Below are 57,001 nucleotides of genomic sequence, written 5' to 3' on the forward strand. Positions count from 1 at the left end.
CACGGCGTGCTGGGTGTCGCGGAGCATCTGGAGGCGGTGCCGGGCGGTGATGTCATGGCCGACGTTCACCGCGCCGAGGCGATGTCCGGTGGGGGAGTCGAGCGGGTGGCCGTTGACCAGGTAGCGGCGCGCGGGCCGCCCGGGACGGCGGACCACCACCTCCTGGCCGGTGAACCGCTCCCGCAGGGCCCGGACCAGGGGCAGCTCCTCCTCCTTCAGCAGGTGCCTGCCGTCGGCGTCGAACAGCTGGTAGGCCCGTGCCCAGTGACTGCTGTGCACCGGCGTCTCCGGTCCGTGGAGAGCCTCGCGCATCGGCCGGTTGAACCGGATGATCCGGCCTTCGGTGTCGCACGCCGAGACCGGGACGTCGAGGCTGTCCAGCAGGGCCGACAGGAACATGCGCTCCTCCTGCAGCTCCTGCCGGGCCCGCTCCGCGGACCGCGAGGAGATCTCCGCCTCGGCCATCACGGCCAGGCTGCCCAGGGTCTCCAGTTCCTCCCGGTCCCATGCGCGGGGGCGGCCGTCGATCACGCACAGGGCGCCCAGGGGCTGGCCGCAGGGGGCGTGCAGCGGGGTGCCGGCGTAGGCGGCCAGCTCGCCGCGGGCCACGGCGCCGATGTCGCGCCACCGCTCGTCGCACCGGGCGTCGCCCACCGCCAGCGGGGCGTCGTCGACGAGCAGGTGCCGGCACATGGACTGCGACAGGGGAACGTCCCGGGAGGGCGGGAGCCCTCCGGTCCCGGTGTAGCTGAGGATGACCTGCCGGTCCTCGGCGATCAGCGTCACCAGGGCCGCCTGCACGCGCAGCAGCCTGACCGCCATCCGGGTCACCTGGTCCAGCAGCGGCACCCGGCGGACCTCCAGCAGGCCGGTCGAGCGCAGCGCCTCGAGCCGCTCCGGATCACGGACGCGGTCTTCCGTCGTCATGTGCCCATCTCCCCGTGGATCTCTCGTCAGTGAGAAATCGGTAGATGTAAGCCGTTTATGCCCTTTGTTGCGCGAGAATCTCATTCTCCCGCCCGCCGTCCGCGGGTGAGGCCGGCCGGCGGGAACGTTTGGACCCGCTCCTCGCGGAAAGGGAGTCGGGGCCTCCCCGTCCGGAGGCGGGCCGGGCCGGTGTCCGATCGGGAACCGGTTGGCGAACCGCCCCGTGTCGCACCGCGCGACCCGTTACGCTCCGGTCATTCCCCCGACAATCGAATCCCCCTGGAGAGATTCCGTGGCCATCGACCTTGTTACCCGGCGCGAATGGGGTGCTCGCCAGCCGCGCGGTTCGTACACGCAGATCAGCTCCACCAGGGGCGTGAAGGTCCACTACACGGGCGGCCGGGTCGATCCCGGGATCGTCAACGACCACACCCGGTGCGTGGCCCTGGTGAAATCCATCCAGAACAGCCATATGGATGGAAACGGCTGGATGGACATAGGCTACTCGTTAGTAGTTTGTCCGCATCGGAAGGTGTTCGAGGGGCGGGGGGCCAGACGCCTGCCCGCGGCGAACGGCTCCGGGCTCAACAGCGGCCACTACGCCGTGCTCGGCCTGGTCGGCTCGTCCGGCCTGGTCCAGCCCACCGACAACATCCTGCACGGCATCCTCGACGCCGTCGAGTACCTCCGGGAGCGCGGCGGCGCGGGCCGGGAGATCAAGGGTCACCGCGACGGATACGCGACCTCCTGTCCCGGCGAGCCGCTCTACACCTGGGTGCGGCGCGGCGCCCCCCGGCCCGGCGGCGCCCCCGACCCGCCCGAGCCGCACCCGTCGTTCCCCGGCCGGACGCTCAAGTACCCGCCGGTCATGGCCGGCGAGGACGTCCGCGCCTGGCAGCAGCAGATGCGCAAGCGCGGCTGGGGCATCGAGGTCGACGGCCTGTACGGCGAGCAGTCGCGGGACGTGTGCCGGGCCTTCCAGGAGGAGAAGGGGCTGACCGCGACCGGCGCGGTCGACCGCCTCACCTGGAACGCGACCTGGCAGGAACCGATCACCTGACCTCCGGGCGGTGGCACGCCACCCAGTGGTCCTCGCCGATCCGGCGCATGACCGGCTCGACGGCCGCGCACTCCGGACCGGCCTCGGGGCAGCGGGTGCGGAAGCGGCACCCGCTGGGCGGCGTCACCGGCGACGGCGGTTCACCGCTGATCAGCCGGTCCGCCGGGGGCAGGCCGAGTCCGCCGCGGGGGACGGAGGCCAGCAGCGCCCGGGTGTAGGGGTGGGCGGGACGCTCCACCAGGGCGTCGCCGGAGGCCAGCTCGCAGGTCTTGCCGAGGTACATCACCAGGATGCGGTCGCTGACGTTCCTGACGACAGCCAGGTCGTGGGCGATGAACACCAGCGTCAGCCGGTAGCGCTCCTTGAGCCGCTCCAGCAGGGTCAGGATCTGCGCCTGCACCGAGACGTCCAGCGCGGAGACCGGTTCGTCGCAGATCACCACCTCGGGGTCGAGCACGAGCGCCCGCGCGATGGAGACGCGCTGGCACTGCCCGCCGGAGAACTCGTGCGGCCGGCGGGCGGCGGCGGTGGCCGGGTCGAGCCCGACCGCCGCGAGCATCTCGTCGACCCGGTCGGCGCCCGTGCCCCAGATCCGGGGGCCCTCGGCGACGATGTCGCGGACCCTGCGGCGGGGGTTCAGCGCGGAGACCGGATCCTGGAAGATCATCTGGAGTCGTCTGCGGGTCGCGCGCAGCGCCTCACCGCGCAGGGCGGTGAGCTCCACCCCGTCCAGCCGTACCGAGCCGCGGCGCGGCGGGGGCAGCTGCATGAGCGCCCGCGCGGTCGTGGACTTGCCGCAGCCGGACTCGCCCACGATGCCGAGGGTCTCGCCGCGGGCCACGTCGAAGCTCACCCCGGAGACGGCGTGCACGCTCCGCCCGCGCCCGGCGGGGAACTCCACGAACAGGTCCTCCACCCGGAGCACCACCTCGCCGGCGGGACGGAGGTGGGCGGTTCCGCTACCTGCCACGACTGTCGGCTCCTTCATCGAGATCACTGAGATCATTGGGACCACTGAGATCACCGGGGCGGCCGGCCGCCGCGGGGCGACCGGGCCCGCAGGGGCCGTCGAGGCCGCGGCCGTCGCTGTCGGTGCCGGTGCCGCTGCCGGTATCGGCGGGGGCCCGCGCCCCGGTGTCCCGGGGGTACCAGCAGGCGTAGAGGTGGCCGGGCGTCTCGGCCGGCAGCAGCGGTGGCTCCTCCACCGCGCACCGCTCCCGGGCGTAGGGGCAGCGGGGATGGAACGAGCAGCCCGCCGGCGGGTCGGCCAAGTCGGGCGGGCGCCCGGCGATCAGGCGGAGCGGATGGTGGGCCGGGTCGGTCAGCTTCGGCACCGCCGCCAGCAGCGCCTCGGTGTACGGCATGCGGGTCCGCTCGAACAGCGCGGCGGTGGGCCCCCGCTCGACGACCTTGCCGGCGTACATCACGACGACCTCGTCGGCCCACTCGGCCACCACCGCCAGGTCGTGGCTGACCAGCACCACGGCCATGCGGCGCTCCTCGCGCTGCCGCCGGATCAGCCGGAGCACCTGGTCCTGGACGGTGACGTCGAGCGCGGTGGTCGGCTCGTCGGCGAAGAGCACGTCCGGGCCGCACGAGAGCGCCATGGCGATCGTCACCCGCTGCCGCATCCCGCCGGAGAGCTGGTGCGGGTAGCGGCGCATCACGCGCGCGGGCTCGGGGACGCCGACCGAGGCGAGCAGTTCCGTGCCCCGCGCCCGGGCGGCCTTCGCGCCCAGGCCCAAGTGAACCCGGAGCGGCTCGGCGAGCTGCACGCCGATCCTGCGGACCGGGTTGAGCGCCGTCATCGGGTCCTGGAAGACGGCGCCGAACCGGGTCCCCAGGACGCGGCGCATCCGCTCGGGGCTCAGCCCGGTCAGGTCCCGCCCGTCCAGGTAGACCCTTCCGCCGCGCAGCGCCCCGGGGCCCGGGACCAGCCCGAGGACGGAGCGGATGAGCATGGACTTGCCCGAGCCGGACTCGCCCACGATCGCCAGGGTCCGGCCGCGCCGCACGGTGAAGGAGACGCCGTCGACGGCGCGGACGGTGCCGCGCGGGGTCGGCAGGTGGGTGCGCAGACCGGCGACCTGGAGGAGCGCGCCCTCCTCGATCCGGTGCACCTGCCCGGGCGCGGGGAGGGGGACGGCCGGGCGGCGCCGTACGGGCTCCAGGCCGCTCTGCCGGACGTCGGTGAGCGCCCGCAGCCGGTCGCCGACCAGGTTGGCGGAGAGCACGGTCAGGAACATGACGAGCGAGGGGAGGAGCACCGCGTGCGGCGCGGTCTCCATGACGGGGCGGCCCTCGTTGATCAGGCCGCCCCAGGTGGGGGTGGGCGCCTGGACGGACAGGCCGAGGAAGGCCAGCCCGCCCTCGGCGACGATGGTGACGGCCATGCCGACGAAGGCGTAGGAGGCGGCGGGCAGCGCCACGTTGGGCGCGATCTCGCGCCACAGGACGCTCCGGTCGCGGGCTCCCAGTGCACGGGCCGCGGTGACGAACTCCCGTTCGGCGAAGACCAGGGTCGTGCCCCGGACGAGCCGGATCCAGGCGGGGACGCTCAGCACGCCCAGCACGGCGAGCACGTTGACCAGGCTCGCCCCCGCGAACGCCACCACGGCCAGCGCGAACACCATCGCGGGGAAGGCGAGCGCGACGTCGTTGGCGCCCATGATGACGGCGTCGGTCCTGCGCCTGCGGTACCCGGCCAGGACGCCGAGGGGGGCGCCGGCCGCCAGACCGAGCAGGACCGCGCCGACGCCCACGCCGAGGGAGACACGGGCGCCGTGGGCGACCCGGCTGAGCAGGTCGCGGCCGAGCGCGTCGGTGCCGAACGGGTGCTCCGCGCTCGGGCCGGACCGGGGCGGCCCGGCGAGGGTCTCGTCGTAGCGGGGCAGCGGGAGCAGGTCCGCCGCCGCCGCGACGGCGACGACCAGCGCGAGCCAGCCCGCCGCGAGCCAGAAGGCCGGGCCCAGGCGCCGCAGGAGGCCGCGGTGTTCCGGGCGGTCCGGGCGGTCCGGACGGTCCCGGCGGCCCGGCGGCCTAGGCACGCCGGATCCTGGGGTCGACGGCGGCGTAGGCGAGGTCCACCGCGAAGTTGACGAGCACGTAGCCGACCGAGATCAGCACCACGCCTCCCTGCACTGCCAGATAGTCACGGGCGAAGATGGAGTCCACGACGAACCGGCCGACACCGGGCAGGCCGAAGAGCGTTTCGACGATCACCGCGCCGCCGATCATCGCGCCCAGGTTGAGCCCGACGGCGGTGACCAGGGAGACGGCCGAGGGGCGCAGCGCGTGCCGCCACAGGATGCGGCGCGGGGACAGGCCGCGGGCGCGGGCCAGCGTGATGTGGTCCTCCTGGAGGGTGGCGATCAGGTCGGTGCGCAGCAGCCGGGAGTAGACGGCCGTCTCCGGCAGGGCGATGGTGACCGCGGGCAGCAGCACCGAGGTCAGGTTCCAGCCGAGGTCCAGCGAGATCGGCGTCCAGCCGGTCGCCGGGAGCAGTTTCAGCTTGATCGCGAACACGAGGATCAGCAGTACGCCGAGCACGAACACCGGGGTGGAGAGCAGCCCGAAGCAGATCGCCGTCAGCGCGTGGTCCAGCGGCCCGCCCGGCCGCCGGGCGGCGGCGACCGCCGCCGGCACGGCGACGCCGAGCGCGACCAGCTGCGCGGCGGCCAGCAGTTCCAGGGTGACCGGGAGCCGGTCGGCCAGTGACTCCAGGACGGGGACGCCGGTGATGTAGGAGGTGCCGAAGTCGCCGGTGAGCAGGCCGCCGAGCCAGGAGCCGTACCGGACGAGCAGCGGGTCGTCGAGGCCGAGCTCCCGGCGGAGCCGCTCGTGCGCCTCCGGGGTCGCCGCCCCGCCCAGGATCTGCCCGACCGGGTCGCCGGGGAGCAGGCTGAGCAGGGCGTACGACAGGAAGGTGACGACGAGCAGCACCACCAGGAGGCGGACCGCCCGGAACACCGCGGTCATGACCGGCTGAGCCAGACGGAGCCGAACGGGTGGTAGGGCGTCGGCTGGCCGGTCAGCGGCAGTCCGGGCGAGCCGTCGGGCAGGGTGTGCTCGCCGATGCCGCGGACCCTGCTCCTGGCGATGACCGCCCCGGTGCTGAGGTGGTCGACGAAGATGTACGGCACCAGCTCGCGCAGCCGTCTCTGCACGGTGGCGTAGGCCCGCCTGCGCACGTCCGGCTGCGGGTTGGCCCGGCCGGTGTCGAAGGCGGTGCTGAGCTCGGCGTCCTGGATCCGGGAGACGTTGATGGAGATGTCGCCGACCGGGCGGGCGTAGTTCTGGTGCAGGTAGATGTACTCCCCGTCGGGGTCCTGCGCGCTGAAGCCCACCGTGAGCATGGCGTTGAAGGCGCCGGTGACGGCGCTGGTGACCATGTCGGCCTGGTCGGCCTGCTTGATCGAGACGTCCGCGCCGGCCCTGCGCCACATGTCCTGGGCGAGCTCGACGCCCTGCAGGCTGTTGGGGTCGGGTGTGGTGTGCAGGGTGAAGGAGACGGGTCCCTTCTCCGCCTCGACCTCCTTGATCAGCGCGGCCGCCCTGGCCGGGTCGTAGGAGGGGTAGTCGCCGCCGGGGGCGTACCACTCGGACTCCTTCGACCAGGGGCCGTCGGCCGGCTCGGTCAGGCCCGCGCGCAGGGTGGTGGAGAAGGCCCGGCGGTCGAGGGCGTGCCCGAGGGCCCGGCGGACCCGCAGGTCGTCGAGGGGGGCGACCGCGGTGTTCAGCACGAAGGAGTACTCGGGGACGGCCATGCCGGCGGCCCGGTGGACCGTGTAGGCGTCCTTCATCGCGCCGAACCTGGTGATGTCGTCGTCACGGGTGGTGCCCATGGCGTCGACCCCGCCCGCCTCCAGGGTCTGGGCCCGGGTCTGGCTGTCGGGCAGGATCCGGAACTCGATCTCGTCGAGGTAGGGCAGGCCCTTGCGCCAGTAGCCCGGGTTCCTGGTCACCACCATGCGGCTGCCCGGCTGGTACTCCTTGAACAGGAACGGGCCCGTCCCCACCGGCTTCCTGGAGGCGCCCTCCGGGTCGGCGAGCGACGCCCTGGGGACCATCATGCCGATCTGCGAGGCGAGGTAGTTGGGGAAGGCGACCCAGGGCCCCCGGAGCTCGACCTTCACCGTCATCGGGTCGACCAGGGTGAAGGACTCCACCGGCGCGAAGACCGCGCTGGTGAGGCGGGAGGCCTTCTGCGCCTCCAGGTTGGCCTTGACCACCGCTCCGTCGAGCGGTTCGCCGTTGGAGAAGGCGATCCCCGGGCGCACCTTGATGGTCCACTCGTCGGCGTCCGCGCTGGGGGTCACGGACTCGGCCAGGTAGGGTTTCCACTCGCCCTTCGCGTCCATGCCCACGAGCGGTTCGATGATCGTCGTCGCCATGCTGTAGGTCTGCGAGGCGAAGGAGTCGGCCGTGGGGTCGAACCCGTTCGCGTCGGCGCTGAGTCCGTAGACCAGCCGCCCGCCCGCCACCGGGGACGCTCCCGAGGCTCCCGGCGGTCCCGTCTCCGCGGTGGGGCGCTCCCCGCTGCAGGCGGCCAGCCCCAGCGGGACGAGCGACGCCAGCGAGACCGCCATGATCCTCAGACGTTTCACACGTTCTCCTCCCGGTAGCCCCCGAGAGCAATTTCACCGATAGTACTATCGGTGAAAAATCGCACAAGTCCTTCGTGCCGTCCGTTCGCGCCGCCGGTTCCGGAGAAGCCACAGGTAGGGTGGTCGGCGGATCGGGAAGGGCGTCGCGGAGCGGGAGACGGGGTGGCAGTGGCCGGTGCACCGCTGAGCCGCAGCGAGGCCAAGGACCTCACCCGGCGCCGCCTGATGCGCGCGGGCTTCGCCATCCTCGACGCCGAGGGCGAGGCGGGACTGACCACCGTCAAGGTCGCCCGGGCGGCGGGCATCGCCCAGTCGAGTTTCTACGTGCATTTCAAGGATCGGCAGGACCTGCTGCGGGCGCTCGGCGAGCAGGCGGGCGAGCGGCTGCGGGAGGCGATGCGCGAGGCGCGGATGCGGTCTGGGGAGGCCCCCGACGACAGGGAACGGCTCCGCGCGGCCTTCCGGCTCCCGCTGGAGGCCATCTGCCGTCACCCCGAGCTGTTCCGCATCGGCCTGCGCGCCCGGCACGACCCGGCGTCGCCGCTGCGGGAGTATGCCCTGGCGACCGCGGCCGCCTACCGGGCCCACTTCGTCGCGGACCTGACGGCCATGGGCTTCCCGGTCGCCGACGAGGGCGACCGGCGCCGCCTGGAGATGATCGCCGACGGGGTCGGCGCGCTGACCAACGCGATGGCCCTCGGCCACCTGGAGGGGCGCTACCCCGATCTGGAGGAGGCAGTCGACGTCCTGGTGACCTTCTCCCGGGGCTATCTGCGGCTGCTCAGGCCGCCGCGCCGGCCGTTCAATGGGATCTAGGGGCGGTGCCCCGGCGGGCGAACGCATACTATCCCCTGCATGACCGTCCCACCTGAGGAGCTCCGGCCGGCCCTGCGGCCGGCGGCGGACTTCCCGCCGCCCGCCCGCGACGAGTGGCGGGAGCTGGCGCTCGGGGTCCTGCGCAAGTCGGGGGTGCAGGCCTCCTCCCCGGAGGAGGCGCTGGCCTCGACGACCTACGACGGCGTGACCGTCGCGCCCCTGTACGACGCCGCCGACCTGCCCGGCGACCCCGGCCTTCCGGGAGCCGCCCCCTATCTGCGGGGCGCGCGCCCGGTGCGCGGCGGCTGGGACGTCCGGCAGCGGCACGAGGCCGCCGACCCCGAGGCGGTCCTCGCCGACCTGGAGAACGGCGTCACCTCCCTCTGGCTCGCCCTGGCGCCCGAGGACCTGCCGCGGGTGCTGGAGCGGGTCCACCTGGAGCTGATCTCGGTCGTCCTGGAGGCGGGGGAGCGGACCGGTGAGGCGGCCGAGGCGCTGCTGGCGATCGCGGCGCGGCGGGCGGAGCCGGCGGGTTCCGGAGCCGCCGGGCTCACCGGGAACCTCGGCGCCGATCCGCTGGGCCTGCGCGCCCGCACCGGGAGCGCGGCGCGCACGGGGACGGGCGCGGCGGCGGACGCCCGCTCAGGCACGGCGGGTACGGCGGACCCGGCGGCGACTGCGGCGGACGTCCGCGCGGACGCCGCGATGGGGGAGGCCGTCGGGCTGGCCCGCAGGTGCGCGGCGGAGTTCCCTGGGCTGCGGGCGCTGGTGGTGGACGCGACGCCGTACCACGACGCGGGCGGCGGCGACGCCGAGGAGCTGGGCTGCTCGCTGGCGACCGGGGTGGCCTACCTGCGGGCGCTGACCGGCGGCGGGCTGGGCCTGGAGCAGGCGTTCGGGCAACTGGAGTTCCGCTACGCGGCCACCGCCGACCAGTTCCTCACGATCGCCAAGCTCCGCGCCGCCCGGCGCCTGTGGGCGCGGGTGGCCGAGGCGTGCGGGGCGGGCCCCGAGCCCGATCCGGCGGACCCGGGGCGCACCCTGGCCGCGCAGCTGCAGCACGCGGTCACCTCCTCGGCGATGATGACCGCCCGCGACCCGTGGGTGAACATGCTCCGCACCACCCTGGCCTGCTTCGCCGCCGGGGTCGGCGGCGCCGACGCGGTGACCGTGCAGCCGTTCGACGCGCGGCTGGGCCTGCCCGACGCCTTCTCCCGCCGCATCGCGCGCAACACCCACGCGCTGCTGGTCGAGGAGGCGCACGTGGCCCGGGTGACCGACCCGGCCGGCGGCTCCTTCTACGCCGAGCGGCTCACCGCCGACCTGGCCGAGCGGGCCTGGGCGTGGTTCCAGGAGATCGAGCGCGCCGGCGGCATGGCCCGGGCGCTGGAGTCGGGCCTGGTCGCCGACCGGCTGGCCGCGACCCGGGAGCGGCGCGCGGCGGACATCGCCCGCCGCCGGTTCCCGATCACCGGCGTCAGCGAGTTCCCGAACCTGGACGAGCGGCTCCCGGAGCGCACACCCCGGCCCGCCGCGCCCGGGACGGCCGGTCCCGCCGGCGCGGGAGGGCTGCCGGTCGTGCACCACGCCCGGGAGTTCGAGGCGCTGCGCGACCTGGCCGACGCCCAGGAGACCCGCCCGGCCGTCTTCCTGGCCACGATCGGCCCGGTCGCCGCGCACACCGCGCGCGCCTCGTTCGCCGCCAACCTGTTCCAGGCGGGCGGCCTGGCCACCGTCTCCTGCGGCCCGCTGACCGACCCGGGCGAGATCGCCGCCGCGTTCACCGCGAGCGGCGCCCGGGTCGCCTGCCTGTGCTCCGGCGACAAGCTGTACGGCGAGCACGCCGAGGCGGTCGCCGCCGCGCTGGCCGGGGCCGGGGCGAAGCGGGTCTGGCTGGCGGGCAGAGGGGACCACCCGAACGTGGACGGCAACGTGTACGCCGGGTGCGACGCCCTCGCCGTGCTCCGCGAGACCTTCGGCGACCTGGGGGTGGGCCGGACCGCTCCGGACGGCCCGGCGGACTCCGGCGGCCCGGGGACGGACCCGGCCGCCGGCGGCGGTCCCGTGACGGCTCCCGACGAGCGGGGAGAGACCCGATGACGATTCCCGACTTCTCGCAGATCGACCTGGCGGGCGGGGCCGCGGCGCAGGACGGGCCGGACCCGGCCGCCTGGGCGCGGGCCGTACACCGGGCGACCGGGCAGGAGCCCGCCGACCTGGTGTGGGAGACCCCGGAGGGCATCGCGGTCAAGCCGCTCTACACCGCCGCCGACACCGCGGGCCTGGACTTCCCGCACACCTATCCGGGGATCGCGCCGTACCTGCGCGGGCCGTACCCGACGATGTACGTCAACCAGCCGTGGACCGTCCGGCAGTACGCCGGGTTCTCCACCGCCGAGGAGTCCAACGCGTTCTACCGGCGCAACCTGGCCGCCGGGCAGAAGGGCCTATCGGTCGCCTTCGACCTGGCCACCCACCGGGGTTACGACTCCGACCACCCGCGGGTGGCGGGCGACGTCGGCATGGCGGGCGTGGCGATCGACTCGATCTACGACATGCGGCAGCTGTTCGACGGGATCCCGCTGGACCGGATGAGCGTGTCGATGACCATGAACGGCGCGGTGCTGCCGATCCTGGCGCTGTACATCGTGGCCGCCGAGGAGCAGGGGGTGGAGCCCGGGCAGCTGGCCGGGACCATCCAGAACGACATCCTCAAGGAGTTCATGGTCCGCAACACCTACATCTACCCGCCGGCGCCGTCGATGCGGATCATCTCCGACATCTTCGCCTACACCAGCGAGCGGATGCCGAAGTTCAACTCGATCTCGATCTCCGGCTACCACATCCAGGAGGCCGGGGCCACCTGCGACCTGGAGCTGGCCTACACCCTCGCCGACGGCGTGGAGTACCTGCGCGCCGGGGTGGCGGCCGGGCTGGACGTCGACCGGTTCGCGCCGCGGCTGTCGTTCTTCTGGTGCATCGGGATGAACTTCTTCATGGAGGTCGCCAAGCTGCGGGCCGCCCGGCTGCTCTGGGCGCGGCTGGTGGCGGGCTTCGGCGCGAAGAACCCCAAGTCGCTGTCCCTGCGCACCCACTCGCAGACCTCGGGCTGGTCGCTGACCGCCCAGGACGTGTTCAACAACGTGGTGCGCACCTGCGTGGAGGCGATGGCCGCCACCCAGGGCCACACCCAGTCGCTGCACACCAACGCGCTGGACGAGGCGCTGGCCCTGCCGAGCGACTTCTCCGCGCGGATCGCCCGCAACACCCAGCTGCTGCTGCAGCAGGAGTCGGGCACCTGCCGGGTGATCGACCCGTGGGGCGGCTCCTACTACGTCGAGCGGCTCACCCACGAGCTGGCCGAGCGGGCGTGGGGGCACATCCAGGAGGTCGAGGCGGCCGGGGGCATGGCCAGGGCGATCGACGCCGGGCTGCCCAAGCTCCGCATCGAGGAGGCCGCGGCCCGCACCCAGGCGCGCATCGACTCCGGGCGGCAGCCGGTCATCGGCGTCAACAAGTACCGCCCGGACGCCGACGAGCCCATCGAGGTGCTCAAGGTCGACAACACCGCCGTGCGGGCCAGCCAGCTGGACAAGCTCCGGCGGCTGCGCGCCGAGCGCGACCCGCGGGCGGTGGAGGACGCGCTGGCGGCGCTGACGGCGGGCGCGGCGGGGGACGCCAACCTGCTGGAGCTGGCGGTGGCGGCGGCGCGGGCCAAGGCGACGGTCGGGGAGATCTCCGACGCGCTGGAGAAGGTCTTCGGCCGCCACGCCGGGCAGATCCGCACGATCTCCGGGGTGTACCGCGAGGAGGTGGGCTCGGGCGTGGAGGCCGTACGCGCCGCGTGCGCGCGGTTCGAGAAGGCCGAGGGGCGGCGGCCGCGCATCCTGGTCGCCAAGATGGGCCAGGACGGCCACGACCGCGGCCAGAAGGTGATCGCCACCGCCTTCGCCGACCTCGGCTTCGACGTGGACGTCGGCCCGCTGTTCCAGACCCCCGAGGAGGTGGCCCGCCAGGCGGTCGAGGCCGACGTGCACGTGGTCGGCGTCTCCTCGCTGGCGGCCGGGCACCTGACGCTGGTGCCCGCACTGCGGGCGGCCCTGGCCGGCCTGGACGCCGAGGACGTCATGATCGTCGTGGGGGGCGTCATCCCGCCCGGCGACTTCGACGAGCTGCGCGCCGCCGGCGCCTCGGCGATCTTCCCGCCGGGCACCGTCGTCGCCGACGCGGCGCTGACCCTGCTGGAGGACCTGTCGGCCCGGCTCGGCCATGCGTCTTGACGACTACCTCCACGGGGTGCGGTCCGGTTCGCGCCGCTGGATCGGCCGGGCCGTCACCCTCGTGGAGTCCACCCGGGCCGACCACCGGGAGCTGGCGCAGCGGCTGCTGGTCGAGCTGACCCCTCTGGCCGGCAAGGCCCGCAGGGTCGGCGTCTCGGGGGTGCCCGGCGTGGGCAAGTCGACCTTCATCGACGCGCTCGGCACCCACCTGACCGGGCTGGGCCACCGGGTGGCGGTGCTCGCCGTCGACCCGTCGTCCACCCGGACCGGCGGGAGCGTGCTCGGCGACAAGACGCGGATGGCCCGGCTGGCCGCGGACGAGAACGCCTTCATCCGCCCCTCGCCCACCTCCGGGACCCTGGGCGGGGTGGCCAAGGCGACCCGTGAGGCCATGATCGTCGTCGAGGCGGCCGGATACGACGTCGTGCTCGTGGAGACCGTGGGCGTCGGGCAGTCGGAGACCGCCGTCGCCGACATGGTGGACACCTTCCTGCTGCTGGCGCTCGCCAGGACCGGGGACCAGCTCCAGGGCATCAAGAAGGGCGTGCTGGAGCTGGCCGACGTGATCGCGGTCAACAAGGCCGACGGCCCGCACGAGCAGGACGCCCGCAGGGCCGCCAGGGAACTGGCCGGGGCGCTGCGGCTGCTCCGCACCGAGCGCACGGTCCCCGTGCTGACCTGCAGCGGGCTCACCGGAACCGGCCTGGCGGAGCTCTGGCGGCAGCTGGCCGCCCACCGGGACGCCCTGGAGGCGTCGGGCGAGCTCGCCGACCGGCGGCGGCGCCAGCAGGTCGGCTGGACCTGGGCGCTGGTCACCGACCGCCTCCTGCGGAGGCTGCACGACCACCCGGGTGTGGCGGCGGTCGCGGGAGAGGTCGAGCGTGCGGTCCTGGACGGCTCCCTCACCCCGGCGCTGGCCGCCGACCGCATCCTGGACGTCTTCGCGGAGGGCGGCCCCCGGCCCTGACCGTGCGGATGCCCTCACCGTGCGTGACGTGCGGAGACCGGGTCGGGCCGTCAATTAAGGCGTTTCCGTTAACCCGCGGTTAAAGTCACGCTTCTGTCGGTTTGGGGAGATTTCGGGGTGGAGGTGAACTTGATCGATGGTAGTCGATCATGTGATACTTCGTCCCGAGAATTACAAATGTCGCGATGCGATCTGCCTTGAATGTGCAGCGCCTGAAAGAAGGTGAACGGCGAGACGGGCGTGGGCCGGGTCCGATCCGTGTCCGTGCAGCGAACGCCGGGCGCCGGCCGCCGTTTCCGCATCTGCCGTCGCCGTACCGCTGGGCACCGCGGACCGCATCGCGCAGGTGGGAGACAGGCAGTGCCGATCGACGTGGACGCCGGGCCTTCCCGGCGGGTGAGATCCGTTCCGATGCGCCGGGCGCTGCCGAGGCTGGTGCACGACCCGGTGAGCGCTCTCGCCGAGTTCGCGCGGGAGGCCGGGGGAGAGGTCGTCCGGCTGGACCTGGGGCCGTTCCGGCCGTACCTGGTCACCCATCCCGACCACGTCCAGCAGGTGCTCCGTACGGAGTGGACGAACTACCAGCGTCAGGGCGTGTTCTGGAAACCCCTGGGGCGCATGCTGGGCGGCAGCATCCTCGGTGAGGGCGAGCCGTGGAAGTCCAGCAGGAAGGCGCTGCAGCCCCTCTTCACCTCCCGGTACGTCGCCGGGATCGCCGGTGAGATGGCCGCGACGATCAACGAGCGGGTCGGGGAACTGGCCGGGTACGCCCGTGGCGGCAGGCCGATCGACGCCGCCCGGGAGATGAAGGACATCGTGAACCAGGCGGTCGTCCGGGTGCTCTTCGGGGACAAGATCAGCCGTGCGGACGGGGAGCGCCTGGCGCCGGCCTACGACACCGCGGCGGGCTCGATCGGGTTCCGGCTGCTCATGCCGTTCGTTCCCTACTCGGTGCGGGTACCCGGCGACCGTGCCTTCATGAAGGCCGTCAGGACGGTCGACGAGGTGGTGTTCCCGCTGGTCCGTGAGGCGCGGGCCGACCCCGGTGACGGGACGGACGTCATCTCCGCCCTGTGCCGGAACCGCGGGAAGGAGGTCGACGACCGGCAGATCCGCGACGACCTGGTCAGTGTGTACGGCGCGGCGTCGGAGACCACGGCGATGACCCTCACCTGGCTGTGGCCGCTGCTGGACGCCCACCCGGAGGTGGCGGTGAAGCTGCGCCGGGAGATCGAGGACGTGGTCGGTTCGGGACCCGTCACTCCGGCGCACGTCCCCGAACTGGGCTACACGCGGATGGTCCTGCAGGAACTCATGCGGCTGTATCCGGCGGGCTGGATCTTCCCGAGGATGGCCATGGAGGACGGGACGGTCGGCGGAGTGCGGATCAAAGCGGGTTCGCAGCTTCTGATCACCCCCTACGCCACCCACCGGCTGGACGACTTCTGGGAACGGCCGCTGGAGTTCGACCCCGACCGGTTCCTGCCCGGGAAGCAGGAGCGCCGACACAGGTACGCCTACTTCCCCTTCGGCGGTGGCCCGCACCAGTGCCTGGGGCAGCACCTGTTCTACATCGAGGCGCCTCTCCTGGTGGCCGCCATCCTGAGCCGGTTCCGCACCGCGGTGCGGAGCCCGGGGCCGTTCACCCCGGCCAGGAGCGCGTCCCTCCGCCCCGAGCAGAGGATCGAACTGGACCTGACCGAAGTCGTCCCCGTCCGAGGGACGTCGTGACGGCGGCCCGCCCCGGCCCCGCGGACCGGGTGGCGGCCATGGAGAGCGGGACGGTCTGCGCCGTCGCGGGACGGTCCCAGCGGGAGATGAGCGAATGGGCGCAGGCCTATCCGGGCCTGTTCTCCGCCAAGCCGTTCGACGCCGCCCTGTACAGCACGCTCTCACTCGCCATGGCCTTCAGCGGGCCGTGGCTCACCGCCGGGCAGCTGCGCATGGCGAACAAGGCCTCCCTGTGGGCGTTCGGCCTGGACTGGCTCGTCGACTACGTCGCCGCCTCGTCGCAGGAGGTCGAGGAGATCGCCCGGCGGTGCCTGGAGGTGGCCGGCGGGGCCCCGCCGGCCGACGGCGACGACCTGGCCCGCATGCTCGCCGACATCCGGGACGAGCTCGCCTCCTCCCCCGCCTTCCCCGAGCTCGGGCCGGTCTGGCGGGACGAGCTGGAGCGGATGCTGGACGGAATGCTCGCCGAGTGGCGCTGGAAGGCGGACAAGACCGTCCCGACGTTCGAGGAGTACCTCGGCAACGCCGACAACCTCGGCTTCTCCTTCGTGTTCGCCGCCCACTGGATCCACGTCTCGGACCGGGACGCGGTCGCGGACGTCGACCGGGTGCGGGAGGCGAGCCGCGCCGTGCAGCGGGTCATCCGCCTCCTCAACGACCTGGGCACCTACGAACGGGACGTCGCCTGGGGCGACCTCAACGCCCTCCTGCTCGACGTCACCCGCGCCACGGTGGAGCGGCGGGTCACCGAGCTCGCGGCCCGGAGCCGGGAACTGATCGAGCCGCTGCGGGAGGCCCAGCCGGGACTGGCGGGCTACCTGGAGCGGCAGATGGACTTCTGCGCCGGGTTCTACCGGGTGGGCGACTACTGGGGGACCCTTTGACCGTCGACGTGAACGCGGGTACGGCCCTGCTCCCGGGAACGTGCGCGACCGGCGGCGCGGCCGATCCGGCCGCCGGGGCGCGCGAGCTGGTCGCCGGTCTGCTGGCCCGGCCGTGGGGGCAGGTGTCCCCGTCGGTCTACGAGACCGGACGCGTGGTGAGCCTCGCCCCCTGGCTGGCCGGCCACGCCGAGCGGGTCGCCTTCCTGGTCACCGCCCAGCGGGCGGACGGCGGCTGGGGCCGCCCCGAGGGCGGGTACGCGCTCGTCCCGACGCTGAGCGCGACCGAGGCGCTCCTGGCGGAGCTGCGGCGCCCGTCCCCCTGCGCGGACCCGGTCGTGCTGGCCGGGGCCGTCCGCCGGGGACTGGAGGCGGCCCGGCGCTGGTCGGGCCCGGACGGACCGCCGCTGCCCGACATGCCGGCGATCGAGCTGATCGTTCCCTCCCTGGTCTCCCTGATCGACGGGCACCTGGCCGGTGGGCGTCCGGAAGGCGGATGCCCTGGCGCGCGTTCGCAGAACGGGGTCCCGGACCAGGTGGACCCGGCCGGTGAGGGGCTGGGTCTCCCGGCGGGCATGGACGGTTCCAGGCTCTCCGCGGTCCGGGCCTGGCTGGAGGCGGGCGGGCAGGTCCCGCGCAAGCTGGTCCACGCGCTGGAGGTCGCGGGTCCCGCGACGGCCGCCGCGGAGATCGTCCCCACCCCGGTCGGTCCGGGTGTGGCGTCCGTCGGGGCCTCGCCCGCGGCCGGCGCGGCGTGGCTGGGCGCGGTGCGGGCCGCTGACGACCCGGGACGGCTCCGCGCCGCGGCCGGGGTGCGGCGCTACCTGGAGGCGGTCGTGGACGGATCCGGCGGGCCGGTGCCGTGCGCGATCCCCGTCACCGTGTTCGAGCGGGGCTGGACGCTGAGCTGGCTGCGCCGGGCCGGTGTGCCGGTGGACGTCCCGGCGGGGCTGGCGGCGAGCCTGCGGGAGGGACTGGGCCCGGAGGGCGTCGCCGCCGGGCCGGGCCTCCCGCAGGACGCGGACACCACCTCCGTCGCGCTGTACGCGCTGACCCTGCTCGGCGAGCCGCGCGAGCCGGACGGGCTCTGGCCGTACGAACTGGAGACCCACTTCTGCACCTGGCAGGGGGAGGAGGGCTTCTCCCCGACCACGAACGCGCACGTGCTCGACGCCTTCGGCGCCTACCTGCGCGCGACCGCCACCGGAGGCGCCGCATCCGCCGCGTCCGCCGAGACCCCTTTCCCCGCGCCGGCGTCCCCGGCTCCGGTGGGCCGTCCGGCGGCACGTTACGCGGCCGCGGTGCGGAAGGTGTCGGCGCGGCTGCGCGGCTGCCAGAGCGAGGAGGGGAGCTGGCTGGACCGCTGGCACGCCTCGCCGTACTACGCCACGGTCTGCTGCGCGCTCGCGTTGCACGAGTTCGGCGGCGCGGAGTCGGTGCGGGCGGTGGACCGGGCCGTGCGCTGGGTGCTGGCCGGCCAGCACCCGGACGGGTCCTGGGGGCGGTGGGAGGGCACGGCCGAGGAGACCGCCTACGCACTGCAGACCCTCCTGCTGACCCTCCCGGAGTGCGGGGACGCGCCTGCGGAGACGGCGGAGGCGGTGGCGCGCGGCCACCGCTTCCTGTCGGACACCGCAGACGGGGAGGAGGGCCCGCGGCTCTGGCACGACAAGGACCTGTACTTTCCGGCGGCGATCGTCCGGGCGGCCGTCCTGGGCGCGCTGCAGCTCGCCGACGGGTTCCTGGCTTCGGGGCGAACCACTGCAAGACGACCATGACAGCTGTTATGGTTTATATTTACTGGCGACAGTTAGGACCCTAAAGGGGACAGACGGTTACATGTGGCCGAGGCCGCCTTGAGTGTAATTACCGACGTTGCTAGGGTTCGGCGGGTGCGATGGGCTGTGCCCCGCCACTTCGGTCTTACGGCCTCTGTGGATTCACGCGTCTATCGCCGTGAAATTTAATGCGATTTCTTTTCATTTCCCCAGGGTGGTGTCATGCGCTTGCGCAATGCGCGTCTGCGGACCAAGGTCACGGCGCTGCTGCTGTCGCTCGCGGCCCTCTGGGCGTTCACCGCGTGGGTCACCGTCCGTGACGGACTGAACATGCTGGGCGTGGCGACGCTGAACTCCGGCGTGGCCGAGCCGAGCGAGCGGCTCCTGGTCGAGTTGCAGGCCGAGCGGCGGCTCACGGTGACCCTGCTGGGAGCCTCCGGCGAGGACGCCCGGCAGCGCGAGGCGCTGATGGCCCAGCGCAAGCGGACCGACGCGGCCGGGGCGAACCTGCGTGAGCGCTCGTCCTCCGCCGACGTGGGGCTGGCGGCGAGCGAAGAGCTCGTCCGGCGTATCGAAGGGGTCCTCCGGCGGCTGGACGGTCTGGGCGCCGCCCGTCAGGCGATCGACGACGGCCGCCTGGACCGGCTCCGGAGTGCGGAGGCGCTCACCGGCGTCATCGACGCACTCCGGCGTGTCTATGACGCCATGGCGGTTCTGGACGACGAGGAGATCGCCAAGATCACCCGTACGCTCATCGACCTGACCGACGCCGCGGAGATCCTGGCCCAGGAGGACGCCCTGGCCGCGGGTGCCCTGACGGCGGGGCGGTTCACCGACGGCGAGCGTGTCCTGTTCACGCAGATCGTCGGCACCCAGCGCTTCCTCACCGCCCAGGCGGTGGCCGAGCTGCCCGCCGTCGCTCAGGAGGAGTACCGCCGGCTGACCCGCAGCGGGGACTTCACCCGGTTGCGGGCCATGGAGGACCTGCTGGTCCAGGGGCGGGCGGCGGGCCGGGTCGACGCCGGGCAGTGGACCGCCTCCGCGCAGCGCGTGCAGACGGAACTGTGGCAGCTTGTGCTGAGGGCCGGCGACAGGTTGGTCGAGCAGTCCACTCCGGTCGCCGCCGGTGTCGTCGTGCGGCTGGCGCTCGCCGGCGGTCTGGGGCTCATCGCCGTCATCGCCTCGGTGGTCCTGTCCATCACCACGGCCCGCGCCCTGATCCAGCAGCTCGAGAAGCTGCGGGTCGCCGCCTGGGAGCTGGCCGACAAGCGGCTGCCCGGCGTGGTGGACCGGATCGGCCACGGAGAGGAGGTGGACATCGCGGCCGAGGCCCCGCCGCTGCAGTTCGGCGACGACCAGATCGGGCAGGTCGGCCAGGCGTTCAACGCCGTCCAGCGGACCGCGATCAAGGTCGCGGTCGAGCAGGCCCAGCTCCGCCGCGACATCGCCGACATCCTGCGCAACCTCGCCCGCCGGACCCAGGGCCTCGTGCACCGCCAGCTGACCGTCCTGGACACCATGGAACGGCGCGAGCAGGACCCGCAGGAACTGCGCGACCTGTTCCGGCTGGACCACCTGGCGACCCGCATGCGCCGCTACGCGGAGAACCTCCTCGTCCTGGCCGGGGCCGCCCCCGGCCGCGCCTGGCGGGACCCGGTGCCCATGCTCGACGTGGTACGCGGAGCGCTGGCGGAGATCGAGGACTACACCCGGGTCGACGTGCTCCCCATGGGGGAGGCGTCGCTGGACGGGCGGGCCGTCGGCGACGTCATCCACCTCGTGGCCGAGCTGGTCGAGAACGCGGCCTCCTTCTCCCCGCCCTACACGACGGTGAAGGTCGTCGGGCACAGCGTGGCCCACGGCTACGCCATCGAGATCGAGGACCGGGGCCTGGGCATGAGCGAGGAGGACATCGCCTCCGCCAACGAGCGGATCGCCAACCCGCCCGAGCTCAAGCTGGCGGGCAACGCCCGGCTGGGCCTGTACGTCGTCAGCAGGCTCGCCGAACGGCACGGCGTCCGGGTGACGTTCAAGGCCTCGCCGTACGGCGGCACCACCGTCGTGGTGCTGATCCCGCAGGGACTCGTCGTCCAGGGCGCGGGGTCCGAGGACTCCGGCGGCGTGAGCGTCCCGGCGGCCCGTGCCGGGGCCGTCCCGGCGACCCGGGCGGAGGCCTTCCCCCGCGCCGGGACCGCGGGCCCGGCCGGCGCGGCCGTCGCCGTGGCGCCCGCGCGGGAGACCGGCCCGCCGGAGATCGCGACCTCCCCCGGGCCGACGGGAGCACGGGGAGAGCCGAGCGCCTCCCGGGAGGACCCCGGGGCGGACGCGGTCGCAGCCGGACGGGCGGGGACCGAGGGGAAGGCACCGGTCTCCGGGCGGGCGGAGGCCGAAGCGGGCGCGCCGGTCTCCGGGCGGACGAAGGGCGGCGCGGGCGCCGCGGTCTCCGACTCCTCCTCGCCCTCGATCCTGCCGCCGCCCGACACCAGCCACACCCCGGGCGGCCTGCCGCGCCGGGTCCCCCAGACCCACCTCGCCGTGCCGCTGCGCGAGGACGACCCGCTCCCGGAGCCGGAGCGGCCCGCGGAGGACGGTGAGCGTTCCCCCGAGGAGATCCGGGCCGCCTTCTCCTCCTTCCAGGCGGGGACGCGCCGGGGCCGGTCCGACGCCGCGCAGCTGCTCGCCGGGGACGGGGGACCCGCGGACGGAGACCGACCGTCCGGGTGAACCCGGCGACGACCGTGATCCACGCGTGCCCGCGGGCGCCGGAGGCCGGAGCCCGAACGGCGAAGAGAGGACGACAAGTGGTGCAGGGAACAGGATCCGTCACCGACCTGGCCTGGTTGCTGGACGACCTGGTCACACGCGTGGCCGAAGCGGAGAACGGCATCGTCTTCTCCACCGACGGCCTGCTCATGGCCGCCTCGGCGGGGCTGAGCCCGGCCGACGCCGAGCACCTGGCCGCGGTGGGATCGGCGATCCAGAGCCTGGGCAGGGGGGTCAGCGACCGGGTCGGCGGCGGAGCGGTGCGCCAGACCATCATCGAGATGCGCTCGGCCTACCTCGTCGTCTCCGCGGCCGGGCAGGGCGCCTGCCTGGCGGTGCTCTGCACGCACGAGGCCGACGTCGGCCTGGTCGCCTACGAGATGGCCATGCTCGTCACCCGCGTCGGCCAGTACCTCACCTCGCCCGCCCGGACGGCGGGCGCCCCGGCCGAGGGCGACGCCGCCGGATGAGTCCCCACGACGAGCACCCCGACGTCCAGTGGGTCGACGACGAGGCGGGCCCGATCGTCCGGCCGTACGTCCTCACCCGGGGCCGGACCGAACCCGCCCGCGGCCGGTTCGACCTCATCACGCTGGCGGTGACCCTCCGGCCCGTCACGCCGGGGGAGACGGAACTCGGGCCGGAGTGCCTGGCCATCGCGCGGCTCTGCGCCCAGCCGCAGTCGGTGGCGGAGATCGCCGCGCACGTCGACCTGCCGGCGGGCACCGTCCGCGTGCTGCTCAGCGACCTGCTCGACCAGGGTTACATCACCCTGCAGGAACCCCAGACGGAGACGGACATGAACGACGAGAGCCTGTATCAGGCGGTGCTGGATGGACTCCGTGCGCTCTAGCCGCGACGCCGGGAGGGCCGTGCTGCCCAGGGCGATCAAGATCCTGGTCGCGGGCGGGTTCGGCGCGGGCAAGACCACCCTGGTCGGCGCCGTCTCCGAGATCGAGCCGCTGCGCACCGAGGAGACGCTGACCGACCGCGGGGTCGGGATCGACGACCTGTCCGGCGTGGAGGGCAAGGGCACCACGACCGTCGCGATGGACTTCGGCCGCATCACCATCGGCGACGCCTACCGGCTCTACCTGTTCGGCACCCCCGGGCAGGAGCGGTTCTGGTTCCTCTGGGACGAGCTGGCGCTCGGCGCGATGGGCGCGGTCGTGCTGGCCGACACGCGCAGGCTGGCCGACTGCTTCCCGTCGCTGGACTACTTCGAGCGGCGGGACACGCCCTTCATCGTCGCGGTGAACTGCTTCGACGGCGCCCGCCGCTACGACCTGGACGAGGTGCGGCTCGGGCTGACCCTCCCCGAGGACGTCCCGATCGTGCTCGGGGACGCGCGCAGGCGGCAGTCGGGCAAGGAGATCCTGATCACCCTGGTGGAGCATGCGATGAAGGTCCGCCTCGGCCGTGCCCCGACTGCGGGTCCGGGAGGACCGGCGCCCGCCCGGTAGGGCAGCGCGTCCACCCGGGCAGGGACCGATCAGCCCCCGGCGCCTCCGCTCGGTACCCTGGCCCGCGTGAGGTTTCGAACAGGGACGGCCCTGACGCTCATCGCGCTGGTCGCGCTGCCGGTCGCCGGCTGCGCGGCGGGCTCCGCCGTCAGCGACCACGGGAAGGTGACCGCGGGGCGGATCGGCACGACCGTCCAGGTCGAGGTCGCCCCCGGCCAGCGCTTCTCCCTCGCGGTGGACGAGAACGCCTCCGTCGGGGACAGCTGGCGGATGGAGGCGCTGCCCGACGTGGCGGTGGCCTCGTTCATCAGCGACGAGTACGAGCACGAGGGCGAGCCCGGCACCACCGGCGGGGGCGGCACCCGCTACTTCGTCTTCAACGCCAAGCGCCCCGGCACGACCGCCGTCACCCTCTCCAACTGCTGGCGCTGCGCGGTGGACCGGGTCCCGGTCGACGAACAGAGCCGCCGCCTCTCCGGCGAGGCGACCTTCCGGATCACCGTGCGCTGAGGCGTGCCAGTCTGGAAGGCATGAACCGACTGGCTGAGATCGACCTGTCCCGGAGACTGCACAAGAAGGAGGCGTCCGAGCGGCTCGACGCCGCGCTGCACCGCCTGCTGAGATTGCGCCTCATGCTCGGCGGGCAGATCGGCGACAAGCGCCTCGGCCCGCCGCTCTGCGTCGTCTTCGAGGGCTGGGACGCCTCCGGCAAGGGCGGCGCGATCAAGCGGCTGGTCCGCCCGCTCGACCCGCGGCACGTGCGGGTCGCCCAGTTCGCGGCCCCGACCTACGACGAGAAGCGCCACCACTTCCTGTGGCGGTTCTGGCCCGTCCTGCCGGGCTGGGGCGGCATGGCGGTGCTCGACCGGTCCTGGTACGGACGGGTGCTGGTGGAGCGGGTCGAGGGCTTCGCCACCGAGGAGCAGTGGCGGCGGGCCTACGGCGAGATCGTGGAGTTCGAGCGGACCCTCGCCGCCGAGGGCATGATCCTCGTCAAGTTCTGGATGCACGTCTCGGAGGAGGAGCAGCTCCGGCGCTTCCAGGACCGGGCCGACGACCCGCTGCGCGCCTGGAAGCTCACCGCCGAGGACTGGCGCAACCGGGAGAAGCGCCCGCAGTACGAGATCGCGGTCGAGGAGATGCTGGAGCGCACCGACCACCCGGACGGCCCCTGGCACATCGTGCCCGGTGACGACAAGCGCCTGGCCCGGGTCACGGTGGTGGAGACGGTGTGCGCGGCGGTCGAGGCGGAGCTGTCGGCCCGCGGCCACGACCTGAGCGACCCGGCCCCCGGCTCGACCGACCAGGACTGACCGGGCGGAACGCGCGGTTGACGATGATTTTTCCTGCCGCGACCAGGAGGGAGGGACAGTCCGGGGAAGGTGGCGGATGAGGCCGGGTTGCTCGCGGAACGAGCGGGTAGGGCAGCCGGTCCACGCCTACGGCCACCGAACGAGGAGAGGCGAATGACCTTCAATCCGTTGCAGGAGCGGGGAATCCCGCTGGACCGGCAGCTGCGCAACTGGCGTGAGCTGAACGTCGACCCGATCGACCCCGACCACTCCGATCCCTACACCCGGTGCCGCGTCATCGCGATGAACGGCATCGAGGTCGAGGCGGTCATGTTCAGCCACCAGTTCGCCCGGCACTGCCCGGATCCGCTGGTCAAGCAGCAGCTGGCCGAGGTCCGCTACATCGAGGCCCAGCAGCAGAAGGTCGTCAACTGGCTGCTGCCGGGACTGGCCTCGGTGCTGGAGACCACGCTGGCCTACGAGCAGGTCGCGGTGGACCTGACCGCGTGGGTCGCGCGGATGGAACCGGACCCCTACCTCAAGCAGGCCTACCAGTTCGGTGTGCTGGAGGACTTCGACCACCTGTACCGCTACGCCAACCTGTTCGAGATGATCGAGCACCGCAAGGCGGAGAAGATCGTCGACGGCCTGACCGAGGTCATGCCGGGCCGCCCGACCTACCTGCACCACCGCCATCCGATCGACAACGTGCGCGCGCCGTACGACAGGAGCGTCACCGAGCCGATCTCGAAGCTGCACGCCCTGACGATCATGGCGGCCGAGCAGCAGACCATGAACTTCTACATGAACGTCGGCCCGACCTACATGGAGCCGATCGCCCGCCAGCTCTACCAGGAGATCGGGCTCATCGAGGAGGAGCACGTCACCCACTACGAGTCCCTGGTGGACCCGGGGGAGACATGGTGGGAGATGCTGCTCAACCACGAGTACAACGAGTGCTACCTGTACCACTCGTTCATGGAGACCGAGTCCGACCCGAAGGTGAAGGCGGTCTGGGAGCTCCACCTGAACATGGAGCTGGAGCACCTGCGCATCGCCGCCGAGCTGTTCAAGCGGCACGACGGTCGCGACCCCGAGGCGGTCGTGGCCCCCTACCTGCCGGCCCCGGTGACCTTCGAGCCGAACAAGGAGTACGTGCGCGAGCTGCTGGCCACGCAGATCGACTACACCACGATCGGCACCGGCTACGTGCAGGAGATGCACGAGCGGTTCGAGAAGCTGCAGGCGTCCATCCACGGCGGGGAGAAGCCGCCGAGCGAGCTCGTCATCGACGAGAACCGCGCCAAGTCCGGCCGGGAGTACCGCCACCAGACGGAGGGCGAGCACCCGGTCGCCAGCCTCCGCGGCATCAGGTAGGCGCCGGTCGCGGGCGCCCGCCCGGCGCCCCGCACACCGTACGGCCCGCACCCCTTCCGAGCGGGTGCGGGCCGTACGGTGTGCGGGGCGGGCTCAGCCGTCCTTGCCCATCGCGTTGCGGATGGCGTCGCGGACCCGGTCCATCATCGCCACCGGGGTGCCGATCAGCAGGTTCTTGGTCGCCGACTCGACGCCGGGATGGGGGTGGGTGGGGGCCATCGCCTCGGCGGCCTTGAGCCCGGCGGCCATCGCCCGGCGCTCGGTCTGGCTGGTGCGGGCACGCAGCTGGGTGAACTCGTAGCGCTCCTCGCTCCTGGCGTGGGCGAGCACGGAGGCCCGCAGCACGGCCAGGTTCGTCATGAACCGGGAGTCCTCGGGGCCCGCCTTGTCCATCTCCATCAGGAGCTTCTTGGCCTCGTGCTCCTCCGCCAGGCGGTCGTCCACCACCGCGTCCCCGCCCTCCAGCTTGCGGCGGGCGTAGGGGTGCACGATCTCCTCCTCGGCGGTCTCGTGCACGGCCAGCATCCGGACCAGCCGCTGGAACGCCTCGCCCCGTTCGGCGCCGGACGCTTTCTCGACCTCGTCGAACATGTCCCTGATCAGCGCGTGCTGCCGGATCAGCAGGTCGACGACGTCGTTCTCTTCCATCAGTTCGGGCACCGTCCGGTGCTCTGTCATGTCGTTCTCCCTTCGTGTACCGGTGGCCTACCCGTGTCCGCGGGCCGAAACCAGGCCCCCGCCGCGCCCCTGCCCGGGGGCGTTTGCCCCGCGATGGGCGGGGCAACGGCCACGCATGGGAGAAGACGTGGAAGCGGGTGCGGGGGGCGACCGGGCACAGGGGACGGGCACACCGTGGGCGGCGCGCTGCCACGGGGCGTTCAACGTTGCGTCGGGGGTGTGGCCGCTGGTCCACCTGCCGAGTTTCGAGAAGGTCTTCGGCCCGAAGGAGGACGACTGGCTGGTCCGTACGGTGGCCGGGCTGCTGGTCGGGGTGGGCTGGTCCCAGCTGCGGGGCGCAACCACCCCGGAGGGCCGTGAGCACGCCCGGCGGGTGGGGATCGCCACGGCGGCGACCCTCCTGGCGATCGACCTGGTCTACGTGCCCAAGGGGCGCATCCGGGCCACCTACCTGCTCGACGCGGCTGCGGAGGCCGCGTGGATCCTGCTGTGGTCGCGCCGCCGCGCGGGCCGGAGGAGCGCCGCCCGGAGGCCTGCCGGGCGGCGATGAGCGCGGTGCGGGCGGCCGGGTGACGGCCGGGCACGCAAACAGGCGCGAAAGCGAACATCTGCGTAGGAGTAGAACCAGAAGCGGACGCGGAAGCGGCGGAGGACGGTCGGTCCCGTCCTCCGCCGCGTCGCTCCTGGCATGTCAGCTCTTGAAAGCGTCCTTGATCTTCTTGCCGGCGTCCTTCACCTTCTCGCCCGCCTGCTTGAGGTTGCCCTCGGCCTGGTCGGCCCGGCCCTCGGCGCGCAGCTCCTCGTCGCCGGTGGCGTATCCCACGTTCTCCTTGGCCCGGCCCTTGAGCTCCTCGGCCTTGTTGGAGATCTTGTCATCGGTGCCCATGATCGTCCCTCCGTAGGTGCGTTCTCCGACGAGGAGAGCCCCTATCCCCGCAGCGGCGGAGCAAACGCGGTCGCGGCGGCGAGCGGCGGCGCCGGGGCGATGCCGGGTGACCGCTTCACCGCACCTCATTTCGTGAAAGACATTTTCGGCGGGAATTGCCCGGAGCGAATGAAAGAGGTGCGCGTGGGATATGGGGATGGTCGGCGGAATCGAGTGCCTGTTCATGTGCCCGTCATTCGGGAGGGTGGGGACGATGCGGTTGCGGGAGCGGCTCGGCAGGATGGACCGGCGGCTGTTCGCCGCCGTGGCGGGCGCGCGGCTCCCCGGCCTCGAACGCGTGGTTCCGGCCCTGTCTCGCGCGGCGGACAACTCCCTGCTCTGGGCCGGCATCGCCGGGACGCTGGCGGTCAGCGGCAGGCGGCCGCTGCGCCGGGCGGCGACCCGGGGCCTGCTCGCGGTCAGCCTCGCCAGCCCGCTGGTCAACCTGGTGGGCAAGCAGGCCTTCCGCCGGAACCGGCCGTCCCCGGACGGGCTCCCGCTCGCGCGGCTGGTCCGGATGCCGCTGTCCGCGTCGTTCCCCTCCGGCCACTCGGCCTCGGCCGCCGCGTTCGCCGCCGCCGTGGCCATGGAGGCGCCCCGGGCCGTCGCCGTCCCGGTCGGGCTGCTGGCCGCCGGGGTCTGCTTCTCCCGGGTCTACACCGGCGTGCACTATCCGGGAGACGTGCTGGCCGGGGCGGCCGTCGGGGTGGCGGCGGGGGTGCTCACCCTGCGGCTGTGGCCGGAGGCGGCCGAGGCGGGACGGGCTCGCGCCGCCGTCACCGCGCCGCCCGTCCGGCTCGACCCGGAGGGGGAGGGGCTGGTCGCCGTGGTGGACGAGGGGGCCGGCCGGGGCGCGGGGGAGGAGGGCGGGGAGGCCGCGTTCGCCGGGGCGGAGGCCGGGACGAGGACGGCGGACGCGCTGCGCGCCGCGCTCCCGCGCGCCGAGGTCTACGAGCCCGGCCCCGGGGACGACCTCGGGCAGGTGGTGGACGAGGCCGCCTCCCGCGCCAAGGTGCTCGCGGTGGCCGGGGGCGACGGCGTGGTGAGCCGGGTCGCCGGGCAGGCGCTGCGGACCGCCGTCCCGCTGCTGGTCGTGCCCTCGGGCCCGCCCGGTGACTTCGCCCGCGCGCTCGGGCTGCTGACCGTGGACGACGCCGTCGACGCCTACCGCTCCGGCGACCTGGTGACCGTCGACGTCGGGGAGGCCGCCGGACGGCCCTTCGTCGGCTCGGCGAGCATGGGCATCTACCCGGAGGTGCTGGCCCGCAGGCAGCGGCGGCAGGGCCGGATCGGCAAGTGGCCCGCGCTGCTGTGGGCGATGGCCGAGGTGCTCGGACCGGGTGGCGCGCGCCCCGCCGACCTCGTCGTGGACGGCGTGCCGCGCCGGGTCTGGCTGGTCTTCGTGGGCAACTGCCGCCACCAGGTGCGCGGGGCGGCGCCCACGCGGCGCGAGCGGCTGGAGGACGGCCTGCTGGACGTGCGGATCCTGACCGCGGCCCGCCGGCTGCCGCGGGCGCGGGCCTTCCTCAGCGTCCTGACCGGCAGGTTCCGGCTGTCGCGCCACTACCAGCAGTGGCAGGCCGACACGCTCCGGGTGTCCTCCCCCTCGGGTGAGGTACGGCTCGCATGCGACGGCGAGGTGTTCACCGTCTCCGGCGAGGTGGAGTTCGCCAAGCGACCCCGCTCGCTCCTGGTGTTCCGGCCCCTCGGCTGAGCGGCGCGGGGGCGCCCGGGCGGCCCCGCGCCGGTGTCCGTACCGCATCGGGCCGCCGTCCGCGCGGCCTGGGGCCCCGGTGCCGGTACGGCCTCGGCGGCCGTCCGGGCGGAAAAAGAGTTGACGCCTCCGATTTCCGCGACGTAACGTCGATGACGTCCTGTCGCCGTCATCTGGGGAGTCCGGTGGAGTTCTGAGGTTCGGACACCGCGCTGTGAGAGCCGCTCTGCGGCCCGGCGCGCAGCCGACCTCAGTGGAGCCTCCCCGCCTCCGGCGGCGCTTTCCTGTGGGCTCTTCCCTGCCAAGGCGTGCGTGCCCGCGGTGTCTCCCGTGTCCCCGAAGCCACGACACATTCCCGGGAGCCGCCCATGTCATCCTCCATCTCGTCCTCCATCGTCTGCGACCGCCTCTCGTTCGCCTGGCCGGACGGCACCGTCGTGCTGGACGGCCTCGACGCCGCCTTCCCTGCGGGCCGTACCGGCCTGATCGGCGTCAACGGGTCGGGCAAGTCCACCCTGCTCAAACTCGTCGCGGGTGAGCTCGCCCCGCTCTCCGGGTCGGTCACCGTCAGCGGGGAGACCGGCCATCTGCCGCAGAACCTCACCCTGGCGGCCGGCCGTACCGTCTCCGACCTGCTCGGCATCACGGACCGGCGGAACGCGCTGCTGGCCGTCGAGCGCGGAGAGGTCGCCGAGCACGAACTGGCGGAATACTTCGCGGTGATCGGCGACGACTGGGACGTCGAGGAGCGCGCCCGCGCCGAGCTCGGCCGGCTCGGCCTCGGCCACGTCGGCCTCGACCGGACGGTCGCGACCCTGTCCGGCGGCGAGACCGTCATGGCCGGCCTGGCCGCGCTGCTGCTGCGCCGTCCCGAGGTGCTGCTGCTGGACGAGCCGACCAACAACCTCGACCTGGACGCCCGGCACCGCCTGTACGCCGCGGTGGAGGCGTGGACCGGCGTGCTGGTGGTGGTCAGCCACGACCGGGCCCTGCTGGAGCTGGTGGACACCGTGGCCGACCTGTCCGGCGGCGCGGTCCGGATGTACGGCGGGAACCTGGCGGCCTACGAGGAGATGCTCGCCGCCGAGCGGGAGACCGCCGAGCGGATGGTCCGCGCGGCCGGGGCCGACGTGCGGCGGCAGCAGCGCGAGTGGGAGGAGGCGCAGGTGAAACTGGCCCGCCGGGTGCGCTACGGCAACACGATGTACGAACGCAAGCGCGAACCGAAGATCATCATGCAGGCGAGGAAGCGCGAGGCGCAGGTCTCGGCGGGCAAGCACCGCAACCTGCACGCCGGCAAGCTCGCCGAGGCCCGCGACCGGCTCGGCGAGGCCGAGTCCGCGGTCCGCGACGACCCCGAGATCCGGATCGGGCTGCCGGAGACGGCCGTGCCCGCGGGCAAGACCGTGCTGACCGTGACCGGCCTGCGGACCGCGAGCGGGACCGCGGTGGACGAGCTCGTCGTGCGCGGACCGGAACGCGTCGCGCTGACCGGCCCCAACGGGTCGGGCAAGACCACGCTCCTGCGCACGATCGCCGGGGAGCTGGCACCGGTGGAGGGGGCCGTCGCGGTGGGCGTGCCCGGCGTGCGGTACCTGCCGCAGCGGCTCGACCTGCTGGACGACGGGCTCAGCGTGGTGGACAACGTCCGCCGGTTCGCGCCGTCGGCCACGGTCAACGAGGTCCGGGCCGGGCTGGCCCGCTTCCTGCTCCGGGGCGAGCGGGCCGACCGGCCCGCCGCGACGCTCTCCGGGGGAGAGCGGTTCCGCGCCGTGCTCGCGGCGCTGCTCTCCGCCGAACCGCCGCCGCGGCTCCTGCTGCTGGACGAGCCGACCAACAACCTCGACCTGGCGAGCGTCCGGCAGCTCACGCAGGCGCTCGGGGCCTACCGGGGGGCGCTGGTCGTGGCCAGCCACGACCAGGCGTTCCTGGAGTCCGTCGGGATCACCCGCCGGCTGGTCCTGGACCGGGCGGGCGTGCTGTCGGAGCAGCCGGCCTCCCCTGCCCGTGAGGAGGTTTGACGTGGGCTGATCAACCGGGCGATAGTGGGGCAGATGAGTCCCCTGGCTGCCCCCCGCACGCGCTCGCGCGCCGCGCTCGCCGCGGCCGCCACCGCGGTCACCGCCCTGGCCCTGGCCGCCTGCACCTCCACCACCGGCGTCCGGCCCGTCGCAGGGCAGGCCACCGCGAGCGGAGTGGTCGGGTCGCCCGGCGCCCCGGGCGGCACCTCGCCCGGCGGCCCCGTCGCGAGTGCCACGCCCTCCCCGTCCGCCCTGACCGCGGAGGCCTACCGGGCCGAGCTGCAGCAGGCGCGCGGCCCGGTCCGGGACGCGCTCAGGAAGGTGGCCGACACCGGCGGGCTGAAGAACCTCGACAAGCGGATCGGCCAGGCCGCCACGGCGGTGAGCGAGGCGGCCTCCCGGCTGGAGACGCTGGCGGCCCCGCCCGAGCTGGCCGTCCAGCACGCCACCTACCTCGACGCGCTGCGCACGTTCGGCGCGGCCCTCGACGGGGCGCGCCCGGACGTGCTGGCGCAGGAGACGTGCACCGGTCCCGCGGTGCTGACGAAGCTGGACCGCGCCGGGGACCTGGCCGACATGAAAGAGGCCGCCGCGGCGCTGACCGGCTACCCGGCCGACGTCGTCTCGGTGAAGGCCGCCAAGCAGAAGACCCGCCGCCTGTCCAACGGAAAGATCATCCAGTCCGAGAGCCGTACCGGGCGGGGCTCGATGAAGGTGCACAACGGCGGCTCGCGCGACGCCGTCGTCGTGGTGATGCGCGGCAAGAAGAAGGCCTTCAGCCTCTACGTGCGCAAGAAGGCCAAGGCCACGGTGCCGGGCGTGCGCGACGGCAGCTACCGCGTCTTCTACACCACCGGCACCGACTGGGACTCCGGAGCCAAGGCGTTCACCCGCTCGTGCGTGTTCACCGAGTTCGGCAAGAGCGTGAAGTTCCGGACCACCCGCTCTGGCGGGTACATCCGCTGGAACAACTGGACGCTGACCCTGCACGCCGTCAAGGGCGGCACCGTCCGCTCCAAGCCGGTGGACCCGGACAAGTTCCCGAACTGACCGCCGTGCCTCTCCGGTGACCGTTCCGGCCGGGCCCGGCCGGAACGGTGCGCGACCCCGCCGGCGCGACCCGCCCGTACGCGGGGACGTCCGCTTGTGCGACCCGCCCGTACGCGGGGACGTCCGCTTGTGCGACCCGCCCGTATGCGGGGACGCCCGTACGCGAAGACCGCGACCTCGCCGAGGCCGCGGTCTCGTGTCATCCCCCCTGAGCCGATCGGGACCCGATCAGGTGGAGAAGAGCATGCCCACCCAGCTGCGCTGGCGGTGGTGGCCGTAGTGGCCGCCGTAGTGCGGGGCCGGGGCTCCCCAGCCCGGGGCGCCGTGGGCCGGCGGCGGGGGCGGCGGGGCGGGGGCGGCGTGCTGCTGGGACCACTGACTCTCCATGCGGGTCAGCGTCTCGAGCTCGCCGTAGTCCAGGAAGATCCCGCGACAACCGTCGCACTGGTCGATGTGGACACCATTGCGCTCGTACGTGCGCATGTTGCCGCGACACTTCGGACACTGCATGTGGTCGATCTCCTTGCCTTGGCATCGGGTCGTCGTAACAACAACCTACTGCGTGTCAGCACTATGGCAGGCGCTCCGGAACCGGACAATCCTCTGGCAGGAGTCGATCAGCACCTGCTCCACCTCGTCCAACTCCCGCCCCTCCCGCCCGGCCGCCGCCACCGCCGCCGCCGCGAGCTGCACGGTCAGCGCCTGGGCCGGGAGGTCCAGCCGCTCCCACGGGTCGCCGCCGGCCCCCACGGCGCAGCCGCCCGCGGCGCGGTAGGCCGCCAGGAAGCGGTGCCACACCTCCGGCTCCAGCAGCCCGGCCGCGAACCAGGCCGCGGGCCGGGCCAGGTCCCAGGCCGGATCGCCGACCCCCAGGTCGTCGGCGTCGATCAGGATCCACTCGCCCCGGACGCGGACCATCTGCCCCAGGTGCCAGTCACCGTGCGCCAGCGAGCACGGCCCGGCCGGGCGCTCCCCGGCGGCGTGCGGGAGGCCGGGACCGGGCTGCGGCCCGGTCGGCCCGGTCGGCCCGGGCAGTGCGGGCAGTCCGGGCAGCGAGTCGAAGGCGCGGCGCACGACGCGCTCGGCCGCGGAGGCGGCGGGACCGGAGGCCAGACGGGCGACGGTCCTCCCGACCCGGGCGGGCCCGCCCGCGGGCGGCAGCGGCGGCAGCGCCCCGGCCGGTACGGAGTGCAACCCGGCCAGCAGCCGCGCCCCCGCCTCCCAGGGAGCCGCGTCCGGGTCCTCGGGATCCACCGGCGTACCGGCCGGCCAGACGGTGACCAGCCGGTCCCCGGCGGACATGACCTCGCCCGTCACCGGCTCCAGAAGGATCCCGCGCAGCTCGGGACCGGCGACGGCCCGCATCCGCGCCGCCAGCGGCTCGCGTCCGGCCCCGGGGGCGTGCGCCTTGACCACCACGGACCCGGCCCGCACGATCACCACGTCCGGGCGGGTGGGCAGCACCACGGGGGGCGCGTCGCCGTACCGGAGGCCGATCCGGCCCAGCTCGTCGATCAGTTCGCCGCTCGCCCGCAGAGTCTCGTCCACCCCGCAAGTCTCGCCCATCCGGGAGGTCCCGCTCGCCCGGGAGGTCCGTCCCTTCCCGCAGCGCAGCGCGGCGCAGCGCGCCGCCGCGCCGCGCCGGGCGAGTGGGCCGCAGGCGGGCGCGTAAGGTGCTCGGCATGAGGATCGGATTCGCGGTGCCGGTGTCCGGGTCGTGGGCGACGCCCGCCAACATGGTCCGCGTCGCCCGGCGGGCCGAGGAGCTCGGCTACCACGAACTGTGGACCTTCCAGCGGCTGCTCTACCCGCAGGGCCACCCGATGGGCCCGGTCTACCGCAGCGTGCACGACCCGGTGGTCACGCTGGCCTACCTGGCGGGTGCGACCAGCCGCGTCCGGCTGGGCGTGGCGGTGCTGAACATGCCGTTCTTCTCGCCCGCGCTGCTGGCCAAGCAGCTCGCGAGCCTGCAGGCGGTCTCCGGCGGCCGGTTGGACGCCGGGCTGGGGCTGGGCTGGCTACCGGAGGAGTTCGCCGCGTCCGGGACGCCGTTCGAGCGCAGGGGCGCGCGCGGGGAGGAGTTCGTCGGCCTGCTGCGCAGGCTCTGGTCGGAGGAGACCGTGGCGCACGACGGCGGGTTCTACCGGCTGCCGCCGGTGCACCAGGACCCCCGGCCCGGCACGCCGCCGCCGATCCTGCTCGGCGGGAGCGCGGAGGTGGCGCTGCGGCGCGCGGGACGGCTCGCGGACGGCTGGATCAGCTCCAGCCGGGAGGACCTGACCCGCATCGACGAGAAGATCGCCGTCGTCGGAGAGGCGGCCCGCGCCGCCGGACGCGATCCGGGGGCGCTGCGCTTCGTCACCCGGGGCGTCACCCGGATCCGGCCCGCCGGGGCCGCGGACCGCGCGCCGCTGAGCGGGTCGTTCGAGGAGATCCGCAAGGACGTGGCGGACCTGGCGGCCCGGGGCGTCACCGACGTCTTCCACGACCTGAACTTCGACCCGGAGATCGGCTCGCCGGACGCCGACCCGGAGGAGTCGATGCGCCGGGCCGAGGCCGCGCTGGAGGCCCTCGCCCCCTGACGGCGCGGTACGCCGGTCACCGTGGACCTGTCATCCTGGTTGTCTCCAGACAGGACCGAATATAGGACCGAAAAGCGGGGGATATCCGATCATGGCGGACGTGCGCAAGCCGATCGAGTGCTGGCTGTCGGACATGGACGGGGTGCTCGTCCACGAGGGTCACCCGGTGCCGGGGGCCGACGAGTTCATCCGCCGCCTGCGCGAGACGGGCCGCCGGTTCATGGTGCTCACCAACAACTCCATCTACACCCCGCGCGACCTGGCCGTACGGCTGCGCGCGGCGGGCCTGGAGATCCCGGCCGAGTCCATCTGGACCTCGGCGCTGGCCACCGCCCAGTTCCTCGCCGACCAGCGGCCCGGCGGCTCCGCCTACGTGGTCGGCGAGGCCGGGCTCACCACCGCCCTGCACGAGATCGGCTACGTCCTGACCGACCTCGATCCGGACTACGTGGTCCTGGGCGAGACCCGCACCTACAGCTTCACCCAGATAACGCGGGCGATCCGGCTGATCGAGGGCGGGGCCCGCTTCATCGCCACCAACCCCGACCCGGTCGGCCCCTCCACCGAGGGCTCCCTGCCCGCCTGCGGCGCGGTCGCGGCGATGATCACCAAGGCGACCGGCGTCGAGCCGTACTTCGTGGGCAAGCCGAACCCGATGATGATGCGGAGCGCGCTGCGGGCCATCGACGGGCACAGCGAGACCACCGCGATGATCGGCGACCGGATGGACACCGACATCGTCTCCGGCATGGAGGCCGGGCTCCACACCATCCTGGTGCTCACCGGGGTGATGGCCCGGGAGCAGATCGACCGCTACCCGTTCCGCCCGTCCCAGGTGGTGGAGTCGGTCGCCGACCTCATCGACGCGATCGAGTGAGCTCCCGCCGTCCGCGACGGTCGCCGGGCGGGCGGGAGGCGGTTGCCGCGCCGGGGCCGCACGGGCCGGCGGAGCGGGCCGGGCGGGCCGGACGGGCGTGACCGGGGATTCCGGGCGGCCGGGCTGGGAAGACCAGTGAGGTGACGATCGAGCAGGCCGGGACGGGGAGCGGGACCGGGGACGGCGCCGGACCGCCCGGTGGAGCGCTGCCCGGCGGGGCGCTGCTGCAGGCGGTCTTCGCCGGTCTGGGCGAGGGCCTCTACCTCACCGACCGCGACGGGCGCATCAGCGCGGTCAACCCGCGGGCCGCCGAGCTGCTGGGCCGCCCGGCGGAGACGATGCTGGGGGCGGACGCCCACGATCTGCTGCACCGGGCCGCCGACGGCTCGGTGATCCCCCGCTCGGCGTGCAGCCTCTGGCCGGTGCTGGAGCACGGCCTGGCCGTCCGGGGCGGGTGCGCCCGCTTCCTGTGCGGCACCGGGCACCTGCTGCCGGTGTCCTGGTCGGTCTCGCCGGTCCTGCGGGACGGCCGGATCCGCGCCGCGGCGGTGCTCTTCACCGACGCCACCGAGCACCTGGAGGCCGCCGGGCGCCGGGCCGACCAGCTGGCGGCGCTGGAACGGCTCGCCGACCGGCTGGCGGCGGCCACCGAGGCCGGCGCGATGCTGGCCCGGACGCCGGAGGCGGACGAGGCGCTGCGCCGGCTGGGCCGCCTGATCGTGCCGCGGCTGGCCGAATGGGCGGCGGTGGACCTGCGCACCGGCTCCGAGGAGGTCCGCCGGGTCGTGGTCGTCCCGCCCGAGGGCTACTCCGGAGATCCCGCCTGGGAGGGGCCGCTGCCACCGGTCACCGAGTCCTCCGGTGCGCCGCTGGCCCGCGTGCTGCGCGGCGGTGAGGCCCTGCTGCTCGGCCCCGACGACATCGCCGTCTGCGACGACGAGCCGCTGGCGGACGCCCACCGCGAGCTGGTCTCCGCCTTCGGCGCCACGTCGCTGATCATCGCGCCGCTGCGCACCGCCCGGCGGATCCTGGGCGCGCTGACCGTGGCGCGCACCGACCCGGCCCGTCCCTTCGACGCCGCCGAGCTGGCGCTGGTCGAGGACCTCGGCCGGCGCGCCGGGCTGGCGGCGGACGGTGTCCGCCTGTCCGACCGGCAGCGCGAGGTCGCCGAGACCATGCAGCGCCATCTGCTGCCCTCGCTGCCGCAGGCGGGCCGGCTGGGCCTGGCGGCCCGCTACCGGCCGGCGCCGGAGGGCTCGGCGGCCGGAGGCGACTGGTACGACGTGCTGACGCTGGCCGACGGCGCGACCGCGCTGGTCGTCGGCGACGTGGCCGGCCACGACGTGCAGGCCGCCGCGCGGATGGCCCAGATGAGCAACATGCTGCGGTCCATCGCCTGGGACCGGGTGGAGCCTCCCGGCCTCATCATGGACCGCCTGGAGAACTCGGTGCTCGCCGTCGGCGACCCCGCCCTGGCCACCTTGGTCCTGGCCCGGGTCGAAGGCCCTGCGGAAGGCCCCTGGCAGCTGCACTGGGCCAGCGCCGGCCACCCGCCGCCCCTGCTGGTCACCGAGGACGGCCGCGCCCGCTATCTGGAGTCGGCGCAGAACGTGCTGGTCGGGGTGGAGTGGCACGACGTCGGCGACCGCCACGACGCGATCGAACCGCTCCCGGCGCGCAGCACCGTGCTGCTGTACACCAACGGCCTCGTCCACGCGCCGGGGACCGGGCTGGACACCGGCCTGGACCGGTTGCGCCGCCGCGCCGCGGCGCTGGCCCGCCGCTCGGTGGAAGGCTTCTGCGACGAGCTGCTGGAGAGTGCGCCGCCCGACGGCGTCGACGACATCGCCCTGCTCGCCCTGCGGGTGCCCGGTCCCGACGAGGACTCATGACCACCCCGTACGGCGGAGCCGTCCGCGCCGGGCACCGGTCCGGGGCCACGGCCCCGGCCGCTCCGGAGGACGTGGGCGGGACGGGGCCGTGATGACGGAGGCACGGGACCCCGGCGAGGGCGCGGAGCGCCTCCGGGAGTCGGACCGCGAGCGGCTGGGCGGCACCCGCAGCGTGACGGACGATCAGGGACCGGGCGGGCTGCGGGAGGGCGCCCCTCCACCGCCTCCCCCGGTCCTCATGGAGCCGGACTTCTCCGCCCTCGCCACCTCGGCCGCGCTGGCCTGCGAGACCCCGATCGCGCTGGTCAACGTGATCGGGGCCGGCGACCGGCGGCTCACCGGCCGCGCCGGCGCCGGCGCGGCGGCCCTGGACGAGCAGGCGCTGTCCTTCTTCCCCTGCACCATCCAGGGCCGCGAGCTGCTGGAGGTCCCCGACGCCCGCGACGACCCGCGCTTCCGGGACGATCCCGCGGTGACCGGGGAGCCGGGGGTGCGCTTCTACGCGGGTGTGCCGATGATCGGCCGGTCGGGGAACGTCCTGGGCGTGTTCTGCGTGATGGACCGCCGACCCCGCCGCCTCTCCGACGAGCGGCACCGGATCCTGCGCAGCCTGGCGGCCAGCGCCACCTCGCTGCTGAAGACGTACCGCTACGCCCGCCAGTCCGACCAGATCATCCACGGCCTGCAGGAGGTGCAGGACCTCAAGGACCAGTTCCTGCGCACCGTCAACCACGAGCTGCGCACCCCGCTGACCTCGATCCGCGGATACCTGCAGCTGGTGCGGGAGGGCGGGCTGGACGAGGCCACCGAGCACCGCTTCCTGCAGGTGATCGAGCGCAACAGCGAGCACATCCTGGGACTGATCGACGAGCTGCTGCTGATGTCCAGCCTCAACGCCCGCACCGCCGTCTTCACCCCCGAACGAGTCGACCTGGTCGCCGTCGTCCGCCGCGCGGTCGGCGACGCCGCCGCCGAGGCCGAGAGCCGGGGCCACACCCTGCGGCTGGAGGCCCCGCCCTCGATGACGGCCTGGGCCGACGCCCGGCGGCTCCAGCACGCGCTGGACCACCTGCTGGAGAACGCGATCAAGTACACCCCGGACGGCGGCACGATCGAGGTCACCGTGACCGCCGACCCCGCGCGCCGCATCCGGATCCGCGACACCGGGATCGGCATCCCGCCCGGCGAGGTGGAGCGGGTCTTCGAGGACTTCTACCGGACGCGGCAGGCCGAGGACCTGACCGGCGGCACGGGGATGGGCCTGCCCCTCGTCGACAAGATCATCCAGTTGCACGGGGGCAGCGTCCGCATCGACAGCGAGCCGGGGAAGGGCACCTCCGTGCGCGTCACGCTGCCCGTCCCGCCCTCGGACCCCCCTCCGGACTGACCCGGCGGCGCGGCTCCGTCTCCGGCTCGACCGGCGCGTGGCTCCGTCTCCGGGCCGGCCGGCGGTGAGGCCCTCTCTCCGGACCGGCCGCCGGGGACCGGGCCCCGGTCAGCCGGCGATCAGGTCGGGCAGCCGGGCGGCGGCGCCGGTGAGATAGTCGCCCAGTTCCGGGGGGACGAGGTTGAGGGCGCCGATCTCGTCGGGGTCGAGGGGGACCCGCACCACCTCGTAGACGCCGCGGGCGGGATCGGCGAACTCCGGGCCGCAGCGCAGGGCGAGGTCCATGGAGACCAGGCGGCAGCCGTACACGTGCTGGAGCTTGACGCCCTCCTCGCGCGGGCAGCGCAGGGTGGTCAGCGGGGTGACGGCCGAGACGGTGGCGCCGAGCTCCTCCAGGAGCTCGCGGTGGAGGGTGTGCTCCAGGGAGGCGTCCTCGGGCTCGACGTGGCCGCCGGGGGCGGACCAGTACAGCTCCTTGCCGGGCACGGTGCGCCGGAACAGCACGAGCCGGTCGTCGTCGAGGAGCACGGCGCGGACGCTGGGAACGGGCGGCATCTTCCGGATTCTCGCATCCGCCCCCGCGCCCGTCTCCCCCGGGGAGCCGAACGCCGGGCCAAACCCGAGGCAAGGGGCCGGCCGAGACCGGCCGAGACCGGGCCGCGCCCCGGCCGGGCTCAGATGTCGCGGCGGAGCCGTTTGAGGTCGGAGCGGTGCTTCTTGGCGGCGATGCGGCGCTCGACGGCGCCCCTGCTCGGCTTGGTCGGGCGGCGCTTCTTCGGGGGCGGGGCGACGGCCTCGCGCAGGAGCTGCGCCAGGCGCACCTCGGCCGCCTCGCGGTTGCGCAGCTGGGAGCGGAACTCCGAGGCGGCGATGGTGACGACGCCGCCGGTCAGGCGGGAGGCGAGGCGCTCCAGCGCGCGGGTCTTGAGCAGCGGAGGGAGGGACTCGGTGGCGGCCAGGTCGAAGCTGAGCTCGACCCGGCTGTCGGTGGTGTTGACCCCCTGGCCGCCGGGACCCGAGGAACGCGAGAAACGCCAGTGGAGCTCGGACTCGGGAACGGAGACCGAGCCGCTGATCTGAAGCGGGCCGGGCATGGCGGACGACTCCTTCGGGCAGGGGGTGCGTGTCCAGCGTAGCGAGGGGGCACACCCGTCGATCAACCGGTTTATGCCCCGTTTGCCCATTTCCATCGGCCGATGGCTGCTCGTGCCGGTCTTGTGGCGCCCGGTTCCTTCCGCCACAGTGATGGCGGGCGCAAGCCGTACATGTCGGTGGGGGAGGGGCGAGGGCGCGTGGGTGCGATCGTGGGCGTGCACGGGATCGGGAAGTACCGGTACTACCGCGAGGCGGGGAACTCGGTCGCCGGGGCGGAGGCGGCGATGCGCGCCAAGTGGGACCGCTATCTGCACCGGGGGCTCGCGGCCGGGGCGCCGCACGCGGGGGAGCGCTACGTCACCGAGATCGCCTACTACGCCCACCTGCTCGGCGAGCACAAGCAGGACGGCGACCCCCGTGCGGTGCGGAGCATGGCGGCGGGGGAGCAGGAGGTCCTGGTCGCCTGGGCGCGCCAGCTCGACGCGGTCGGCGAGGGGCTGACCGGCGCGCTGCACCTGGTGGCGGGCTGGATGCTGGAGCGTATGCCGGACCAGGCGGCGCGGTTCGCCGCGCTCTTCGCCCCCGAGGTGGCGGCCTACCTCGCGGTCGGCGGCGAGGCGCGGGCCGGCGCGCGGGCGGCGGTGGCCGAGGTGATCCGGCGCAACCGCCCGAAGGTGGTCATCGCACACTCCCTCGGCAGCGTGGTGGCCTACGAGACGCTCTGGGCCCACCCCGACCTGGAGGTCGAGCTGCTGATCACCCTCGGCAGCCCGCTGGGCATGCGCGACGTGGTCTTCGAGCGCCTGCTGCCGGCCCCGGTGAACGGCCGGGGCGAGCGGCCCCGCCAGGTGCGGCGGTGGGTCAACATCGCCGACCGGCACGACATCGCCGCGATCCCGCCCGCCCTGCGGTCGTGCTTCACCGGGGTCGACCGGGAGGTCCTGGTCGACCTCGACCGGCTCGACTTCCACACCGTGGAGAAGTACCTGGGCTGCGGGGCGCTGGGCGAGCACCTGAGGCCGTACCTGTCCTGACGGCGAGGACGCGGGCGCGCGCGTCCCGGTGCGGACCGGTGCCCTGCGGGAGTGTTCACCTGCCGGCAGGGGGCGGGCCTCCCGCAGGTCCGGCGGCGTCCACCCCGGAGGGGAAGGCGCGCCCGGCCGTCCCGCGGCTGTTCACCCTGCCTTGACGTGCGGGTCACAGCGGGGTCAGGCGGGTCGGCTGCACTGGTGGCGTGGAGCAGAAGCCGTCACGCAGAGCGTTCCTGTCCGCCGCCGCGGGTGCTGGCGGCCTGTTGCTCGCCGGGGCCGGGCCCGCCTCGGCGACCGTCCGGCCGGCGCGGTCCGGGGCCCTGGCCCGGGACCCGTTCACCCTGGGGGTCGCCTCCGGGGACCCGTCGCCGGACGGGTTCGTGCTGTGGACCCGGCTGGCGACCGATCCGCTGAGCGGGGACGGCCACGGGGGGATGCCGGGCCGGGACGTGGACGTGCGGTGGCAGGTCGCCGCCGACGAGCGGTTCACCGAGGTCGTGCGCTCGGGCACCGAGACCGCGCGCCGGACGCGGGCGCACAGCGTCCACGTCGAGCTGGACGGGCTGGAGCCCGGCCGGGAGTACTTCTACCGCTTCCGCGCCGGCGGCCACCTGTCGCCGGTCGGCCGCACCCGCACCGCCCCGTCGGCGTCGGCGGCGCGGGGGGCCGGGCTCACCTTCGCCGTCGCCGCCTGCGCGCACTACGAGCACGGCTACTACACGGCCTACCGCAGGCTCGCCGAGTCCGAGCCCGAGCTCGTGGTCCACCTGGGCGACTACATGTACGAGTACGGGCCGCAGGGGTACACCGCGCTCGGCGGCGGCGTCCGGGAGCACACGCCGGGCAAGTGCGAGACCCTGGCCGACTACCGGATGCGGCACGCGCAGTACAAGAGCGACCGCGACCTGCAGGCCGCGCACGCGGCCGCGCCCTGGCTGGTGGCCTTCGACGACCACGAGATCGAGAACAACTGGGCCGCCGGGGTGTCCAGCACCGGCGCCCCGGCGTTCGCACGGCGCCGTGCCGCCGCCTTCACGGCCTACTACGAGAACATGCCGCTGCGCCGATCCAGCGTCCCCGGGGGCGCGTCGATGCGGGTGCACCGGCGGGTGGACTGGGGCCCGCTGGCCCGCTTCCACCTGCTCGACACCCGGCAGTTCCGCGACGACCAGGCGTGCGAGGACGGCGTCCGGGCCGGCTGCGACGACCGGCTCTCCCCGGAGCGCACCCTGCTCGGCGCCGACCAGCGCGACTGGCTGCTCGGCGGGCTCGCCGCCTCCCGGGCCCGCTGGAACCTGATCGGCCAGCAGATCCTGATGGCCCAGCGCGACCACCGGACCGGTCCCGGCAGCGAGGTGAACCTGGACTCCTGGGACGGCTACGCCGCCGAGCGCACCCGCCTGCTGACCGGCCTGCGCGACTCCGGCGCGGCCAACCCGGTGGTGCTGACCGGTGACGCGCACATGCACCACGCCGCCGACCTCACACTCGACTTCGACGATCCGGACGCGGAGAAGGTGGCGGTGGAGCTGGTCACCTCCTCCGTCTCCAGCGACGGCGACGGCTACCGGGACGAGAGCCGGGTCTCCGAGATCGTGGCGGAGAACCCGCACATCTCCTACCTGGACCAGCGGCGCGGCTACATCCTCTGCCGGCTGACCGAGGAGGAGCTCCGGGCGGACTTCCGCGTCATGGAGTACATCAGCCGCCGCGGGGCCCCCGCCAGGACGGGCGCCCGCTTCACCGTCCCGGCGGGGGAGCGGGGGCTCGACCCCCGCTGAGCCGGCCGGGCCGCGCGGGGGTCCGGTCCGGGCGGGACGCCGACCGCGCGGGGATCCGGTCCGGGCGGACGAGACGGCGGTGCGACCGACCGGACCGATCGGGTCGGGGAGAAAATTCTCATGATTTACCGGAAAATGGGCTATATGAGTCACCCCGTTACGAGGCTCACCGCCGCGGCCCTGGCTGCCGCGCTGGGCGGCGCCCTCCTCCAGACCCCCGCCGCGGCCGCGGTCCCGGCCGCCCGCACGGGCCCCGCGACCGCCGCGGTCCCGGCGCTCACCGTGGCCGCCGGGATCTCCGGCGTCTCGTCGGCCGCCAAGCCGAGGTTCACCGCCTCAGTCCGCTACGACAAGTACGTCCGCCGGGGCGGTTACGTGACCTACCGGGTCAAGGTGACCAACAAGGGCGGTTACCGGGGCCAGGCCTACGCCCTGCTCGGCGGGAGCTTCCCGTCCGGGACCCGGCGGATCAAGGTGGTCGCCAAGCCGCGCAGCATCAGCTGCAAGACCAGGGGCCGGACCCTGAACTGCTGGATGACCTCGCTCGACAACGGCGACACCACCTCGGTGACGGTCCGCGCCTGGCTGCGCCCCGCCAAGCGCGGAAAGTACGTCCCGAGGTTCGGGGTCGCCTACACCGCGGACCGCGACGCCGACCGGAGCCGGCTGTTCCGCACGATCCGCTTCAAGAAGCTCACCGGGACCCGGATCCTCTGAGCGCGTAGCCGAACAGGGCGCTCCCGGCGCCGGTGGCGAGAGTCCGCGCCGTCGCCGGGCGCACCCCCGTCTGCGCCCCCTCCCGCGCGCCTCCGCGCAGCAGGACGAGCCTGCCCGAGGCCGGCGCGGCCACGACCAGGCCCCGGCCGGGCACGATGGCCAGCGCCGCGCCGAAGTCGCCTCCGCGACCGGTGACCAGCAGGTCGTTCCGCTTCGTCAGACCGCCGGACCGGGTCCCGGCGAGCACCTGGACGGCGTTCTCCCCCGGTGCCCCGATCGCCAGCTCGTCGTCGCCGTCCCCGTTGAGGTCCCCGGCGGCCAGCGCCGCGCCGAACCGGTCGAAGTAGCGCGGCACGCCGTCGAGCCCCCGCTGGGAGAAGGCCTCGGAGGTCGCGGTGCGCAGGCCCCGCGCCGAACCGTGGACGGTCACCACGGTCCCGTCGCCGTAGTCCATCGCCCGCTGGTTCGCGGTCAGGCCCTCACCCGGCACGCCGACGGCCAGGTCGGCGCGGCCGTCGGCGTCGAAGTCCCCCGTCGCCAGCGCGGCGCCGAAGGCGTCCCAGGGCTCGGCGGCGCCGGCGACGCCCGGACTGTCCTGGGTGAGGCGCAGGGCCTCGCGCCGCCGCACGTCGAGCACGGTGACCGAGCCCTCCCCGCTCTTGCGGAGGCTGTCGGCGGGCGCGCCCACCGCGATCTCCGCCCGGCCGTCGCCGTCGAAGTCACCGGTCGCGAGCACCGACCCGAACTGGTCGGTCTTCCGCTCCCGCTGCCCCACCCAGCGGGTCCGCTGCGTGACGACGTACGGCCTGCGGCCCCGGGTCCCGTGCACCCCGACGCCGCCCCCGCCCAGTCCCGGGATCCCGATCACCAGCTCGTCGTCGCCGTCCCCGTCCAGGTCCCCGGCGGCCAGCGCCGCGCCGAACCGGTCGGGCCCGCGCCCGCGTCCCAGATCCCCGGCGTCGAGCACCGCGCCGGGCCGCAGTCCGCCGGGCGAGCCGCGGAAGAGCTGGACCACGCCCCTGCCGTCGGAGCCCGGCCCCGGCCGGTCCTCCTCCGAGACCCCGACGGCCAGGTCCGCGCAGCGGTCGCCGTCGAAGTCGCCGGTCGCCAGCGCCGAGCCGAACGCGTCGCCGGTCTCGGCCTCCCCCGGCACCCCGGGGTCGTCCTGGGTGAGCCGCCGCTCGGTGCGCATGCCGTACAGGACCGTGACGGACCCCGCGCGGGCGTGGCCTCCTACCTCCGTGTACGGCGCGGCGACCGCGAGGTCGGCGCGGCCGTCGCCGTCGAAGTCGGAGGGCACGCCGGAGCACGCCCGGAAGGCCGCCGCCGGACCCGGGACCGGACCGGAGACCGGCCAGGCGGGAGGGCCCGGCGCGGAGGCCGTTCGGGTGGGAGGGCCCGGGGCCGCGGGGGAGGCGGGGAGGGCCGGGGCCGCGGGGGAGGCGAGGGCGGTGGCCAGAGCGGCGGAGGCGAGGAGCATTGCTCTCATAACCGGGATGTTCTCCGGCGTTTCGGGCTCCCCTCCCTCCGCCACGTGAACGATATGTGGCCGGTTTCGGTAGAGCGCGTGCCAGGATGAGCAGATGGACATCGACCTGGCTGATCTGGGGTTCTGGCGCCGTCCGACGAAGGAGCGGCACGAGGCGTTCGCGAGGCTGAGAGAGCTGGAGCGGCCGGTGTTCTTCACCGAGAAGCGGGTGCCGCTGCTCCGGTCCGGCAGCGGGTTCTACGCGCTGGTGCGCCACGCCGACGTGGTGGAGGCCAGCCGCAACGCCAAGGTGTTCTCCAGCGAGCCGGCGGCGAGCAGCCCCGAGCCGCCGGGCTGGGTCAAGCACGTGTTCGGCGAGTCGATGGTCAACATGGACGACCCCCGCCACGCCCGGCTGCGCCGGATCGTCTCGCGCGCGTTCAGCCCGAAGATGCTCGCCAACCTGCAGGGTGACATCGAGAAGGCCTGCGCCCGGATCGTCGACGACGCCGTGGCGGCGGGCCCGGGCGGCGACTTCGTCGAGCAGGTGGCCGCCCGGCTGCCGATCCATGTCATCTGCGACATGATGGGCGTCCCGGACGACCTGCGCGAGCAGGTCCACCGGCACGTGGACGTCTCCACCGCCTACACCGGCGTACGGCCCAGCCTCGCCCGGACCGTGCGGATGGCCGTGGGCAACATGCTGGCCCTGCTCGCCCTGCAGCGCATGGTGATCGGCCTGGGCCGGGAGCGGGCCGCGGAGCCCCGCGACGACCTGGTCTCGGCGCTGGTCACCGCCAACGTCGACGGGGAGCGGCTGACCGACCGCGAGCTCGGCTCGTTCTTCGCGCTGCTGCTCGTCGCCGGCAACGAGACCGCGCGCAACACCATGGCGCACGGCATCAAGCTGCTCACCGACAACCCCGAGCAGCGGCGGCTGCTGCTGGAGGACTTCGACGGCCGCATCGGCGGCGCGATCGAGGAGATGGTCCGCTACGTCTCGCCCATCATGCAGTTCCGCCGGACCGTGACCGAGGACTACGACCTGCGCGGCCTGCACCTGAAGCCGGGCGACAAGGTCGTGCTCTTCTACGGCTCGGCCAACCGCGACGAGACGGTCTTCCCCGACGCCGACCGGTTCGACATCACCCGCGACGCCAAGGGGCATGTGGGCTTCGGCGGCCCGGGCCCGCACTTCTGCCTGGGAGCCAACCTCGCCCGGCAGGAGATCCGGACGATGTTCCGCGAGCTGTTCACCCGGCTGCCGGACGTGCGGTCGGTGGGCGAGCCGGAGCTGCTGCTGTCCAACTTCGACAACAGCGTGCGGAGCCAGCGGTTCACCTTCTGAACGGCGCCGACGCCTGTCCGGACGGGCGAGGGCGCCGTTTCCGACGAACCGTGCAATGGTGGACGAATCATTCAATCACTTGACTGTATGATTCATTCATGTTGTCATGACGGGCATGCTGTACGGCACGCCCGCACTGGACGCGGCAGACGAGAAGGTCCTCGCCGAGATCGAGGACATGCGCACCGACCTGCGGCACCGGCTCGCCGAGACGCACCGCTGGGACGGCCAGCTCCGCAGGCATCTGCAGGCGCTGGCCATCCAGGGGTCGAACGCGATCGAGGGTTACCAGGCGAGCGCCGAGGACATCGGCTCGATCATGGCGGGGGAGGAGCCGCTGGACGCCTCCCCGGCGGTGGCCAGGGAGATCGCCGGATACCAGCAGGCGATGACCTACATCCAGTTGCTGTCGCGGGCCGCGGTCTTCCGCTACGACGCCGGCCTGCTGCACGCGCTGAACTTCATGATGATCGGCCACCACCGGGACAAGACGCCGGGCACGGTCCGGCCGGGGGCGATCTTCATCAGCGACTCCGGCACGGGCGAGGTCGTCTACGAGGGACCGGACGTGGAGACGGTGCCCGGCCTCCTCGACGAGCTGGTCGACTGGCTCAACACGGGCGACCTGGACGCCCCAGGCTACGTCCGCGCGGCCATGGCCCATTTCAACCTGGTGAAGATCCATCCGTGGCGGGACGGCAACGGCCGGGGCTCCCGGGCGCTGCAGACCCTGGTGCTCGGCCGCGACCGCATCCTCACCCCGGAGTTCGCCTCGATCGAGGAGTGGCTCGGGCAGGGCCGCACGACCTATGACTACTACAACGTGCTCGGCGAGGTCGGCCGGAAGCGGTGGAGCCCGCACGGCGACACGCTCCCCTGGGTCAGGTTCAACCTCCGCTGCCACCACATGCAGGCGCAGAAGGTCCGGCAGCGGCTGCGCGAGGCCGGCGAGGTGTGGACCGTGCTGGAGGAGGGGGTCGACGCCGACGGCCTGCACACCCGTTGCGTCTCGGCGCTGTACGAGGTCTTCGTCAACCGGCGGCTGCGCCGCACCATGTACCAGGCGGACGAGTCGCTCAGCCAGGGCCAGGCCGCCCGGGACCTGCGCGAGCTGACGGCCAAGGGCTGGCTGCGGCCGTACGGCGAGACCAAGGGCCGGTTCTACGCCCCCGGCCCGAGGATGGAGGTGATCAAGGCCGACTTCGCCGCCCGGCTGGTCCCCCTCCGCGACCCCTACCGGCGGGAGTAGCCCGACGCCCTCGCCTGGAAGGCTCTTCCTGCGCCGGCTCCCGGCGTCAGCCGTACAACTCGAACGGGTTCACGACGGACACCCCCGTGCCCTCGAAGTCCTTGACGTTCCGGCTCACGAGCGTCCAGCCGTTCACCCGGGCCGTCGCGGCGATCAGGCCGTCCGCGGTCGGAAGCGGACGTACGGCGTTCAGCCGTCCCCACTCCTCGGCCACCTCCGAGGTGACGGGGGCGATGCGGTCGACGAACCACCGATGAAGGTCGTGCAGCCAGCGTTCCAGCACGGCCGCCTGGGCGGGGTCACTGCGCCTGCGGCGCTCCACTCCGCAGCGGATCTCGCCGACGGTCAGGCTGCTGAGATGGAGCGTCGGTCCATGGGCGGTGCCGATCCAGTCCTTGACCTGGGGGCTTCCGTTCCGCTTGCGCGCCTCGGACACCACGTTCGTGTCGAGTAGATAACCGGTGCCCATCAGTCGAAGTCCACATCTCGGGGCAGGTCCCGGCTGCGCGGGAACTCGACGTCGTCGTCCCAGTCGGGCCCGGTGAGGAGGAAGCGTGCGAAGTCGGGGGTGTCGCCTTTGAGCCGGCGGTATTCGGCGACGTCGATGACGACGGCCACCTCCTCCCCGTGCCGGGTGACGATCTGCGGCCCTTCGTCCGTCGCGCGCCGCACGACCTCGCTGAAGCGCTGTTTCGCCTCCTGGACCTGCCATGCGGTCATGAGCCGCCTCCTGTCTAGTCTGTCTAGACCTAGACTATACGACCAAGGTCCCGGCTACGGGGCGGTCAGCACGTTCCCCCGGACGGCGACGAAGGCGGCCAGCGCCGAGACCGCCATCATCGCCGCGCCGATCAGCATCGCCGTGCGGAAGCCCGCCGTGAAGACGGCCGGGGAGGTGAAGGCGTCCCCGGTCAGCCCGGCCAGCGGCGGGATCGCGGCCACCGCGAGCAGGCTCCCGGTGCGGGCCACGGCGTTGTTGACGCCGCTGGCCACCCCGGCGTAGCGCTCCTCGGCGGCGGCCAGCACCGTCGCGGTGAGCGGCGCGACCGCCGCCGACAGGCCCAGGCCGAACAGGGACACCGGGAGCAGCACGTCCACCGCGTAACCGGAGCCCTCGCCGATCCGGGCCATCCAGAGCAGCGCGGCGGCGCAGACCAGGGTGCCCGCGGTCATCGGGAGCCGAGGCCCGATCCGCCTGGCCAGCTCGCCCGCGCGCGACGACAGCAGCAGCATCAGCACCGTCACCGGGATCATCGCCGACCCGGCGAGCAGCGGGGAGAAGCCCGAGGAGACCTGGAGCTGCACCACCAGCAGGAAGAACACCACGCCCATCGCGGCGTACATGACGAACGTGACGGCGTTGACGGCGGTGAACACCCGGGAGGCGAACACGCCGACCGGCACCAGCGCCTGCGGTGAGCGCCGGACCTGCAGCCAGGCGAACGCCGCGCCCAGCGCGGCGCCGAGGATCAGCGGGAGCGGGAGCAGGCCGATGAGGCCGTAGGTGATCCCGGCCAGCGCCGCGGCGGCCAGCACCGCCCCGAGCACGTCGAACCGCCCGCCGGCCGAGGTGTCCCGGCTCTCCGGCACGTGCCGTACGGTGACCGCCACCACGAGCGCGGCCACCGGAAGGTTGATCAGGAACACCCACCGCCAGCCCGCCGCGTCCACCAGCCACCCGCCGAGCAACGGCCCGACCGCCGCGGCCACCCCGCCCAGCCCGGACCAGGCGCCGATCGCCCGGGGCCGGTCCCCGGGCTCGAAGGACGCCTGGATGATCGCCAGGGAGCCCGGGGTGAGCAGCGCCCCGCCGACGCCCTGCAGCGCCCGCGCCGCGACGAGCGTCTCCAGGTCGGGAGCCAGCCCGCACAGGGCCGAGGCCAGGGCGAACCAGACCACGCCGACGAGGAAGACCCGGCGCCTGCCGTACCGGTCGCCGAGCGCGCCGCCGAGCAGGATCAGGCCGGCGAGCGTGAGCGTGTAGGCGTTGACCGTCCACTGCAGTCCGGCCATGCCGGCGTCCAGATCGGCGCCGAGCGCGGGCAGCGCCACGCTGACGACCGTGCCGTCCAGCAGGGCGATGCCCGAGCCGAGCACGGTGGCCAGCAGGACCCACCGCCCGGCGGGCGAGGCGAACCGGATGCGGCCGTCGTCCATTTCGATCATCGTCCTCGGTGTCCGTCGCGGCCCGTCCGGTCCATCGGCGTCCCGGCCGGGCGGCGGGCCGCGTTCCAGGAACGTGCGAACAACGGGCCGCACCGCCTGATTCCCCGCCGCATCCCCCGCCGCGCGGCCGTACCCCCGGAATGCGGGAAGTGTCGGCGATCTCTGGTAGGACGGGTCCGTCGCGTTCCGCCTGACAGGAGCCCCGGATGGACCACAGCGAGTTCAACGACAGCGTCGGCAACCTCTCCGAGGGGGTCTACGCCGGACTGCCGATCGCGCACGCGCCCGAGGAGGACGGCGAGGAGCTTCCCGCCGCCGACCGGGCGGCGTGGCGGATCGCGGTGGAGACCTACGACCCGGAGGAGACCTTCGAGGAGCGGTTCGCCCGCTTCCTGGCGAGGGTGGACACCACGCAGGTCAAAGCGCTGATCATCGGCGGGTGGGCGGAGGCCTACGAGGAGGACAGCTCCGCGGTCGTCCGGCTGCTCACCGGCGACGCGGCGCGGTTCCCGGCGCTGCGCTCGCTCTTCCTCGGCGCGATGGAGTCGGAGGAGTGCGAGATCTCCTGGATCCAGCAGAGCGACGTCACTCCGCTGCTGGAGGCGTTCCCGCTGCTGGAGCGCCTGGAGGTGCGCGGCGGGAGCGGGCTGGAGCTGCGGCCGGTCCGGCATGAGACCCTGCGGATCCTCCGGTTCGAGACCGGCGGGCTGCCCGCCGGGGTGGTGCGCGCGGTGGGCGCCTGCGAGTTCCCCGCACTGGAGCACCTGGAGCTGTGGCTCGGCGTCTCCGACTACGGCGGCGACGCCACGGTCGCCGACCTGGAGGGCATCCTGTCGGGAGACCGGCTGCCCGCGCTGCGGCACCTGGGGCTGCAGGACAGCGAGATCCAGGACGAGGTCGCGGCGGCGGTGGCGTCGGCGCCGGTGGTGGCGCGGCTGGAGTCGCTCGCCCAGTCGATGGGCGTGCTGACCGACGCCGGAGCCGAGGCGCTGCTGACCGGCCAGCCGCTGACCCACCTGAAGCGGCTGGACCTGCACCACCACTACCTGAGCGACGGGATGGCCGAGCGGATCCGCAGGGCGCTGCCGGAGGTCGAGATCGACCTGACCGAGCGGGAGGACCCCGACGACGAGTGGCGCTACGTCGCCGTGGGCGAGTGACCGGGATGGTGCGGAGCGGTCTCAGCAGGTTCGGCACCCTGCCTCCGGAGGGGTTCCCCTGCCTCGCCGACGTGGACGAGGAGGACGGCGAGCCGCTGCCGCGCGCGCAGGCGTGGTCGCTCTGGCTGAACGAGTACTACGACGACGGTGAGGAGCCTTTCGCGGACTACTTCGCCAGGTTCCTGGCGGAGGTGGACACCACCGTGGTCCGCGAGCTGGTCTTCCAGATGTGGGGGTCCCCGCACGCCTCCTCGGAGCAGGCCGTGCGGATGCTCGCCGAGGCGGCGGACCGCCTCCCCGCCCTGCGGGTGATCGCGCTGGGCGACATCCCCTCCGACGAGTGCGAGATCTCCTGGATCGAGCAGAGCGACGTCACGCCGCTGCTGGAGGCGTTCCCGAAGCTGGAGGTGCTGGAGGTCAGGGGAGGCAGCGGTCTGCGGTTGCGGCCGGTCCGGCACGGGAGCCTGAGGGTCCTGCGCTTCGAGAGCGGCGGCCTGCCCGCACGGGCCGTCCAGGCGGTGGGGGCGTGCGAGCTCCCCGCGCTGGAGCACCTGGAGCTGTGGCTCGGCGTCTCCCGGTACGGCGGTGACACCGCGGTGGAGGACCTGGAGGGCGTCCTGTCGGGGGAAGGGCTGCCGGCGCTGCGGCATCTGGGGCTGCAGGACAGCGAGATCCAGGACGAGGTCGCGGCGGCGGTGGCGTCGGCGCCGGTGGTGGCGCGGCTGGAGTCGCTGGCGCTGTCGATGGGGACCCTGTCGGACGCCGGGGCGGAGGCGCTGCTGAACGGCCAGCCGCTGACGCACCTGAAGCGGCTGGACCTGAACCACAACTTCCTGAGCGACGGGATGGCCGCGCGGGTCCGCAAGGCGCTGCCGGGGGTCGCGGTCGAGCTGTTCGAGCGGGAGGGCCCCGGCGACGAGCGGCGCTACGTGGCGGTGGGAGAGTGACCCGGTGAGTCTTCTGAGAAATCCGGACGAAGGCCTCAGCCGATTCGCGAGCCTCCCCAGGTCGACCTTCACGCACTCCGACGGGCCCGGTGACGGGCCGCTGCGGGCGGAGGCGTGGCGCCTCTGGCACAACTACGTGCACAGCGGCCGGGACGTGAGCTACGAGGACTACTTCGCCGGGTTCGTCGAGAGCGTGGACACCGAGGCCGTCCGCGAGCTGGTCCTCGGCTGCTGGGGCTCCTCCTGGGAGGACTCGGCGGAGGAACCGATCGGCCTGCTCACCCGGGCCGCCGACCGGTTCCCGAACCTGCGGCTCATCGCGCTGGGCGACATCCCCTCCGACGAGGCCGAGATCTCCTGGATCCGCCAGTGGGACCTGACGCCGCTGCTGGGGGCCTTCCCGCGGCTGGAGGTGCTGGAGGTCAGGGGAGGCGAGGGTCTCGGACTCCGCCCGCTCGCGCATGACTCGCTGAAGGCGCTGCGCGTGGAGTCCGGCGGCCTCGACGGCGCCGTGGTCCGCGCCGTCGGCGGATCGGACCTTCCCGCGCTGGAGCACCTGGAGCTGTGGCTCGGCGTCTCCGACTACGGCGGCGACGCCACGGTCGCCGACCTGGCGGAGATCCTGTCGGGGGAGCGGCTGCCGGCGCTGCGGCACCTGGGGCTGCAGGACAGCGAGATCCAGGACGAGGTCGCGGCGGCGGTGGCGTCGGCGCCGGTGGTGGCGCGGCTGGAGTCGCTGGCGCTGTCGATGGGGACCCTGTCGGACGCCGGGGCCGAGGCGCTGCTGAACGGCCAGCCGCTGGGGCACCTGCGCACGCTCGACCTGCGCCACCACTACGTCAGCCCGTCCATGGCGGAACGGCTCGCCGGGGCGCTGCCGAGGACCGCCGTGCTCCTGGGCGAAGCGCGCAAGCCGTACGACTTCGACCCGGACGGCCGCTACGTGGCGGTGTCGGAGTGAGCGGCGGCCCGGCCCTGGCGATCATCGGCACGCCCGGCGACCGGCGGGTGACGATGTTCGCCGACGCCTGCGCCCGGTACGGCCTGCGCCCGCCCGGGGTGGTCCCGTGGACCTCCGTGCTGCGCGGCGAGGAGATCCGGCTGGAGCCCGGGACACTCGTCCGGATCGACTCGCCCGGCGAGGATCCCGAGGCCGACGCGCTGCTGCGCGGGCCCGGCGAGCCGTCCCGGGTGGGCGGCGGCGCGCGCTGGCACGCCTCCCTAACCGTCGGTACCGCGCGGGTCCGCGAGGCCGTACGGCGCACGCCCGGCGCGGTGCTGCTGGCCGACCCCGATGAGATCGCGGTGATGTTCGACAAGCGGCTCTGCCACGCCCGGCTGGCGGCGGCCGGGGTGCCGGTGCCGCCCGCGCTGCCCGGACCGGTCGAGGGCTACTCCTGTCTGCGGCGGCGGCTGGACGAGGCCGGCTGGGGCCGGGTGTTCGTCAAGCCCGCGCACGGCTCGTCGGCCTCCGGGGTCATCGCCCTGCACGCCGCCGGGAGCCGGGTCAGGGCGGTGACGTCGGTGGAGCTGTCGGACGGCGGGCTGTACAACTCGCTCCGGGTGCGCTCCTACGACCGGGAGGCCGAGCTGGCGGTGATCGTCGACCGGCTGGCGCGGGACGGGCTCCACGTCGAGCGCTGGTTCCCCAAGGCGGGCGTGGGCGGGCTCACCTTCGACCTGCGGGTGGTCGTCGTGGACGGCGTGCCCACGCACGCGGTCGTGCGCGCCGGCCGCGCCCCCATGACGAACCTGCACCTGGGCGGGGTGCGCGGCGATCTGGACGCGGTCCGCGACCGGCTCGGCGCGCCGGGGTGGGCGCGGGTGCTCGACGCGTGCGCGCGGGCGGCGGCGTGCTTCCCCGGCAGCCCGGCCGTCGGGGTCGACGTGATGGTCGGCACCGACTGGCGGAGTGTGGCGGTGGCGGAGGTCAACGCCTTCGGCGACCTGCTGCCCGGGCTGACCGGCCTGCCGGGCAGCGGGGCCGAGGAGCTGGACACCTACGGAGCCCAGGTGCGGGCGGTCCTCGCCGGATGGCGCGGGCCGGGCGCGGCGGCGGGTCCGCGAGTGCGGGCCCTCCGGGCGGGCCGGGGCGCGGAGGCGGGCCGGGAAGCGGAAGCGGAAGCGGGCCCGCGGCGAGCCGTACGGACCGCCCGGGGCGCCCGGGGTGCGGAGGCGGGGGCATGACGCGGGACATGAACCGGATCGTGGGGAGCCACGACCTGCTGCTGGTGACGCTCGACACGCTCCGCCACGACGTGGCCGACGAGCTGCTGCGGGCCGGGCGGCTGCCCAACCTGGCGCGGGCGCTGCCCGGCGGGCGGTGGGAGCGGCGGCACAGCCCCGGCAGTTTCACCTACGCCGCGCACGCCGCGATCCTCGCCGGGTTCCTGCCGACCCCGGCCGCGCCGGGGCCGCACCCCCGGCTGTTCGCGGCCACCTTCCCGGGCAGCGAGACCACGGGGCAGGGGACCTGGGTGTTCGACGCGCCGGACCTGCCCACGGGGCTGGCGGCGGCGGGCTACCGCACGATCTGCGTCGGCGGGGTGGGGTTCTTCAACAAGCTCACCCCGCTGGGGTCCGTGCTGCCGGGCATGTTCGCCGAGAGCCACTGGGAGCCGGGGTTCGGGGTGACGTCCCCGACCTCGTTCGAGGAGCAGGTCGCGTGCGCCGAGCGGGCCGTCGCGCGGGCGGACGGGCCGGTGTTCCTGTTCGTCAACGTCTCCGCGCTGCACCAGCCGAACTGGTTCCACCTGGCCGGCGCGACCCGCGAGCACGGTGACGGGGCCGAGAGCCACGCCGCCGCACTGGAGTACGTCGACCGGCACATCGGCAGGCTCTTCGCGCTGGTCAGCAGGGAGCGGCCGGGGTTCGCGATCGTCTGCTCCGATCACGGCACCGCCTACGGTGAAGACGGATATGTCGGGCATCGGATCGGTCATGAGGTGGTCTGGACGGTGCCCTACGGTGAGTTCGAGCTGAAGCAGGGAGAGTGGCGTTGACCTCGATTTCCGCACGGGCGACGGGGACGGTGGAGGCGGCCTCTCCCCCCGGAGGCGGCCTCGGGCCGGAGCCCGATCCCGCACCCGGACCCGGCCCGGTGCCGCTCTCCGATCCCGGCCCGGTTCCCGGCAGGGGGACCGGCGGCGGAGGGCTCGATGCGGGGACCGGCCCCTACCAGGGATACGTCTACGCCTATCCGCACAAGACGGCCTACCGGCCGCTGGACCCGCGTCCGCCGCTGCGGGAGGTGTGGGCGGGCGAGCCGACCGGCAGCCTCTTCCTCTACCTGCACATCCCGTTCTGCGAGATGCGCTGCGGGTTCTGCAACCTGTTCACCCGGACCGGCGCACCCGAGGAGCTCGTCGCCGCCTACCTGGACGCGCTGGAGCGCCAGGCGCACGCCGTACGGGACGCCCTGGACGCGCCGGAGTTCGTCACCGCGGCGATCGGCGGCGGCACGCCGACCTACCTGAGCGCGGGCGAGCTCACCCGGCTCTTCGACCTCACCGAGAAGACCATGGGGGTGGACCTGCGAGCCCTCCCCCTGTCGGTGGAGACCTCGCCCGCCACCGCGACCGCCGACCGGCTCGCGGTGCTGGCCGAACGGGGCGCGACGCGCGTCTCCATCGGCGTGCAGAGCTTCGTCGACGCCGAGGCCCGCGCGGCGGTGCGGCCGCAGCGGCGGGCCGAGGTCGAGGCGGCGCTCGGCCGGATCCGGGAGGCCGGGTTCGAGGCGCTCAACCTCGACCTGATCTACGGCATCGACGGGCAGACCGAGCGGTCGTGGCGGCACTCCCTGGACGCGGCGCTGGCGTGGCGGCCCGAGGAGATCTACCTCTACCCGCTCTACGTCCGCCCGCTCACCGGCCTCGGCCGCCGGGCCCGCGACTGGGACGACCACCGGCTCGGCCTGTACCGCCAGGGCCGCGACCACCTGCTGGCCGCCGGGTACGAGCAGGTGTCGATGCGGATGTTCCGGCTGCCCGGGACGGGGAGCGCCACCGAGTACTGCTGCCAGAGCGACGGCATGGTCGGCCTCGGCTGCGGGGCTCGCTCCTACACCTCCGATCTCCACTACTCCTACGAGTACGCGGTGGCCGCCGGGCAGGTGCGCGCGATCATCGACGACTACGTACGGCTCGCGCCCGAGGAGTTCGCGGTCGCCAACGTCGGTTTCCGGCTCGACGCGGGGGAGCGGCGCAGGCGGCATCTGATCCAGTCGCTGCTCCAGGCCGAGGGCGTGGACCCGGCCGCCTACCGGGACCGGTTCGGCACCGAGGCGGCCGACGACTTCGGCGGCGAGCTGGCGCTCCTCGCCGGGCGCGGCTGGCTGGAGTCGGCCGGCCGCTCGGAGGACGGGGCGGCCCGGATCCGGCTGACCGCCGAGGGGCTCGCGCACTCCGACGCGATCGGCCCGGCGCTCTTCTCCGGCCGGGTCCGTGCGCTGATGGCCGGGTACGAGGCCCGGTGAACGCCCGCCCGCGCCCGCCGGCCGGCGCCCTGAGCGGTGCCGGTGGTCCCGGTGACGGTGAGCACCTGTGCCCGCCGGCGGGCGGTCCGAGCGGCGCCGGGGGTCCTGGGGGCTCCGGTGACGGCGACCACCTGTCGATCCTCTACCGGGGACCGCTGGCGAGCTGCGACTACGACTGCCCCTACTGCCCGTTCGCCAAGCGCCGTGACAGCCCGGAGCGGCTGCGGGCCGACCGGGCGGCGCTGGAGCGGTTCACCGGCTGGGTGGCCGGGCGCGACCACCCGGTCTCCGTGCTGTTCACCCCGTGGGGCGAAGGGCTCGTCCGGTCCTGGTACCGCCGGGCGATGACCGGGCTCAGCCACCTGCCGCACGTCCGCCGGGTCGCCATCCAGACCAACCTCAGCAGCCGGACCGACTGGCTGGCCGGGGCCGACCTGGGCACGCTCGCCCTCTGGGCGACCTACCACCCCGGCCAGGTCGACTACGGACGGTTCCTCGGCAGATGCCGTGACCTGGCCGGCCGGGGCGTGCGGTTCAGCGTCGGCGTCGTCGGCCTGCCCGAGCACCTGGAGCAGGCCCGCAGGCTCCGGGCCGACCTGCCGGAGGGGGTGTACCTGTGGGTGAACGCCGCCGAGGGACACCTCTACACCGACGCCGAGGCGGACGACTGGACGGCGATCGACCCGCTGTTCCGGCACAGCCGGTTCCCGCACCGCAGTGCCGGGCAGGCCTGCCGTACCGGTGACAGCGTCGTCTCGGTGGACGGCGACGGCACCGTGCGGCGCTGCCACTTCGTCCCGGCCGTGCTGGGCAACCTGTACGACGGGACGTTCCGGCGCCGGGTCCGGCCGTGCCCGGCGGCGCTGTGCGACTGCCACATCGGCTACGTGCACCTGGAGCCGACCGGCCTGTACGACGTGTTCGGCGGCGGCGTCCTGGAGCGCATCCCGCACGGCTGGTGACAAGCGCCGAGCCGCGTCCCGCCTTCGGCGCCTCCCCGGCGGGGGTGTTCCTCCGGCGGCGCCGGAGGAACACCCGGTGGCAGCGGACCTCCCGGTGGCAACGGCAAGAGAGCGGCCCCACGACCGTGGGACCGCTCTCTCACTGACTGACCACCAGAAGGTCCCCCCATGGGAGGGGCGGTGTCTCCACGGGAGGGCGGCCCCCGTTTCGACGTTCACGCCCGGTCGTCTCCGGCCGGCGGAGACGACCGGGATGGATTTCTCCTCCGGCGCCGGCGCCCGGTGAGATGAAGCCGGATGCGCCGCCGCGCTCAGTCGTCCAGGAAGAGGATCAGTTGTCGATGATGCCGAGGATGGCGATGTCGATGAGGTCGTTCAGGACCTCGTTGTGGTTGCTGCGGTCGATGTAGGTGAAGTTGGGCCGGTCGTAACCGCGGCCGTAGTCCCCGTCGCCGGCCGACGCGGGGCCGGCGACCGCCAGGCTGGCGAGGCCCGCGACGCCGGTGAGGACCGCCCCGGCGAGAATGCGACGAATC

The 57,001-nt window shown here is 73.9% G+C and carries 51 protein-coding genes (1 of these 51 cut by a window edge); 35 read left to right on the top strand and 16 right to left on the bottom strand.

Annotation, left to right across the window (positions count from 1 at the left end):
* A partial coding sequence (locus IEZ07_RS26510) for a GAF domain-containing protein (RefSeq protein ID WP_191897252.1) occupies positions 1–927 on the bottom strand: 927 nt, incomplete at its 3' end.
* A gap of 292 nt (positions 928–1,219) precedes the next feature.
* Between IEZ07_RS26510 and IEZ07_RS26515 the strand changes: the two genes are divergently transcribed.
* Entirely contained in the window at positions 1,220–1,987 is a 768-nt protein-coding gene (locus IEZ07_RS26515) for a peptidoglycan recognition protein family protein (RefSeq protein WP_191897254.1), read from the top strand.
* On the opposite strand, the gene IEZ07_RS26520 is transcribed toward IEZ07_RS26515, so the two are convergent.
* Genes IEZ07_RS26520 through IEZ07_RS26535 form a run of 4 tightly spaced genes read right to left on the bottom strand, consistent with a single transcriptional unit; the run spans position 1,980 to position 7,593 of the window.
* Positions 1,980–2,957, bottom strand: coding sequence for an ABC transporter ATP-binding protein (locus IEZ07_RS26520; protein ID WP_191897256.1), 978 nt, complete (start codon positions 2,955–2,957; stop codon positions 1,980–1,982). The genes IEZ07_RS26515 and IEZ07_RS26520 overlap by 8 nt on opposite strands.
* Positions 2,947–5,034 (bottom strand): dipeptide/oligopeptide/nickel ABC transporter permease/ATP-binding protein, encoded by a 2,088-nt coding sequence (locus IEZ07_RS26525; protein WP_191897257.1) that lies wholly within the window; start codon positions 5,032–5,034, stop codon positions 2,947–2,949. Before IEZ07_RS26525 ends, IEZ07_RS26520 begins: the two co-directional genes overlap by 11 nt.
* Positions 5,027–5,965 carry an ABC transporter permease gene (locus IEZ07_RS26530; protein WP_191897258.1) on the bottom strand — a complete coding sequence of 313 codons (939 nt, stop codon included), beginning with the start codon at positions 5,963–5,965 and terminating at the stop codon, positions 5,027–5,029. Before IEZ07_RS26530 ends, IEZ07_RS26525 begins: the two co-directional genes overlap by 8 nt.
* Entirely contained in the window at positions 5,962–7,593 is a 1,632-nt protein-coding gene (locus tag IEZ07_RS26535) for an ABC transporter substrate-binding protein (RefSeq protein WP_191897259.1), read from the bottom strand. The genes IEZ07_RS26530 and IEZ07_RS26535 overlap by 4 nt, the downstream gene beginning before the upstream one ends.
* A gap of 162 nt (positions 7,594–7,755) precedes the next feature.
* On the opposite strand from IEZ07_RS26535, the gene IEZ07_RS26540 reads away from it, so the two are divergent.
* The 14 genes from IEZ07_RS26540 to IEZ07_RS26605 all read left to right on the top strand — a co-directional run bounded on the left by IEZ07_RS26540 (position 7,756) and on the right by IEZ07_RS26605 (position 24,941).
* A complete protein-coding gene (locus IEZ07_RS26540; RefSeq protein ID WP_191897260.1) occupies positions 7,756–8,409 on the top strand; it encodes a TetR family transcriptional regulator in 654 nt (217 codons plus the stop codon).
* Between the two features lie 39 nt (positions 8,410–8,448).
* Positions 8,449–10,509, top strand: coding sequence for a methylmalonyl-CoA mutase family protein (locus tag IEZ07_RS26545; protein ID WP_191897261.1), 2,061 nt, complete (start codon positions 8,449–8,451; stop codon positions 10,507–10,509).
* On the top strand, positions 10,506–12,689 hold the full coding sequence (gene scpA / locus IEZ07_RS26550; RefSeq protein WP_191897262.1) for a methylmalonyl-CoA mutase: 2,184 nt from the start codon (positions 10,506–10,508) through the stop codon (positions 12,687–12,689). The genes IEZ07_RS26545 and scpA overlap by 4 nt, the downstream gene beginning before the upstream one ends.
* Positions 12,679–13,656, top strand: a complete 978-nt coding sequence (meaB, locus tag IEZ07_RS26555) for a methylmalonyl Co-A mutase-associated GTPase MeaB (protein WP_191897263.1) — start codon at positions 12,679–12,681, stop codon at positions 13,654–13,656. Before scpA ends, meaB begins: the two co-directional genes overlap by 11 nt.
* Before the next feature lie 360 nt (positions 13,657–14,016).
* On the top strand, positions 14,017–15,387 hold the full coding sequence (locus IEZ07_RS26560; protein WP_204054620.1) for a cytochrome P450: 1,371 nt from the start codon (positions 14,017–14,019) through the stop codon (positions 15,385–15,387).
* Positions 15,384–16,271, top strand: a complete 888-nt coding sequence (locus IEZ07_RS26565; protein ID WP_191897264.1) for a terpene synthase family protein — start codon at positions 15,384–15,386, stop codon at positions 16,269–16,271. The genes IEZ07_RS26560 and IEZ07_RS26565 overlap by 4 nt, the downstream gene beginning before the upstream one ends.
* Positions 16,268–18,046 (top strand): prenyltransferase/squalene oxidase repeat-containing protein, encoded by a 1,779-nt coding sequence (locus IEZ07_RS26570; protein ID WP_239320658.1) that lies wholly within the window; start codon positions 16,268–16,270, stop codon positions 18,044–18,046. The genes IEZ07_RS26565 and IEZ07_RS26570 overlap by 4 nt, the downstream gene beginning before the upstream one ends.
* A gap of 222 nt (positions 18,047–18,268) precedes the next feature.
* A complete protein-coding gene (locus IEZ07_RS26575) occupies positions 18,269–20,770 on the top strand; it encodes a sensor histidine kinase (RefSeq protein ID WP_191897265.1) in 2,502 nt (833 codons plus the stop codon).
* 77 nt (positions 20,771–20,847) lie between these two features.
* On the top strand, positions 20,848–21,279 hold the full coding sequence (locus tag IEZ07_RS26580; protein WP_191897266.1) for a roadblock/LC7 domain-containing protein: 432 nt from the start codon (positions 20,848–20,850) through the stop codon (positions 21,277–21,279).
* Positions 21,276–21,662, top strand: coding sequence for a DUF742 domain-containing protein (locus IEZ07_RS26585; RefSeq protein WP_068893997.1), 387 nt, complete (start codon positions 21,276–21,278; stop codon positions 21,660–21,662). Before IEZ07_RS26580 ends, IEZ07_RS26585 begins: the two co-directional genes overlap by 4 nt.
* Positions 21,643–22,272, top strand: coding sequence for a GTP-binding protein (locus tag IEZ07_RS26590; protein WP_191897267.1), 630 nt, complete (start codon positions 21,643–21,645; stop codon positions 22,270–22,272). Before IEZ07_RS26585 ends, IEZ07_RS26590 begins: the two co-directional genes overlap by 20 nt.
* Before the next feature lie 66 nt (positions 22,273–22,338).
* Positions 22,339–22,782 (top strand): protease inhibitor I42 family protein, encoded by a 444-nt coding sequence (locus IEZ07_RS26595; RefSeq protein ID WP_239320661.1) that lies wholly within the window; start codon positions 22,339–22,341, stop codon positions 22,780–22,782.
* Positions 22,783–22,802: 20 nt separating this feature from the next.
* Complete coding sequence (locus IEZ07_RS26600) at positions 22,803–23,585, top strand: polyphosphate kinase 2 family protein (protein WP_191897268.1); 783 nt, start codon at positions 22,803–22,805, stop codon at positions 23,583–23,585.
* A gap of 153 nt (positions 23,586–23,738) precedes the next feature.
* Positions 23,739–24,941 (top strand): hypothetical protein, encoded by a 1,203-nt coding sequence (locus tag IEZ07_RS26605; RefSeq protein ID WP_191897269.1) that lies wholly within the window; start codon positions 23,739–23,741, stop codon positions 24,939–24,941.
* Positions 24,942–25,034: 93 nt separating this feature from the next.
* Here IEZ07_RS26605 and IEZ07_RS26610 read toward each other — a convergent pair whose 3' ends face one another.
* On the bottom strand, positions 25,035–25,619 hold the full coding sequence (locus IEZ07_RS26610) for a hemerythrin domain-containing protein (protein ID WP_239320664.1): 585 nt from the start codon (positions 25,617–25,619) through the stop codon (positions 25,035–25,037).
* Between the two features lie 127 nt (positions 25,620–25,746).
* Between IEZ07_RS26610 and IEZ07_RS26615 the strand changes: the two genes are divergently transcribed.
* On the top strand, positions 25,747–26,169 hold the full coding sequence (locus IEZ07_RS26615) for a hypothetical protein (protein WP_191897270.1): 423 nt from the start codon (positions 25,747–25,749) through the stop codon (positions 26,167–26,169).
* A 141-nt stretch (positions 26,170–26,310) separates the two neighbouring features.
* On the opposite strand, the gene IEZ07_RS26620 is transcribed toward IEZ07_RS26615, so the two are convergent.
* Entirely contained in the window at positions 26,311–26,505 is a 195-nt protein-coding gene (locus tag IEZ07_RS26620) for a CsbD family protein (RefSeq protein WP_068893990.1), read from the bottom strand.
* A gap of 253 nt (positions 26,506–26,758) precedes the next feature.
* Between IEZ07_RS26620 and IEZ07_RS26625 the strand changes: the two genes are divergently transcribed.
* The 3 genes from IEZ07_RS26625 (at position 26,759) to IEZ07_RS26635 (ending at position 31,329) form a co-directional block, all read left to right on the top strand.
* Positions 26,759–28,258, top strand: coding sequence for a bifunctional phosphatase PAP2/diacylglycerol kinase family protein (locus IEZ07_RS26625; protein WP_068894409.1), 1,500 nt, complete (start codon positions 26,759–26,761; stop codon positions 28,256–28,258).
* Between the two features lie 368 nt (positions 28,259–28,626).
* Positions 28,627–30,279: an ABC-F family ATP-binding cassette domain-containing protein gene (locus tag IEZ07_RS26630; RefSeq protein ID WP_204054621.1), complete on the top strand. Its 1,653-nt coding sequence runs from the start codon at positions 28,627–28,629 to the stop codon at positions 30,277–30,279.
* Between the two features lie 33 nt (positions 30,280–30,312).
* Positions 30,313–31,329: a hypothetical protein gene (locus IEZ07_RS26635; RefSeq protein WP_191897271.1), complete on the top strand. Its 1,017-nt coding sequence runs from the start codon at positions 30,313–30,315 to the stop codon at positions 31,327–31,329.
* A 228-nt stretch (positions 31,330–31,557) separates the two neighbouring features.
* Here the strand turns inward: IEZ07_RS26635 and IEZ07_RS26640 are convergent, their stop codons facing one another.
* Together IEZ07_RS26640 and IEZ07_RS26645 are read right to left on the bottom strand one after the other, a co-directional pair.
* Entirely contained in the window at positions 31,558–31,839 is a 282-nt protein-coding gene (locus tag IEZ07_RS26640) for a TFIIB-type zinc ribbon-containing protein (RefSeq protein WP_068893987.1), read from the bottom strand.
* A gap of 45 nt (positions 31,840–31,884) precedes the next feature.
* Positions 31,885–32,877 (bottom strand): phosphotransferase, encoded by a 993-nt coding sequence (locus IEZ07_RS26645; RefSeq protein ID WP_239320667.1) that lies wholly within the window; start codon positions 32,875–32,877, stop codon positions 31,885–31,887.
* Positions 32,878–33,011: 134 nt separating this feature from the next.
* Between IEZ07_RS26645 and IEZ07_RS26650 the strand changes: the two genes are divergently transcribed.
* The 4 genes from IEZ07_RS26650 (at position 33,012) to IEZ07_RS26665 (ending at position 38,067) form a co-directional block, all read left to right on the top strand.
* Positions 33,012–33,911: a TIGR03619 family F420-dependent LLM class oxidoreductase gene (locus IEZ07_RS26650; RefSeq protein WP_068893985.1), complete on the top strand. Its 900-nt coding sequence runs from the start codon at positions 33,012–33,014 to the stop codon at positions 33,909–33,911.
* A gap of 133 nt (positions 33,912–34,044) precedes the next feature.
* On the top strand, positions 34,045–34,788 hold the full coding sequence (locus tag IEZ07_RS26655) for an HAD-IIA family hydrolase (RefSeq protein ID WP_231647137.1): 744 nt from the start codon (positions 34,045–34,047) through the stop codon (positions 34,786–34,788).
* Positions 34,789–34,928: 140 nt separating this feature from the next.
* Positions 34,929–36,680 carry a SpoIIE family protein phosphatase gene (locus IEZ07_RS26660; RefSeq protein WP_191897272.1) on the top strand — a complete coding sequence of 584 codons (1,752 nt, stop codon included), beginning with the start codon at positions 34,929–34,931 and terminating at the stop codon, positions 36,678–36,680.
* Between the two features lie 91 nt (positions 36,681–36,771).
* A complete protein-coding gene (locus IEZ07_RS26665) occupies positions 36,772–38,067 on the top strand; it encodes a GAF domain-containing sensor histidine kinase (RefSeq protein WP_191897273.1) in 1,296 nt (431 codons plus the stop codon).
* Positions 38,068–38,175: 108 nt separating this feature from the next.
* Here IEZ07_RS26665 and IEZ07_RS26670 read toward each other — a convergent pair whose 3' ends face one another.
* Positions 38,176–38,622: an NUDIX hydrolase gene (locus tag IEZ07_RS26670; RefSeq protein ID WP_191897274.1), complete on the bottom strand. Its 447-nt coding sequence runs from the start codon at positions 38,620–38,622 to the stop codon at positions 38,176–38,178.
* A gap of 119 nt (positions 38,623–38,741) precedes the next feature.
* Complete coding sequence (gene arfB, locus IEZ07_RS26675) at positions 38,742–39,161, bottom strand: alternative ribosome rescue aminoacyl-tRNA hydrolase ArfB (protein ID WP_191897275.1); 420 nt, start codon at positions 39,159–39,161, stop codon at positions 38,742–38,744.
* A gap of 198 nt (positions 39,162–39,359) precedes the next feature.
* Between arfB and IEZ07_RS26680 the strand changes: the two genes are divergently transcribed.
* The 3 genes from IEZ07_RS26680 (at position 39,360) to IEZ07_RS26690 (ending at position 42,691) form a co-directional block, all read left to right on the top strand.
* Positions 39,360–40,196: a hypothetical protein gene (locus tag IEZ07_RS26680; protein WP_191897276.1), complete on the top strand. Its 837-nt coding sequence runs from the start codon at positions 39,360–39,362 to the stop codon at positions 40,194–40,196.
* 200 nt (positions 40,197–40,396) lie between these two features.
* Positions 40,397–41,974 carry an alkaline phosphatase D family protein gene (locus tag IEZ07_RS26685; RefSeq protein WP_191897277.1) on the top strand — a complete coding sequence of 526 codons (1,578 nt, stop codon included), beginning with the start codon at positions 40,397–40,399 and terminating at the stop codon, positions 41,972–41,974.
* A gap of 144 nt (positions 41,975–42,118) precedes the next feature.
* Positions 42,119–42,691 carry a hypothetical protein gene (locus IEZ07_RS26690; protein WP_191897278.1) on the top strand — a complete coding sequence of 191 codons (573 nt, stop codon included), beginning with the start codon at positions 42,119–42,121 and terminating at the stop codon, positions 42,689–42,691.
* On the opposite strand, the gene IEZ07_RS26695 is transcribed toward IEZ07_RS26690, so the two are convergent.
* Positions 42,669–44,180: an FG-GAP repeat protein gene (locus tag IEZ07_RS26695; protein WP_191897279.1), complete on the bottom strand. Its 1,512-nt coding sequence runs from the start codon at positions 44,178–44,180 to the stop codon at positions 42,669–42,671. The genes IEZ07_RS26690 and IEZ07_RS26695 overlap by 23 nt on opposite strands.
* Positions 44,181–44,274: 94 nt before the next feature.
* Between IEZ07_RS26695 and IEZ07_RS26700 the strand changes: the two genes are divergently transcribed.
* Both IEZ07_RS26700 and IEZ07_RS26705 read left to right on the top strand, forming a co-directional pair.
* Positions 44,275–45,507 (top strand): cytochrome P450, encoded by a 1,233-nt coding sequence (locus IEZ07_RS26700; protein WP_191897280.1) that lies wholly within the window; start codon positions 44,275–44,277, stop codon positions 45,505–45,507.
* Between the two features lie 106 nt (positions 45,508–45,613).
* Complete coding sequence (locus tag IEZ07_RS26705; protein WP_239320670.1) at positions 45,614–46,756, top strand: Fic family protein; 1,143 nt, start codon at positions 45,614–45,616, stop codon at positions 46,754–46,756.
* 46 nt (positions 46,757–46,802) lie between these two features.
* Here IEZ07_RS26705 and IEZ07_RS26710 read toward each other — a convergent pair whose 3' ends face one another.
* The 3 genes from IEZ07_RS26710 to IEZ07_RS26720 are packed head-to-tail and all read right to left on the bottom strand — an operon-like array spanning position 46,803 to position 48,922.
* Positions 46,803–47,225, bottom strand: coding sequence for a type II toxin-antitoxin system VapC family toxin (locus IEZ07_RS26710; protein WP_191897281.1), 423 nt, complete (start codon positions 47,223–47,225; stop codon positions 46,803–46,805).
* Entirely contained in the window at positions 47,225–47,476 is a 252-nt protein-coding gene (locus tag IEZ07_RS26715; RefSeq protein ID WP_191897282.1) for a type II toxin-antitoxin system Phd/YefM family antitoxin, read from the bottom strand. The genes IEZ07_RS26710 and IEZ07_RS26715 overlap by 1 nt, the downstream gene beginning before the upstream one ends.
* A 54-nt stretch (positions 47,477–47,530) precedes the next feature.
* Positions 47,531–48,922 (bottom strand): MFS transporter, encoded by a 1,392-nt coding sequence (locus IEZ07_RS26720; protein ID WP_204054622.1) that lies wholly within the window; start codon positions 48,920–48,922, stop codon positions 47,531–47,533.
* 206 nt (positions 48,923–49,128) lie between these two features.
* On the opposite strand from IEZ07_RS26720, the gene IEZ07_RS26725 reads away from it, so the two are divergent.
* From IEZ07_RS26725 to IEZ07_RS26755, 7 genes are all read left to right on the top strand, one after another.
* Positions 49,129–50,082: an STM4015 family protein gene (locus tag IEZ07_RS26725; protein ID WP_191897283.1), complete on the top strand. Its 954-nt coding sequence runs from the start codon at positions 49,129–49,131 to the stop codon at positions 50,080–50,082.
* 5 nt (positions 50,083–50,087) lie between these two features.
* Positions 50,088–51,029, top strand: coding sequence for an STM4015 family protein (locus IEZ07_RS26730; RefSeq protein ID WP_191897339.1), 942 nt, complete (start codon positions 50,088–50,090; stop codon positions 51,027–51,029).
* A 4-nt stretch (positions 51,030–51,033) separates the two neighbouring features.
* On the top strand, positions 51,034–51,990 hold the full coding sequence (locus IEZ07_RS26735) for an STM4015 family protein (protein ID WP_307729039.1): 957 nt from the start codon (positions 51,034–51,036) through the stop codon (positions 51,988–51,990).
* Positions 51,987–53,216 (top strand): STM4014 family protein, encoded by a 1,230-nt coding sequence (locus IEZ07_RS26740; protein ID WP_239320673.1) that lies wholly within the window; start codon positions 51,987–51,989, stop codon positions 53,214–53,216. The genes IEZ07_RS26735 and IEZ07_RS26740 overlap by 4 nt, the downstream gene beginning before the upstream one ends.
* Positions 53,213–54,031, top strand: coding sequence for an STM4013/SEN3800 family hydrolase (locus IEZ07_RS26745; RefSeq protein WP_239320676.1), 819 nt, complete (start codon positions 53,213–53,215; stop codon positions 54,029–54,031). The genes IEZ07_RS26740 and IEZ07_RS26745 overlap by 4 nt, the downstream gene beginning before the upstream one ends.
* Positions 54,028–55,503: an STM4012 family radical SAM protein gene (locus IEZ07_RS26750; RefSeq protein WP_275413864.1), complete on the top strand. Its 1,476-nt coding sequence runs from the start codon at positions 54,028–54,030 to the stop codon at positions 55,501–55,503. Before IEZ07_RS26745 ends, IEZ07_RS26750 begins: the two co-directional genes overlap by 4 nt.
* Before the next feature lie 131 nt (positions 55,504–55,634).
* Entirely contained in the window at positions 55,635–56,465 is an 831-nt protein-coding gene (locus tag IEZ07_RS26755) for an STM4011 family radical SAM protein (RefSeq protein WP_191897344.1), read from the top strand.
* Between the two features lie 331 nt (positions 56,466–56,796).
* Here IEZ07_RS26755 and IEZ07_RS26760 read toward each other — a convergent pair whose 3' ends face one another.
* Positions 56,797–57,001 carry the 3' portion of a hypothetical protein gene (locus IEZ07_RS26760; RefSeq protein WP_068893973.1) on the bottom strand. The gene runs 2 nt beyond the window's last position, so 205 of the gene's 207 nt are visible here — the last part of the coding sequence; the start codon is cut by the window's right edge — 1 of its three bases falls inside, at position 57,001; its stop codon occupies positions 56,797–56,799.

The organism is Planomonospora parontospora, from assembly GCA_014647935.1.
GTDB classification, from domain to species: Bacteria; Actinomycetota; Actinomycetes; order Streptosporangiales; family Streptosporangiaceae; genus Planomonospora; species Planomonospora parontospora.

Coding starts and splice junctions, on each gene's coding strand:
- IEZ07_RS26575 (WP_191897265.1), top strand. CDS start 18,269: ATGCGCTTGCGCAATGCGCGTCTGCGGACCAAGGTCACGGCGCTGCTG.
- scpA (WP_191897262.1), top strand. CDS start 10,506: ATGACGATTCCCGACTTCTCGCAGATCGACCTGGCGGGCGGGGCCGCG.
- IEZ07_RS26650 (WP_068893985.1), top strand. CDS start 33,012: ATGAGGATCGGATTCGCGGTGCCGGTGTCCGGGTCGTGGGCGACGCCC.
- IEZ07_RS26635 (WP_191897271.1), top strand. CDS start 30,313: ATGAGTCCCCTGGCTGCCCCCCGCACGCGCTCGCGCGCCGCGCTCGCC.
- IEZ07_RS26700 (WP_191897280.1), top strand. CDS start 44,275: ATGGACATCGACCTGGCTGATCTGGGGTTCTGGCGCCGTCCGACGAAG.
- IEZ07_RS26695 (WP_191897279.1), bottom strand. CDS start 44,180: ATGAGAGCAATGCTCCTCGCCTCCGCCGCTCTGGCCACCGCCCTCGCC.
- IEZ07_RS26630 (WP_204054621.1), top strand. CDS start 28,627: ATGTCATCCTCCATCTCGTCCTCCATCGTCTGCGACCGCCTCTCGTTC.
- IEZ07_RS26725 (WP_191897283.1), top strand. CDS start 49,129: ATGGACCACAGCGAGTTCAACGACAGCGTCGGCAACCTCTCCGAGGGG.
- IEZ07_RS26605 (WP_191897269.1), top strand. CDS start 23,739: ATGACCTTCAATCCGTTGCAGGAGCGGGGAATCCCGCTGGACCGGCAG.
- IEZ07_RS26665 (WP_191897273.1), top strand. CDS start 36,772: ATGACGGAGGCACGGGACCCCGGCGAGGGCGCGGAGCGCCTCCGGGAG.
- IEZ07_RS26530 (WP_191897258.1), bottom strand. CDS start 5,965: ATGACCGCGGTGTTCCGGGCGGTCCGCCTCCTGGTGGTGCTGCTCGTC.
- IEZ07_RS26585 (WP_068893997.1), top strand. CDS start 21,276: ATGAGTCCCCACGACGAGCACCCCGACGTCCAGTGGGTCGACGACGAG.
- meaB (WP_191897263.1), top strand. CDS start 12,679: ATGCGTCTTGACGACTACCTCCACGGGGTGCGGTCCGGTTCGCGCCGC.
- IEZ07_RS26745 (WP_239320676.1), top strand. CDS start 53,213: ATGACGCGGGACATGAACCGGATCGTGGGGAGCCACGACCTGCTGCTG.
- IEZ07_RS26720 (WP_204054622.1), bottom strand. CDS start 48,922: ATGATCGAAATGGACGACGGCCGCATCCGGTTCGCCTCGCCCGCCGGG.
- IEZ07_RS26610 (WP_239320664.1), bottom strand. CDS start 25,619: ATGACAGAGCACCGGACGGTGCCCGAACTGATGGAAGAGAACGACGTC.
- IEZ07_RS26640 (WP_068893987.1), bottom strand. CDS start 31,839: ATGCAGTGTCCGAAGTGTCGCGGCAACATGCGCACGTACGAGCGCAAT.
- IEZ07_RS26690 (WP_191897278.1), top strand. CDS start 42,119: ATGAGTCACCCCGTTACGAGGCTCACCGCCGCGGCCCTGGCTGCCGCG.
- arfB (WP_191897275.1), bottom strand. CDS start 39,161: ATGCCCGGCCCGCTTCAGATCAGCGGCTCGGTCTCCGTTCCCGAGTCC.
- IEZ07_RS26715 (WP_191897282.1), bottom strand. CDS start 47,476: ATGACCGCATGGCAGGTCCAGGAGGCGAAACAGCGCTTCAGCGAGGTC.
- IEZ07_RS26670 (WP_191897274.1), bottom strand. CDS start 38,622: ATGCCGCCCGTTCCCAGCGTCCGCGCCGTGCTCCTCGACGACGACCGG.
- IEZ07_RS26545 (WP_191897261.1), top strand. CDS start 8,449: ATGACCGTCCCACCTGAGGAGCTCCGGCCGGCCCTGCGGCCGGCGGCG.
- IEZ07_RS26705 (WP_239320670.1), top strand. CDS start 45,614: ATGACGGGCATGCTGTACGGCACGCCCGCACTGGACGCGGCAGACGAG.
- IEZ07_RS26655 (WP_231647137.1), top strand. CDS start 34,045: ATGGACGGGGTGCTCGTCCACGAGGGTCACCCGGTGCCGGGGGCCGAC.
- IEZ07_RS26620 (WP_068893990.1), bottom strand. CDS start 26,505: ATGGGCACCGATGACAAGATCTCCAACAAGGCCGAGGAGCTCAAGGGC.
- IEZ07_RS26625 (WP_068894409.1), top strand. CDS start 26,759: ATGCGGTTGCGGGAGCGGCTCGGCAGGATGGACCGGCGGCTGTTCGCC.
- IEZ07_RS26600 (WP_191897268.1), top strand. CDS start 22,803: ATGAACCGACTGGCTGAGATCGACCTGTCCCGGAGACTGCACAAGAAG.
- IEZ07_RS26730 (WP_191897339.1), top strand. CDS start 50,088: ATGGTGCGGAGCGGTCTCAGCAGGTTCGGCACCCTGCCTCCGGAGGGG.
- IEZ07_RS26590 (WP_191897267.1), top strand. CDS start 21,643: ATGGACTCCGTGCGCTCTAGCCGCGACGCCGGGAGGGCCGTGCTGCCC.
- IEZ07_RS26710 (WP_191897281.1), bottom strand. CDS start 47,225: ATGGGCACCGGTTATCTACTCGACACGAACGTGGTGTCCGAGGCGCGC.